This is a genomic window from Bradyrhizobium sp. HKCCYLS3077 (genome assembly GCF_051167555.1).
In the GTDB taxonomy this organism is placed as follows: domain Bacteria; phylum Pseudomonadota; class Alphaproteobacteria; order Rhizobiales; family Xanthobacteraceae; genus Bradyrhizobium.
The window spans coordinates 55,576-111,546 of record NZ_JBNPTH010000005.1 but is presented as its reverse complement, the minus strand read 5'-3'; the positions used below and the strand labels follow the sequence as shown (position 1 = coordinate 111,546).

51 protein-coding genes (1 of these 51 only partly in view) are annotated in these 55,971 nt (G+C 66.3%); 11 read left to right on the top strand and 40 right to left on the bottom strand.

The window, feature by feature from the left end; genetic code table 11:
- The first annotated feature begins 200 nt into the window (after positions 1-200).
- Positions 201-584, top strand: a complete 384-nt coding sequence (locus ACQR0Z_RS20960) for a VOC family protein (RefSeq protein ID WP_434878147.1) — start codon at positions 201-203, stop codon at positions 582-584.
- Between the two features lie 15 nt (positions 585-599).
- Here ACQR0Z_RS20960 and ACQR0Z_RS20955 read toward each other — a convergent pair whose 3' ends face one another.
- The 11 genes from ACQR0Z_RS20955 to ACQR0Z_RS20905 form a co-directional block, all read right to left on the bottom strand.
- Positions 600-1,061, bottom strand: coding sequence for a hypothetical protein (locus ACQR0Z_RS20955; RefSeq protein ID WP_434878241.1), 462 nt, complete (start codon positions 1,059-1,061; stop codon positions 600-602).
- Between the two features lie 138 nt (positions 1,062-1,199).
- On the bottom strand, positions 1,200-3,881 hold the full coding sequence (locus ACQR0Z_RS20950) for a PAS domain-containing protein (protein ID WP_434878240.1): 2,682 nt from the start codon (positions 3,879-3,881) through the stop codon (positions 1,200-1,202).
- A 113-nt stretch (positions 3,882-3,994) separates the two neighbouring features.
- The gene (locus tag ACQR0Z_RS20945) at positions 3,995-4,798 is read right to left on the bottom strand and encodes an NUDIX hydrolase (protein ID WP_434919856.1); all 804 of its coding nucleotides are present in this window, start codon (positions 4,796-4,798) and stop codon (positions 3,995-3,997) included.
- Positions 4,799-4,800: 2 nt separating this feature from the next.
- A complete protein-coding gene (locus ACQR0Z_RS20940; RefSeq protein WP_434919855.1) occupies positions 4,801-5,754 on the bottom strand; it encodes a dihydrodipicolinate synthase family protein in 954 nt (317 codons plus the stop codon).
- Positions 5,755-5,911: 157 nt separating this feature from the next.
- Positions 5,912-6,790, bottom strand: a complete 879-nt coding sequence (locus ACQR0Z_RS20935; protein WP_434919854.1) for an SDR family oxidoreductase — start codon at positions 6,788-6,790, stop codon at positions 5,912-5,914.
- A 140-nt stretch (positions 6,791-6,930) separates the two neighbouring features.
- A complete protein-coding gene (locus tag ACQR0Z_RS20930) occupies positions 6,931-7,791 on the bottom strand; it encodes a MaoC/PaaZ C-terminal domain-containing protein (protein ID WP_434919853.1) in 861 nt (286 codons plus the stop codon).
- Between the two features lie 252 nt (positions 7,792-8,043).
- A complete protein-coding gene (locus ACQR0Z_RS20925; protein ID WP_434919852.1) occupies positions 8,044-8,433 on the bottom strand; it encodes a Zn-ribbon domain-containing OB-fold protein in 390 nt (129 codons plus the stop codon).
- Positions 8,433-9,581: a thiolase domain-containing protein gene (locus ACQR0Z_RS20920; protein ID WP_434919851.1), complete on the bottom strand. Its 1,149-nt coding sequence runs from the start codon at positions 9,579-9,581 to the stop codon at positions 8,433-8,435. Before ACQR0Z_RS20920 ends, ACQR0Z_RS20925 begins: the two co-directional genes overlap by 1 nt.
- A gap of 762 nt (positions 9,582-10,343) precedes the next feature.
- Entirely contained in the window at positions 10,344-10,901 is a 558-nt protein-coding gene (locus ACQR0Z_RS20915; RefSeq protein ID WP_434919850.1) for a hypothetical protein, read from the bottom strand.
- Positions 10,902-11,130: 229 nt separating this feature from the next.
- Entirely contained in the window at positions 11,131-14,622 is a 3,492-nt protein-coding gene (locus tag ACQR0Z_RS20910) for an indolepyruvate ferredoxin oxidoreductase family protein (protein ID WP_434919849.1), read from the bottom strand.
- A 313-nt stretch (positions 14,623-14,935) separates the two neighbouring features.
- A complete protein-coding gene (locus ACQR0Z_RS20905) occupies positions 14,936-15,580 on the bottom strand; it encodes a trimeric intracellular cation channel family protein (RefSeq protein WP_434878139.1) in 645 nt (214 codons plus the stop codon).
- Positions 15,581-15,735: 155 nt separating this feature from the next.
- Here ACQR0Z_RS20905 and ACQR0Z_RS20900 point away from each other — a divergent pair, with 155 nt between their 5' ends.
- Complete coding sequence (locus tag ACQR0Z_RS20900; protein WP_434878138.1) at positions 15,736-16,158, top strand: hypothetical protein; 423 nt, start codon at positions 15,736-15,738, stop codon at positions 16,156-16,158.
- 193 nt (positions 16,159-16,351) lie between these two features.
- A complete protein-coding gene (locus ACQR0Z_RS20895) occupies positions 16,352-16,663 on the top strand; it encodes a hypothetical protein (RefSeq protein ID WP_434919848.1) in 312 nt (103 codons plus the stop codon).
- 70 nt (positions 16,664-16,733) lie between these two features.
- Here ACQR0Z_RS20895 and ACQR0Z_RS20890 read toward each other — a convergent pair whose 3' ends face one another.
- A complete protein-coding gene (locus ACQR0Z_RS20890; protein ID WP_434878136.1) occupies positions 16,734-17,549 on the bottom strand; it encodes an isocitrate lyase/PEP mutase family protein in 816 nt (271 codons plus the stop codon).
- Positions 17,550-17,594: 45 nt separating this feature from the next.
- Positions 17,595-17,909, bottom strand: coding sequence for an NIPSNAP family protein (locus ACQR0Z_RS20885; protein ID WP_434858738.1), 315 nt, complete (start codon positions 17,907-17,909; stop codon positions 17,595-17,597).
- Positions 17,910-18,008: 99 nt separating this feature from the next.
- Here ACQR0Z_RS20885 and ACQR0Z_RS20880 point away from each other — a divergent pair, with 99 nt between their 5' ends.
- Both ACQR0Z_RS20880 and ACQR0Z_RS20875 read left to right on the top strand, forming a co-directional pair.
- On the top strand, positions 18,009-18,683 hold the full coding sequence (locus ACQR0Z_RS20880) for an ArsR/SmtB family transcription factor (protein ID WP_434858737.1): 675 nt from the start codon (positions 18,009-18,011) through the stop codon (positions 18,681-18,683).
- Between the two features lie 111 nt (positions 18,684-18,794).
- Positions 18,795-19,799 (top strand): alpha/beta fold hydrolase, encoded by a 1,005-nt coding sequence (locus ACQR0Z_RS20875; RefSeq protein ID WP_434919847.1) that lies wholly within the window; start codon positions 18,795-18,797, stop codon positions 19,797-19,799.
- Positions 19,800-19,860: 61 nt separating this feature from the next.
- Here ACQR0Z_RS20875 and ACQR0Z_RS20870 read toward each other — a convergent pair whose 3' ends face one another.
- From ACQR0Z_RS20870 to ACQR0Z_RS20840, 7 genes are all read right to left on the bottom strand, one after another.
- Positions 19,861-20,115, bottom strand: coding sequence for a GCG_CRPN prefix-to-repeats domain-containing protein (locus ACQR0Z_RS20870; protein ID WP_434919846.1), 255 nt, complete (start codon positions 20,113-20,115; stop codon positions 19,861-19,863).
- A 119-nt stretch (positions 20,116-20,234) separates the two neighbouring features.
- Positions 20,235-20,549: a hypothetical protein gene (locus ACQR0Z_RS20865; RefSeq protein ID WP_434919845.1), complete on the bottom strand. Its 315-nt coding sequence runs from the start codon at positions 20,547-20,549 to the stop codon at positions 20,235-20,237.
- Between the two features lie 56 nt (positions 20,550-20,605).
- Positions 20,606-21,325, bottom strand: a complete 720-nt coding sequence (locus ACQR0Z_RS20860) for an alpha/beta hydrolase (protein ID WP_434919844.1) — start codon at positions 21,323-21,325, stop codon at positions 20,606-20,608.
- Positions 21,326-21,500: 175 nt separating this feature from the next.
- On the bottom strand, positions 21,501-21,953 hold the full coding sequence (locus tag ACQR0Z_RS20855) for a hypothetical protein (protein WP_434919843.1): 453 nt from the start codon (positions 21,951-21,953) through the stop codon (positions 21,501-21,503).
- Between the two features lie 229 nt (positions 21,954-22,182).
- Positions 22,183-23,715 carry an acyl-CoA carboxylase subunit beta gene (locus ACQR0Z_RS20850; RefSeq protein WP_006613293.1) on the bottom strand — a complete coding sequence of 511 codons (1,533 nt, stop codon included), beginning with the start codon at positions 23,713-23,715 and terminating at the stop codon, positions 22,183-22,185.
- A gap of 239 nt (positions 23,716-23,954) precedes the next feature.
- A complete protein-coding gene (locus ACQR0Z_RS20845; protein ID WP_434919842.1) occupies positions 23,955-27,098 on the bottom strand; it encodes a multidrug efflux RND transporter permease subunit in 3,144 nt (1,047 codons plus the stop codon).
- 30 nt (positions 27,099-27,128) lie between these two features.
- Positions 27,129-28,310, bottom strand: a complete 1,182-nt coding sequence (locus ACQR0Z_RS20840; RefSeq protein WP_434858730.1) for an efflux RND transporter periplasmic adaptor subunit — start codon at positions 28,308-28,310, stop codon at positions 27,129-27,131.
- 1,241 nt (positions 28,311-29,551) lie between these two features.
- Here ACQR0Z_RS20840 and ACQR0Z_RS20835 point away from each other — a divergent pair.
- The 3 genes from ACQR0Z_RS20835 to ACQR0Z_RS20825 all read left to right on the top strand — a co-directional run bounded on the left by ACQR0Z_RS20835 (position 29,552) and on the right by ACQR0Z_RS20825 (position 32,991).
- On the top strand, positions 29,552-31,153 hold the full coding sequence (locus tag ACQR0Z_RS20835; protein ID WP_434878129.1) for an alkaline phosphatase D family protein: 1,602 nt from the start codon (positions 29,552-29,554) through the stop codon (positions 31,151-31,153).
- A 241-nt stretch (positions 31,154-31,394) separates the two neighbouring features.
- Positions 31,395-32,405 carry a dienelactone hydrolase family protein gene (locus tag ACQR0Z_RS20830; protein ID WP_434919841.1) on the top strand — a complete coding sequence of 337 codons (1,011 nt, stop codon included), beginning with the start codon at positions 31,395-31,397 and terminating at the stop codon, positions 32,403-32,405.
- Positions 32,406-32,505: 100 nt separating this feature from the next.
- Positions 32,506-32,991 (top strand): hypothetical protein, encoded by a 486-nt coding sequence (locus ACQR0Z_RS20825; RefSeq protein ID WP_434919840.1) that lies wholly within the window; start codon positions 32,506-32,508, stop codon positions 32,989-32,991.
- Between the two features lie 290 nt (positions 32,992-33,281).
- Here ACQR0Z_RS20825 and blaOXA read toward each other — a convergent pair whose 3' ends face one another.
- The 4 genes from blaOXA to ACQR0Z_RS20805 form a co-directional block, all read right to left on the bottom strand.
- Positions 33,282-34,100, bottom strand: a complete 819-nt coding sequence (gene blaOXA / locus ACQR0Z_RS20820) for an OXA-1091 family oxacillin-hydrolyzing class D beta-lactamase (protein WP_434919839.1) — start codon at positions 34,098-34,100, stop codon at positions 33,282-33,284.
- An 82-nt stretch (positions 34,101-34,182) separates the two neighbouring features.
- Positions 34,183-34,467, bottom strand: coding sequence for an EscU/YscU/HrcU family type III secretion system export apparatus switch protein (locus tag ACQR0Z_RS20815; protein ID WP_434858723.1), 285 nt, complete (start codon positions 34,465-34,467; stop codon positions 34,183-34,185).
- Positions 34,464-36,077 (bottom strand): flagellar hook-length control protein FliK, encoded by a 1,614-nt coding sequence (locus ACQR0Z_RS20810; RefSeq protein WP_434919838.1) that lies wholly within the window; start codon positions 36,075-36,077, stop codon positions 34,464-34,466. The genes ACQR0Z_RS20815 and ACQR0Z_RS20810 overlap by 4 nt, the downstream gene beginning before the upstream one ends.
- Positions 36,078-36,139: 62 nt before the next feature.
- A complete protein-coding gene (locus ACQR0Z_RS20805) occupies positions 36,140-36,922 on the bottom strand; it encodes an ATP12 family chaperone protein (protein WP_434919837.1) in 783 nt (260 codons plus the stop codon).
- Positions 36,923-37,012: 90 nt separating this feature from the next.
- Between ACQR0Z_RS20805 and ACQR0Z_RS20800 the strand changes: the two genes are divergently transcribed.
- Positions 37,013-37,453, top strand: a complete 441-nt coding sequence (locus ACQR0Z_RS20800; protein WP_434919836.1) for a hypothetical protein — start codon at positions 37,013-37,015, stop codon at positions 37,451-37,453.
- A gap of 147 nt (positions 37,454-37,600) precedes the next feature.
- Here ACQR0Z_RS20800 and ACQR0Z_RS20795 read toward each other — a convergent pair whose 3' ends face one another.
- Complete coding sequence (locus ACQR0Z_RS20795) at positions 37,601-38,989, bottom strand: RluA family pseudouridine synthase (protein WP_434919835.1); 1,389 nt, start codon at positions 38,987-38,989, stop codon at positions 37,601-37,603.
- Between the two features lie 106 nt (positions 38,990-39,095).
- Here ACQR0Z_RS20795 and ACQR0Z_RS20790 point away from each other — a divergent pair, with 106 nt between their 5' ends.
- Positions 39,096-40,046, top strand: a complete 951-nt coding sequence (locus ACQR0Z_RS20790; protein WP_434919834.1) for an alpha/beta hydrolase — start codon at positions 39,096-39,098, stop codon at positions 40,044-40,046.
- 345 nt (positions 40,047-40,391) lie between these two features.
- On the opposite strand, the gene ACQR0Z_RS20785 is transcribed toward ACQR0Z_RS20790, so the two are convergent.
- The 3 genes from ACQR0Z_RS20785 to ACQR0Z_RS20775 are packed head-to-tail and all read right to left on the bottom strand — an operon-like array spanning position 40,392 to position 43,554.
- On the bottom strand, positions 40,392-41,726 hold the full coding sequence (locus ACQR0Z_RS20785) for a replication-associated recombination protein A (RefSeq protein WP_434919833.1): 1,335 nt from the start codon (positions 41,724-41,726) through the stop codon (positions 40,392-40,394).
- The gene (locus ACQR0Z_RS20780) at positions 41,723-43,117 is read right to left on the bottom strand and encodes a DegQ family serine endoprotease (RefSeq protein WP_434858716.1); all 1,395 of its coding nucleotides are present in this window, start codon (positions 43,115-43,117) and stop codon (positions 41,723-41,725) included. The genes ACQR0Z_RS20785 and ACQR0Z_RS20780 overlap by 4 nt, the downstream gene beginning before the upstream one ends.
- Positions 43,118-43,176: 59 nt before the next feature.
- The gene (locus tag ACQR0Z_RS20775) at positions 43,177-43,554 is read right to left on the bottom strand and encodes a winged helix-turn-helix transcriptional regulator (protein ID WP_434919832.1); all 378 of its coding nucleotides are present in this window, start codon (positions 43,552-43,554) and stop codon (positions 43,177-43,179) included.
- Positions 43,555-43,671: 117 nt separating this feature from the next.
- On the opposite strand from ACQR0Z_RS20775, the gene ACQR0Z_RS20770 reads away from it, so the two are divergent.
- Positions 43,672-44,688: a zinc-binding alcohol dehydrogenase family protein gene (locus ACQR0Z_RS20770; RefSeq protein ID WP_434919831.1), complete on the top strand. Its 1,017-nt coding sequence runs from the start codon at positions 43,672-43,674 to the stop codon at positions 44,686-44,688.
- 164 nt (positions 44,689-44,852) lie between these two features.
- Here the strand turns inward: ACQR0Z_RS20770 and ACQR0Z_RS20765 are convergent, their stop codons facing one another.
- From ACQR0Z_RS20765 to ACQR0Z_RS20710, 12 genes are all read right to left on the bottom strand, one after another.
- Entirely contained in the window at positions 44,853-46,391 is a 1,539-nt protein-coding gene (locus ACQR0Z_RS20765) for an amidohydrolase family protein (RefSeq protein ID WP_434919830.1), read from the bottom strand.
- Positions 46,392-46,406: 15 nt separating this feature from the next.
- Complete coding sequence (locus ACQR0Z_RS20760) at positions 46,407-47,195, bottom strand: ABC transporter ATP-binding protein (RefSeq protein WP_434919829.1); 789 nt, start codon at positions 47,193-47,195, stop codon at positions 46,407-46,409.
- Positions 47,195-48,106: an ABC transporter permease gene (locus tag ACQR0Z_RS20755; RefSeq protein ID WP_434919828.1), complete on the bottom strand. Its 912-nt coding sequence runs from the start codon at positions 48,104-48,106 to the stop codon at positions 47,195-47,197. The genes ACQR0Z_RS20760 and ACQR0Z_RS20755 overlap by 1 nt, the downstream gene beginning before the upstream one ends.
- A gap of 222 nt (positions 48,107-48,328) precedes the next feature.
- Positions 48,329-49,384 carry an ABC transporter substrate-binding protein gene (locus tag ACQR0Z_RS20750; RefSeq protein ID WP_434858710.1) on the bottom strand — a complete coding sequence of 352 codons (1,056 nt, stop codon included), beginning with the start codon at positions 49,382-49,384 and terminating at the stop codon, positions 48,329-48,331.
- Between the two features lie 273 nt (positions 49,385-49,657).
- Positions 49,658-50,977 (bottom strand): chloride channel protein, encoded by a 1,320-nt coding sequence (locus ACQR0Z_RS20745; protein WP_434919827.1) that lies wholly within the window; start codon positions 50,975-50,977, stop codon positions 49,658-49,660.
- Between the two features lie 21 nt (positions 50,978-50,998).
- Complete coding sequence (locus ACQR0Z_RS20740) at positions 50,999-51,295, bottom strand: DUF1330 domain-containing protein (RefSeq protein WP_434858708.1); 297 nt, start codon at positions 51,293-51,295, stop codon at positions 50,999-51,001.
- A 20-nt stretch (positions 51,296-51,315) separates the two neighbouring features.
- Positions 51,316-52,110: an SDR family NAD(P)-dependent oxidoreductase gene (locus tag ACQR0Z_RS20735; protein WP_434919826.1), complete on the bottom strand. Its 795-nt coding sequence runs from the start codon at positions 52,108-52,110 to the stop codon at positions 51,316-51,318.
- A 463-nt stretch (positions 52,111-52,573) separates the two neighbouring features.
- Positions 52,574-52,987 (bottom strand): 50S ribosomal protein L17, encoded by a 414-nt coding sequence (gene rplQ, locus ACQR0Z_RS20730; RefSeq protein ID WP_006611863.1) that lies wholly within the window; start codon positions 52,985-52,987, stop codon positions 52,574-52,576.
- Positions 52,988-53,119: 132 nt separating this feature from the next.
- Complete coding sequence (locus ACQR0Z_RS20725) at positions 53,120-54,151, bottom strand: DNA-directed RNA polymerase subunit alpha (protein ID WP_009029162.1); 1,032 nt, start codon at positions 54,149-54,151, stop codon at positions 53,120-53,122.
- A 115-nt stretch (positions 54,152-54,266) separates the two neighbouring features.
- Positions 54,267-54,656 (bottom strand): 30S ribosomal protein S11, encoded by a 390-nt coding sequence (rpsK, locus tag ACQR0Z_RS20720; protein ID WP_006611861.1) that lies wholly within the window; start codon positions 54,654-54,656, stop codon positions 54,267-54,269.
- A gap of 129 nt (positions 54,657-54,785) precedes the next feature.
- Positions 54,786-55,154 carry a 30S ribosomal protein S13 gene (gene rpsM / locus ACQR0Z_RS20715; RefSeq protein WP_008963796.1) on the bottom strand — a complete coding sequence of 123 codons (369 nt, stop codon included), beginning with the start codon at positions 55,152-55,154 and terminating at the stop codon, positions 54,786-54,788.
- A gap of 194 nt (positions 55,155-55,348) precedes the next feature.
- Positions 55,349-55,971: the 3' portion of an adenylate kinase gene (locus ACQR0Z_RS20710; RefSeq protein WP_434919825.1), read on the bottom strand. 274 nt of this gene lie beyond the right edge of the window; only the last 623 of its 897 coding nucleotides appear in the window; its start codon lies off the right edge, out of view; it ends in the stop codon at positions 55,349-55,351.

Genomic DNA, 55,971 nt, shown 5'->3' with positions numbered 1-55,971 from the left:
CGGCCGGGCGTCTGGAGGCTTCGATCGGCAAGCGGGGGAAACGTAGCGTGCAAAGCCGACAATAGGAGGGCAGGCCCGGATACCGCTTCATGTGCTGGACTGGCGCCCCCGACGGCGAGCCGGTAGAAGTCCGCGTATTGCCGCCACATGCCCAACGCCGCTGCCGCGGCCGCGGTTCACTCACTCGAAAGACATCGACGATGCTGCAAGTCACCTGGGACCACATCCATCTGCGCAGTCCGGACCCCGAAGCGACCGCCAATTGGCTCCGCGAGATCCTCGGCGGCGAGATCGTGCGCAATCCCGGCCGCATCGACGTGAAGCTCGGCGGCGCCAACATCTTCATCGCCAAGGTCGAGCCCGGCGACGGCGTCAACGAGCCGCCCGTGACGCCACACCAGGGCCTCGACCATTTCGGCCTGACCGTGAAGGACATCGACGCCGCGGCCGCCGCACTCAAGGCCAAAGGCGTCGCTTTCACGACCGAGCCGACGACGATCCGCCCCGGTGTTCGCATCTGCTTCATTCGCGGGCCGCAAGGCATCTCGATCGAGCTCCTGGAGCGCGACAAGAAATACGTCTGAGCGGCCGGGTGTCCGCTATGTCATGCTGCCCGGCATGAAGCAGCGGATCGAGAGCCCCTGATAACCGCGCATCGGCCACACCATGGTGCGTCCGACGCGGTTCGGTTCGGTGATGACGGCCTCATCGGGGACATCGAGCCACTCTCCTTCGATGCGGACCCTGTAGTGGCCGCCCTTGCTCTCCCAATCGACATCGCTGACGGCGCTGCCGTCGGCATCGGAGCAGCATGGGCCCTTGCCGCTGCGCAGGCCGTCGAACCAGGCCTTCATCTCCGGCGATGAGTTCGCGTACTGGCCGCGGTCGCGCGCCTGCGCCGGCGGTGCGGCGAGCGCGATCAGTAGCGCCGCGCCGGTCATCTGGATGGGCGGCTTCCAACGTCCGGCGTGATGCCGCCTTGAACCGCCAATGCTGGTGACGGCGCGATCAGAACGATGCGGCGCATGGCCGCGGGGCACGATCCATTTGCTCATTTCCATCTGGTCCATCTGGCTCCTGCACCACCTCAGGGTGCATCAGGACAGATGCATCGACCGGGCCAGATTTTGATTCGATCGCGGCTTCGTGAGAGTCAATCCGGAGTCTGACGTGGTCGCGCCACATCTTGGCGCGCCGCCCTACTCCGCCGCCTGCTCCAGCGGCGCTGTGCGCGGCAGAATGAGCTGAATGCGCGTCCCCGCGCCCGGCTCGGAATCGAGATCGAGCCGGCCGCCGAGCCGGTTGGTGACGATGTTGTAGACAATGTGCAAGCCGAGACCCGTGCCGCCCTGATCGCGGCGGGTGGTAAAGAACGGATCGAAGGCGCGCCGCCGCACGTCGAGCGACATGCCGCAGCCATTGTCGGAAAAGATGATCTCGACATTGTCGCGCCCGGACTCGCGGGCCTGAATCTCGATCACGCCGGGCCTGCCGTCGGGAAATGCATGCGCGACGGCATTGAGGAACAGATTGGTCAGAACCTGGCCATAAGGCCCGGGATAGCTGTTCATCACGAGACCGGGCTGGCAGTCGACATTGACCGTCAGGTTCTGTCTGCGCACGCCCGGGCGCAGACTCATCACGACCTGCTCGGTAAGGTCGGCCAGATCGAAGCTGCGCTGGTCGGAGTAGTTGCGGTCCGCCGCCACCTGCTTGAACGACTGGATCAGCTCCGCCGCGCGGTTGAGATTGGCGACCAGCTGAGCCGCCGCATTGCGGCTTGTCTCGATGAACTCATTCAGGCTGGAGCGCCGGAGATCGCCGCGCGTCACCGCCTCGCTGAAGCGTTCGGTCTTGCGCTCGAGCGCGGATGCCACCGTCAGACTGATGCCGACGGGATTGTTGACCTCGTGTGCGACGCCCGCGACCATGCGTCCGAGCGCCGCGAGCTTCTCGGCCTCGATCAGCGAGGCCTGCGTTTCGCGCAGGTTGCGAAGCGCGGTCTCGGCGGCCTCCTTGGCCTTGCGCATCTCCTGTTCGCTCTTTTTGCGCTCGCCGATGTCGAGCGCCACGGTCACGATCTTGTCGACCTCACCATCGGAATCCAGCAACGGCAGCTTGTTGACCAGCCATTGCCGCATCACGTTGCAGGAATCGAGGTATTCCTCCTCATAGAAGCCAAGGCCGTCCTTGGTCGCGAGCACGCGCTTGTCGTTGGAGTCGGTCTTGCTCGCGCCGTAGCGCGACATCAGCTCGCCCGTCGTGCGGCCCAGCGCATCCTCGGGCTCGACGTTGAAGATGCCGGCCATGTAACGGTTCATCAGGACATAGCGCAGCTCGCGATCCTTGACGTTGATGACCGCCGGCACGGTGTCGATGACCTGCTGCAGCAAGCGCCGTCCTTCGGCGATCGCATCTTCGGCCCGCTTCTGGTCGGTAATGTCGCGGACCACGCCCTCGTAGCGTACGACCTCTCCGTTCTCGTCGCGGACCACGGTGGCGCTGTCGGAGAGCCAGCGGATCTCGCCGTTGCGCCGACGCACCTGGTACTCGAACTCGCGCACCATGCCGTCGCGTCGCATCAGCCGCTGGTAGCGCTCGCGCGCCAGGGGATGGACGTAGATCGTATCGGCGATGTCGTTGACGCTCTGGATCAGCTCGCCCGGCGATTCATAGCCCATGATGCGTGCGAGGGCCGGATTGGCGTTGAGCACGAGCCCACTCGGCGTCGTGACGTAGATGCCGTCGATCGAGGCCTCGAACAGTTTGCGGTAGCTCTCCTCGGCCAGCCGCTGTTCGGCCAGCGCGCGAACCGCGGCCTCACGCGCGGCATCGGCGTCCTGCAGCGTCTGACGGAAAACCTCGGCCGCCCGCGCGATGTCGCCGATCTCGTTCTGAACATCGGTCTGCGGGATCGACGCCGCCTTCTCGCCGGCGGCGAGAGCCCGGATCGAGCGCGCGATCGAGGCGAGCGGCTTCACGGTCCGGCGCACCACGAACGAGGCGGCAAAGATTCCGATCAGAACTCCCGCCGTTCCGAAGATGATGCTCTGCCACTTGGTTTCCGCGAGCGTCCGGGCGAAATCGCGCGACAGCACCTTGCCCTGGCTGTCGCTCAGGGTCCGCAACAGCTCGGTAACGCGGCCGATGAGCCGGCCCTCGATGCCCAGCACCTCCTTGTCGAGCCGCGCGATCTCGTCCTCGGTGCCGGCAATGGCGATGATCGCCTCGGCATAGCGGTCGGCAGCCGCGCGCAGCGTGCTGTCCTCGATCGGCAACGCGCGCATGCTGCGGGCCGCCTGCTCGGCGCCGGCCGGATCGCGCGCCAGCAAGGCCGCGCCGATCTGGTTCTGAACCTGGAACAGCGCTCGCGCGGTGCTGCGCTCGGTGACACCAGCGATGGCTTCCTCGAAACCCGCGCGCGCCGCCGGAAGCCCCGTCAGCAATTCTGCGCGCTGCGCGATCAGGGCGCTGATGCGATCGATGCCCTCACGGTAGTTGGCAAGCCGCTGGGCGACGCCGTCGATGGTCGCCTGCTGCTCCGGCGCCAGTTGCAGGCGGGTCTTCTTCAGGAGCGCGCTGAGCTCGGTCGCAGCCTCCATGACGCGGTCCGAGCGCGAGCCGGGATCGGTGACGAAATCACGCGCCGCGAGCCGCAGCTCGTTCATGCGCTGGTCGATCTCCTCGGCGAGATCGCCAACACCCTGCAGGCGCTGCAGCTCGGCAAAGGTGGAGTCGATGTGCCGGATGGCGATGACGCTCGCCATGCTGGTGGCGGTGATGACGGCGAGCAGCAGCAAAAAGCTGCCAAAGATCATCCGTCCGATCGTGAGGGATCGGAGTCGGTCGCAAGCCAGGCCGAAATCAGCGCGTTTACTCATGGGATCCGATGGTCGGAACCGCACTATACACCAGCCGTCAAACGGCTGCCTGAACAAATAAGGAACAACGGCTTTCGGCGCATCCCCTCGGAGACGAAAAATGACGTGTGCGGTTAACCGGCCGCACCGAACTCGAACACCTCCCCGTCATAACCGGCCTCGCGCGGGATGCGCAGCTGGCGGCCACCGTCGGCCGTCTTGGTCATGACCGGCATCACGGTCACGATGGCCATGTCCCGGGCGGTCGCCAGCGCGTCGGCCACGGTGGCCTGTTTGCCAAGCCGGATCAGGTTGCGGGTGGTCGGGAACGGCAGCTTGAAGCGGCCGTCGTCGCCGCCAGCCAGCGCTTCGCGCGGCGACAGCCAGATGGAATCGGTGGACTCCCGCCCGTCATGGGCGCCGAGCTGTGCCGGCGGCGCGGCCGCCAGGAAGAACCAGGTGTCGAACCGCTTGGGCATGCCCTCAGGCGTGATCCAGTGCGCGTAGGGCACGAGGGCATCGAGCGCCAGCACCAGGCCATGGGCCTCGATGACGTCGCGGAAGCTGATCTTGCTCTCGCACAAAGCGAGACGATGCTCGGCCTCGATGGCCCGGGCGGCTTCCGCTTCGATCAGCGCCTGCGCGCCTTTGCGGCGCGCCAGCAGGATGCCGCTCTCCTCGAAGGTCTCGCGGACGCCGGCAATGCGGAAGCCGAGCGCCTCCGCATCGAGGCCGTGATCGCCGGCATAGAGCTCGGGGTTGCCGGCGATCTCGCGATCGCCGTTGTCGACGCTGCCGCCTGGAAACACCAAGGCCCCCGAATTGAACTCGATCTGATGGTGACGCACCATCATGAAGAGTTCGATCTCCCGGGCCGCTGCGCTGTCGCGCAGCAGCAGCACGGTCGAGGCGGGACGAACGGCGGCAGCGTCAGCCATGGTTACTCCGCGGCAGTGGCTCGGGGTTGCAAATTGGCACGGGCGTCATAGCGGGCGACGCGCGACAGCAGATAGTCGACCTCGGCCTTGGCTGCGGCGCTGATGGCGGACGCCGGCTTGCGCTGCGCGGCGGACGCAATCGCGCCGCGCTTCTGCAGCACGTATTTGCGCACGGCGAGGCCCGCGCCGGGCTGCTGCTCATAGCGCACCAGCGGCAGATGCGCGTCGAACAGGTCGTGCGCGGCGTCGCGCTTGCCGGCCTGCGACAGCTTGACGACGTCGACCAGCATCTCCGGGAAGGCGTAGCCGGTCATGGCGCCGTCGGCGCCGCGCTCCATCTCGAAATCCAGGAAGAGACCACCGTTGCCGCACAGGATCGACAGCGGCTTGAGCGAGCCGTCCTTCTGGAAGCCGCGCAGCGCCGAGATCTTCTCCAGGCCGGGCCAGTCCTCGTGCTTGAGCATCACGCAGGACGGGCTGTCCATCACGATCTTGCGGATGACGGAGGGCGTGAACTGGACCTGCTGCGTCAGCGGATAGTCCTGCAGCACCCAGGGAATATCCTCGCCGATCGCGTCCTGCGCCTGCTTGAAATAGCCTGATATCTGGTCGTCGGTGCGCAGGCTCGGCGGCGGCGCGATCATCACGCCGGCAGCGCCCGCATCCATCGTGGCGCGGGCCAGCGCGCGCATCGTGGCGAAGCCCGGCGACGACACGCCGACGATGATCTGCATGGTCTTCGCGCGTTTGACGAAGCGGATCGCCACCTCGGCGGACTCGGCCGCGTCGAGCTTCGGCGCCTCGCCCATGATGCCGAGCACGGTGATGCCGTCGCAGCCCGCCTCGGCATAGAAATCGACCAGGCGATCGATCGAGGCCTCGTCGATGCGGCCGTCATCGTGGAACGGCGTCGGCGCGATCGCGAAGGTGCCTTTGGCGGCGGCGGTGAGCTTCATCGTCTGGTCTCCAATCTCTCTGGCGTCGTTCCGCAAGGCGCTGCCCGGCGCAGGGCGCGGAGTCGATCTGGCCGATCATCGTTCTGGATTCCGGAACCTCACTTTCGCCTCGCTCTACAGAGCTTCGGCGGGCCCCCGGAACGGGGCCAGACATACATCAAAACCGCCGCGCGGACTTTCGAATCTCGTCCTCCGAAAAGAATATCTCCCCTGCATGATCCGCGATGTCCTCGGCCTTCCAGGCCGAGGATGGCGGTTTCCAGCCGTCCATTTCCATCATGCGCAACTCGCGCACACCGCGCGGGCCGGAGACGCCGAGGACCTTCCCCGTCTGGTCGCCCGAGAGGGAGCTGACCATGTAGAGCACGGCCGGCGCGATACCTTCGGGTGTCAGCGCCGCGCCCGGGTTCTCCTTGTAGCGCGGCAGGTCGGCGGTCATGCGCGTCAGCGCGCCCGGCGCCAGGGTCCAGACCCGGATGTTGTACTTGCGGCCTTCGATCGCCAGCACGTTCGACAGGCCCCAGATACCGCCCTTCGCGGCGCCGTAGTTGGACTGGCCGAAATTGCCGATCAGGCCCGAGGTCGAGGAGGTGTTGACGATGACGCCGCCGCCATTGTCGCGCATCCAGCGGAACACCGGCAGGGTACAGCAGAAGGTACCCTTGAGGTGGACCTGGATCACCTTGTCCCAGTCGGCCTCGATCGCCTTCGCAAAGGTCTGGTCGCGCAGGATGCCGGCATTGTTGACCAGGATGTCGGCGCGGCCGAAATGCCGGATGGCGTCGTCGAACACCGACTGCCCGCCGGCCATGGTGGAGATGTCGGCAGCATTGGCGACCGCGCGGCCGCCCTCGGCCTTGATTGCGGCGACGACCTGCTCGGCCATCGAGAGGTCGGAGCCGGATCCGTCGCGCGGGCCGCCGAGGTCGTTGACGACGACCGCCGCGCCCTCGCGCGCGAACAGTTTTGCGTAGGCCTCACCGAGCCCGCCACCTGCGCCGGTGATCAGCGCCACCTTGCCGTCGAGCAGTCCCATGGTGTGTCCTCCTGCGCTGTGTTTTTGCTTACTCGTCATGGCCGGGCTTGACCCGGCCATCCATCTTCGGAAGAGGATGGATGCCCGGGTCAAGCCCGGGCATGACGACAACTAACAGGCGTGACTCAAACACATATCTATCAACCCAGCACCGTCTTGCCGTTCTTGATGACGGTAACGTTGCGGTCCTTCACCCGCGCTTCGAATGAGACCACATCGCCGTCCTTCCACAGATCGACCGTCACGGTCTCGCCCGGAAACACCGGCGAGGAGAACCGTGCGGCATGCTGCTTGAACGCCGACGCGTCGTAGTCCGCATAGGTCTGCAGCACGGCGCGGCAGGTCAGGCCGTAGGTGCACATGCCGTGCAGGATGGGCCGCGGGAAGCCGGCGCGGCGGGCGAATTCGGGATCGGAGTGCAGCGGATTGCGGTCGCCGCACAGGCGATAGATCAGCGCCTGGTCTGGCCGCGTCGCAATATCGACGCTGCGGTCTGGCGCACGTGACGGCACTGGATGCGGCTCGGGGATGCCGCCGGAGGGGCCACCGAAGCCGCCGTCGCCGCGGGCGAAGCGGGAGGCGACGAGGGTTGCCAGCGCGGCGCCAGTCTCGTCGCGCAGGATGGTCTGGTGGCGAATGACGGCGCCCTTGTCCTTGCCCTTGTCGGACACGGCGAGGACGGAGGAGTCCGCGGTGATCTTCGCAGCGATCGCCAGCGGCTTGTGGAAGGTGATGTCGCGCTCGCCATCGACCACCAGCACGCGGTTCAGCTTCATGTCGCCGGGACCCGCGCCCCATGCAGCGACGGAGGCGAAAGTCGGCACCACCTTCAGGGGCCGCGGTTCAGCAGTGGCCTCGTTGACGAAAGCGAGCTCACGCTCGTCCATCGGATCGGCGCCCATGCCGATGCCGTAGGCGTACAGCATGACGTCGCGATCCGTGTAGGCATAGGGCTGCCCGATCGCCTTCATCGCCATCAGCTCATCGTAGTTGATCGGCATGTCGCCTCCCCGAATTTTCGTTTCTTCGCATGGTGGGCAAAGCGAAGCGTGCCCACCGCTTTTCTTGCAACGACCACGGTGGGCACGGCGCTCCGCGCCTTTGCCCACCCTCCACACTTGTTATGGGGTGCACAGCTCGCCCTCCATCGTCATTGCGAGCGCAGCGACGCAATCCAGGGCCGCGCAAGACGCCCTGGATTGCTTCGTCGCTTCGCTCCTCGCAATGACGCGTGGATGCATCTGTACCCTCAACTACACCGGCGTGAAGAACGGCAGCGGGGCGCCGTCGGTGGGCTTGAACACCACCTTGACCTTCTGCCCGATCTTCAACGCATCGAAATCACAATCCACGAAATTAGTCTGCAGCGACGGCCCCTCTTTCAAGGTCACATAGCCAATCGCATACGGCCCCGTCGGCGACTTGCGCATGATCGAGAACGTGTAGATCTCGCCCTCGCCCGCGCTCTGCTCCCACACCGTCTGATCCGAAAAGCAGAACGGACAGATCGAGCGCGGGAAGTAGTGCGCCTCGCCACACGACGTGCAGCGCTTGATCAGGAACTTGCCCTCGGCGGCGGCATCCCAGAACGCCTTGGTCTCGGGATTGGTGACGGGGGCGGGCAATTTCTTGGCTTCAGACATCAGACGCGCTCCAGAATGCAGGTCGAGGCGGCGTGGCGCACGCCGAGCAGGCCACCGGTGCCATGGGCGATGGCGAGATCGCAGTTTTGCACCTGCACCTTGGGATGGGCTTCGCCGCGCAACTGGCGCACGGCCTCGATCACCTTGGTCATGCCGCCGCGGTTGACCGGATGATTGCTGCACAGGCCGCCGCCATCGGTGTTGAACGGCAGCTTGCCGACGCCGGAGATGAGATTGCCGTCGGCGACGAACTTGCCGCCCTCCCCCTTCTTGCAGAAGCCGAGATCCTCGAGCTGCATCAGCACGGTGATGGTGAAGCTGTCATAGATCGAGGCGTATTTGATGTCCTTCGGCGTGATGCCCGCCTCCTCGAACGCCCGCGGTCCGGACCACACGCCGGCAGAATAAGTCAGGTCGAGATCCTTGCCGCCGCGCGGCCCCTTCATGGCCTCGCCATGACCGATCAGCCGCACCAGCGGCTTCTTCAGGCTCTTGGCGATCTCCGGCGTGGTTACGATCAGCGCGCCGCCGCCGTCGGTGACGACGCAGCAATCCATGCGATGCAGGGGATCGGAGATCATCGGCGAGTTGATGACGTCCTCGACCGTCACGACCTCCTTCAGCATCGCGTGCGGATTGTATTGCGCATGGTGCGAGGCCGCGACCTTGATCCAGGCGAGCTGCTCGGACGTGGTGCCGTAGTCGTGCATATGGCGCATGGCGCACATGCCGTAGGCGTTGTGCGTCGTGGCGCCGTAGGCGGCCTCGAAATCGGCTTCCGCGCCGGCGGCGCGCGGCGGCATCGGACCGGTGCGCGGCTTGCCGGCGAGCGTGATCAGCGCGATCGAGCATTTGCCCGCGGCGATCGCCTCGGCGGCATGGCCGACATGGATCAGATAGGAGCAGCCGCCGGTCTCGGTGGAATCGATGTGCCGCACCTTCAGCCCGAGATAATCGACCATCGGCCAGGCGCCGCCCGGTGCATCGCCGGCGCAGAAATAGCCGTCAACGTCCTTCGCGCTGAGCCCCGCATCCTCCAGCGCGCCCTTGGCGACCTCGGCATGCAACTGCGCCGTCGATTTGTCCGGTGCGTGCCGGGTCGGATGCTCGTAGATCCCGGCAATGTAGGCCTTGCCCTTGATGGTCAATTCGGTCTCCGCTTGTCGTCGTTTCTTGCCCGATGGTTGGAGATTTTCTGAACCCTCGCAGGAGTCTTGGCAAGCGTCTTGGCAATCGCGGAAAATATTCCGCGCGGTGGAGATGATACGTGGTCCTGCGCTTTACTCCGCTGTCATCGCCCGGCTTGACCGGGCGATCCAGTACGCCGCGGCTCATCGATTCAATCACCGCGGTCTCTGGAATACTGGATCGCCCGGTCAAGCCGGGCGATGACACCGAGTGTTTGGCGACAACCTTCGCATCAAACATACATCCGCGGCCTCGCGACATCTCTGCCCGAGTGATGCTGATCTCTTTCACCCTCATCAGTCGGAGGGCGCAGGGAAGGCCAGGCGTCGGCTGACGCCTGCGGCCCGCCTGCGAGAAAAAATGCAGGCGGCAGGTACCACAGGTGCAGCCGGACAACGCCCGGCCTTCCCTGCGCGATGGTCTTCACGCTTATACGCAGTCTGCCTGGTGCGCCGGGCTTGTTGGCCACCATTGCCCGCGCGGCGCGCGAGCGCCGTCACGAACGTGACACCAGCATCGGGGTGCCAGCACGCTGCGACTTCACGTCCGCGCAAAACCGTTCGTCCGCGTAGCAAGCTACGCTGCGGCTTCCTCGCGGCCATCGCTCCCCGCCTCGCGTGTCGTGACGATCGCGCGCAACGCCCCTCCGAAGTGAGACGGGATAGCGACAATAGAGCATGATTTCTGGTTTTCGTAAAGCAAAATCTGCACGACGGGCATGGTCAAATGCAATTCTCGTTGAGCAGAACCTCAGGCTTGAGCCCAACGCTGAAGGAAAGGACTTTGCCATCCTGCGTCTCGAAGACGATGGCGCGCTTGCCATCGCTTCCCTCTGCGATCATCCAATAATGCGGCGGGGGCTCCGGCTCGGTGACTCCGTGGCGGGCGCGGTCGCGTGCGAATTCCTCGGCCTGCTCCGGACTGATGCCCCGGAAGTCGGGCGACAGCTCCTTCTTGACTTGCGGATATCCGCGGCGAACGTCCGCCTCCGTCGCGCCCACCCCAATCCCGTTCGCATCGACGACGGCCGGATCCGGCTGCGCATAGTCGCGGAGAAACACGGTCACGACGACGATCCGTCCATTGACGATGACGTAGGACAGCGCTTTGTCTTTCCCGTCCCTACGACCGGTGACGTAGCAATCCCTCGCGAATGGCGGCAAGACCGGCCCCAGCTTTGCCTTCAGCGCGCGCTCGGCCTGTGCGACGGTCATGCCAAGCCGGACCGGGCCAACGCCCTGCATCGAGAACTCATGGGCGCTCGCGGACAGCGACGCCATGAACATCATCACAGCCAAACATCCCATGCGCCGCATCATTGATCCTCGCCCGCTACGAGCCTGAAGCGTCGAATATCACAGAGACACGAGGATGTCGTAGGGGGGCAAAGGCGCGACGCGGAGCGGCGCGACGTGCCCGCCATCGAGCAATGAACACGCCGCCAGACGGTGGGCACGCGCCGCCGGTGGCGGCGCTTTGCCCACTCTACGACACCTCGCGTGTGGCGCCCTACTCGGCCGCCATCTGGCGCGGCGCGGGCGGCGGGTTGGCGAGGTCGGCCGCCAACTGCGCGTAGCGCACCTTGGCATCCTGCACGGCCTTCTCCTTGACCGGGCCGTAGCCACGGATCTTGTCGGGCAGCGACAGGAATTCGGCGGCGATCTCGGCATTGGCCGGCGACAGCAGGCTCAGCACCGTGGCGACGTCCTTCTCGTAGCCGGCGATCAGGTCGCGTTCCATCTTGCGCTCGGCGGAGTAGCCGAAGATGTCGAGCGGCGTGCCGCGCAGGCCCTTCAGCTTCGCCAGCAGACGGAAGGTCTTCATCATGGAGGGGCCGTAGCTCTTCTTCTTTGGGCGGCCCTGCGGGTCCAGACCGCTGTTGAAGATTGGCGGCGCCAGGTTGAAGGAGACCTTGTAGTCGCCCTCGAAGGCATCGTGGAGCTGCTTCTCGAAGGTGCCGTCCGAGAACAGCCGCGCCACTTCGTACTCGTCCTTGTAGGCGAGCAGCTTGGCGTAGTTGATCGCGACAGCGCGCGGCAGCGCCTCGCCATAGCCGCCCTTCTCAGCGGCCTCGCGGACCTGGTCGACCAGCTTGCGGTAGCGCTTGGCGAGCCGTGCGTTCTGATACGCGGTGAGATGCGCCGTGCGGTGGGCGATGATCTCGTCCAAGGTCATCGCATCGAGCGATTTCGGCGGCACCGTCTCGTCCTGGCCGGTCATCATGCCGGCGACACGCTCGGGATTGACGACGATGAGACGGCCGAGCCGGAACGCCTCGGTGTTCATCTTGACGGCGACGCCGTTGATCGCGATCGCCTTTTCGATGGCCTCCGCCGACAGCGGCAGAAGGCCCTTCTGATAGGCATAGCCCATCATCATCATGTTGGTGGCGATGGAGTCGCCGAGCAGCGCCTCGGCCGGCTTGGTGAAGTCGAAGAAGGTCGCGTCCTTGCGCAGCGCGGTCTCCAGCAGGCTCGTCACCTTGCGGTTCTGGAAATTGAAATCGCGGTTGAGCACGAAGTCGGCGGTCGGGATCAGGTGGCTGTTGATCACGCCATGGGTGCGCTCGCTGTCGCACAAGGTGATCGTCTCCTTGGCGCCCGCCACCACCTCGTCGGCGGCGATGACGAGATCGGCGGTGCCGGTGACGATGCGCGAGCAGGTCACATCCGCGGTGTTCTGCGACAGCCGGACATGGCTGAGCACCGCGCCGCCCTTCTGCGCGAGACCGGACATGTCGAGGATCATCGAGGCCTTGCCCTCGATATGCGCGGCCATGCCGAGCAGCGCGCCGATCGTCAGCACGCCGGTGCCGCCGACGCCGCCGACGGCGACATTGTAGGGCCGGTCGAGCGACGGCTTGGTCAAGGGCTCCGGCATCTCGCCGATGTCGCCGAGCTCGGCCGGTGCGCGCGAGCGCGGCTTGCCGCCGTCGATGGTGACGAAGGACGGGCAGAAGCCCTTCACGCAGGAATAGTCCTTGTTGCACGAGGACTGGTTGATGACACGCTTGCGGCCGAGCTCGGTCTCCAAAGGCTCGACGGAGATGCAGTTCGATTGCACCGAGCAGTCGCCGCAGCCCTCGCAGACGGCCGGGTTGATGAAGACGCGGCGCTGCGGATCCTCCATCGTGCCACGCTTGCGGCGGCGGCGCTTCTCGGCGGCGCAGGTCTGCACGAACACGATGGCCGAGGCGCCCTTGGTCTGGCGCAAGGTCTTCATGACGTTCTCGAGCTCGTCGCGATGGGCGAGCTTGACGCCCGGCGCGATGCTGTCGCTCGGATACGAGTCGGGATTTTCGGAGACCAGGTAGATTTCGCGGATGCCCTCGGCGTGGAGCTGGAAGGTGATCTGCTGCGGCGACAGGTCGCCGTCATGGCGCTGGCCGCCGGTCATCGCGACGGCGTCGTTGTAGAGGATCTTGTAGGTGATATTGGCCTTGGAGGCGACCGCCTGGCGGATCGCGAGGCTGCCGGAATGGAAATAGGTGCCGTCGCCGAGATTGGCGAAGATGTGCTCCTCGCCCGTGAACGGTGCGATGCCGACCCACGGCACGCCCTCGCCGCCCATATGCGTGAACGTCTCGGTGTTGCGGTTCATCCACAGCGACATGAAGTGGCAGCCGATGCCGGCCAGCGCGCGGCTGCCCTCGGGCACCTTGGTCGAAGTGTTGTGCGGACAGCCCGAGCAGAAATACGGCGTGCGCGCCACCGGCGAGACCAGCTGCATCTGCGAGGCGTCGCGGCCGTTGAACCAGTCGGCCTTGGCGCGCAGCATCGCCTTGATCTCGGGATTGAGGTCGAGGCGAAGCAGCCGCTCGGTCAGCGAGGTCGCGAGCGAGGCGACCGAGAGCTCGGTCGCGAACGGCAGGAAGCGCTTGTCGTGGTCGTCCATCTTGCCGACGATGCGCGGGCGGACGTCATCGCGCCAGTTGAACAGCTCCTGCTTGACCTGGTTCTCGACGATCTCGCGGCGCTCTTCGATGATGAAGATCTCCTCGAGGCCGACCGCGAACTGGCGCACGCCCTCCGGCTCCAGCGGCCAGGGCATGCCGATCTTGTAGAGGCGCAAGCCGATCTTGGCAGCGACCTCCTCGGTGATCCCCAATTCGCGCAGCGCCTGGCGGATGTCCTCGTAGCTCTTGCCCGACGCCATGATGCCATAGCGGGCGTTCGGGGAATCCATCGTGATGCGGTTGACCTTGTTGGCGCGGGCAAAAGCGATCGCGGCAAAGCCCTTGTAGTCCTGCAGCCGGCGGTCCTGCTCGAAGCGGTCGTCGGGCCAGCGCAGGTTGAGGCCGCCCGGCGGCAGCTCGAAATCCGTGGGGATGACGAACGGCGTCATCTCGTCGTTGAGGTCGATCTCGGCGGTGGTCTCGACGGTTTCAGTGATGACCTTCATGCCGACCCAGCAGCCGGAATAGCGCGACATCGCGATGCCGAGCAGGCCCATCTCGATCATCTCGTGGATCGACGACGGATAGAGATAGGGCATCAGCGCCGACATAAAGGCGTGGTCGGACTGGTGCGGTACGGTGGAGGATTTGGCGCCGTGGTCGTCGCCGGCGAGGCACAGCACGCCGCCGTTCTTGGCGGAGCCCGCCGCATTGCCGTGGCGGAAGACGTCGCCGCAGCGGTCGACGCCGGGGCCCTTGCCGTACCAGATGCCGACCACGCCGTCATACTTGCCGCCGGGCGACAGATGCAGCTGCTGCGAGCCCCACACCGCGGTCGCCGCGAGGTCCTCGTTCACGCCGGGCTGGAACTTGATGTTGTACTGCTCAAGATGTTTGCGCGCGGAGAACAGCTGCTGGTCATAGCCGCCGAGCGGCGAGCCGCGATAGCCGGAGATGAAGCCGGCGGTGTTGAGGCCGGCGGCGCGGTCGCGCCGGATCTGGGCCATCGGCAGCCGCACCAGCGCCTGGATGCCGGTCAGGAAGATGTGGCCGGAGCTTGCGGTGTATTTCTGGTCGAGATTGATCTCGCTCTCGTTGATGCCCATTCCGCCCTCTTGCCGTGCTTTATCGGGGTGCGCCGCTTGCCGCCGTCGGGCGGAAGCGCGCGATCTGCCAATGATTTAAGTCTGCTTTTCAAGAATGCGCATCACAAATCTCGCGGATGCAGGGCAGCCACTCGAAATCGCAATTTCATGGCAGCCGACGGCGTCGGTCTTTGCGGTTTGTGTCGAAAACCGCCGCCCGCGCGAAATGGGATGATGTCCGCCATGGCTTCTCTCCGGCTGGCGGACAGTTACCGAATCGTTGCCGCCGGCGCTGCCCCCGCAAGCTGGCTCATTGTGCATCGCGAAAGATGCGTCAGCTCCGGCCCTCTCCCGTGAACACGAACTGCGGCATGTTCCATTTGTAGCGGATCGCCAATAGCCGGAACGACAGGCCGAAGGCGAAAGTCAGCGCGGTCAGGATGCCGCTGCCGAGACCGAGCAACAGGCCCGTTGCATAGATCAGCCCGGTGAGCAGCGACACGCTGGCATAGAGCTCGGCACGGAACAGCAGCGGCACGTCGTTGCACAGGATGTCACGCAGCACGCCGCCGGCACAGCCAGTGATCATGCCGGCGACGATGACGATGCCGAACGGCACGTTCATCTGCCAGGCGATGGTGCAGCCCGACATCGTGAACACGACGAGCCCGATGGCATCGAGCACGAGGAAGGCCATGGTCAGCCGGTGCACGACGCGCGCCATCGCGATGGTCACGAACGGCGCCAGCAAGGTCAGCAGCAGCAGCGAGGGCTGCGCGACCCAGGCCAGCGGATAATGCCCGAGCAGCACATCGCGCAGGGTCCCGCCGCCGAGCGCCGTGATGGCGCCGAGCAGGCAGACGCCCATCCAGTCCATGCTGCGACGGCCGGCCGCAAGCGCCGCCGTCATCGCCTGCGCCGCAAGCGCGACCCACGACAACAGATGCAACACGCTATCGGCGGGCGGCAGGTTCCACATCGGGAGCTCCAGGGCAAATCAGTCAATCAGAATCGCTCACGCTGACGCGGAACCTTAGCGCGTCGCTGCGCGGCGCAACGCGCGAATTCGCAGGGTTTCGCGGAACAGAGCCGGGGCTGCCCTGGTTGTCGGGGGACAATTGCAAGGAGGACTCCATGGCCAACGAACGACTTCCGAACGAACGTTACCCCGACGGCATGAACCGCCCGGACATGGGCACGCGGCCCGGCGTGACCGGTGCTGACATGACCGGCGCCGGCATGACCGGCACTGAGTACGAGCGCGCCGCGCGGCTGGACAGCCAACTGCAGCCCGATCCCGAACTCACCGAAGGGCGGGCGTCGACGGGCCGCATGGCGGCCTATGCGCTGGGCATCGCGATCCTGCTCGGCGCCGTGTTCTATGGATTGAACAGCGCCTCGATGCGGACCGACCAGGCGAGCACGACCCCTGCCTCGCAGTCGGCGTCGACCAGCAAGGGCAGCACCAACACCTCGCCCGGCGTGACCACCGGTGCCGCGGGTGACCGGACCACGCCGGCAGCGCCGCCGGCTGGCCAGACCAACAACGCCAAATAAGACCAACAACCAATCTCGCGGATGGCTCAGCGCCATCAGCAACTCCGCGGCGGGTGAGCGATCATCCGCCGCCTTTTTGTTTGTTGCACACGACGTGTTTGTTGCACGCGAAGGAGGCCGCGCTGGAACGATTGCCGCGCTTCGCGATTGAATGTGCGGCACTTTGACACAACACTCCTGGAGGAGACGAACAATGAAAGCTTTGGCTCTCGCGGCCGCGGCCGGCACGCTCATGATGACGGCTGCTTCGGCTGCGCCACTCTCGCCGCAGGTTTCGGTGACCCCGCAGCGCGACGTCCAGATGGTCCGCATGGTTTGCAACGAGGACGGCCGCTGCTGGCGAGAGCACCGCGAGCGTCGTGTCATCATCGAGGACCGCGACCGCGACTCCTACGCCTATGCGCCGCGCGAGCGCTACATCGAACGCCATCGCTATGAGGACCGCGGCGGCATCGGGATCCGCGCGCCCGGCGTGAGCGTCGGCATCGGCGTGGACCGCGACTAGGCGCAGCGCGTTTTGATCGTCAAAAGAAGCCGCGGCCCGGGCCGCGGCTTCTCTCATGTGCAGCCTGATCTCAACCGAAGATCTTGTTCAACTCGCCCCCGGGATAGCCGTTGGCCAATTCGGTGAAGGTGCCCTGCTCGGCCATCTCCTTGGCTGCGCGCATGAAGCCGGCCCAGGCCATCCGCGCCAGTGAACCACCGACGCTGATACGGCGCACGCCGAGGTCGGCGGCCTGACTCAGCGACAGACCGGACGCCCCGATCAGCAGGTTGACCGGCTTCGGCGCGACCGCTTTGACGACGGCGGCAATCTCCTCGACTGTCTTGATCCCCGGTGCATAGAGACAATCCGCGCCAGCCTCGGCGTAAGCCGAGAGTCGATCGATGACGAGGCCGAGGTCGGGCTTGCCCCAGAGAAACGCCTCGCAGCGGCCGGTCAGCAGCACGTCGCCGCCGTTGGCATCGATGGCTCCTCGCGCGGCGCGGATGCGCGCCACCGCCAACTCGCGATCATACAGCGGATGGTCCTTGTCGCCCGTGGAATCCTCGATCGATAGACCAGCGACGCCGGTCGCGACCGCGCGCGCGACATTGGCCGCCACACCCTCCGGCGCCTCGGCGAAGCCACCCTCGAAATCGGCATTGACGGGAATGTCGACCGCCGCCGACAGCGCGGCGAGATGCGCCAGCATCTCGTCCAACGCCGTGTGGGTGTCGGCCTTGCCGATCGACCAGGCGAAGCCGGCGCTGCTCGAGGCGATCGCCTTGAAGCCGAGATGCTGCAGCATCTTCGCGGTGCCGACGTCGAACGGATTCGGCAGCACGAAGCAGCCGGACTCATGAAGCCTGCGAAAGGCGGCGCGCTTGTCTGCCGTGGTGACCGTCATGTCATCCTCCCAACTCTTTTTGGTTGCACCAGCATAATACCGCTCTCATCGCACGGCTACGACATTGCGCAGAAATGTTCGTTCTTCGCCAAGAATGAGCTTGTGCTCCTCCGCGAGCGCGAAATTCGCCCGGCCCTCCGCATCATTGCGCAAGGTCGCGCGATAGCGCTCGTAAGCGGCCAGACTGTCGAAGGAAATCAGGCCGTAGGCGACGTCGTTAGTCCCTTCATGCGGCATGAAATAGCCGATCAGATCGCCGCCGCAGCGCGGAATGATCGAGAGCCAGCGTTGCGCATAGTGCTCGAACACGTCGCGCTTGAACGGATCGATGCGATAGCGGATGAAGACAGTGATTGTCATGACAACCTCGAGTATGTTTGACACAACCGACACTATCCGCTTGCCCGGCGGCAATGCTTCGCCTAGCATCGAAGTATGAAATCAGGCCCTGATATCGCGATGGTTGCAGCGCTGGTCGGAGACCCCGCCCGCGCGAACATGCTGACCGCCCTGCTCTCGGGCCGCGCGCTGACCGCCACCGAGCTCGCGCAGGAGGCGGGCGTGACGCCGCAGACCGCGAGCTCGCATCTCGCCAAGCTCGAGGGCGGCGGGCTGGTCGAGCCGGAGAAGCAGGGCCGCCATCGCTACTACCGGCTCGCCGATCCCGATGTCGCCGACGTCCTGGAAAAGCTCGCCGGGCTTGCGGCCCGAGCCGGTCACATGCGCGTGCGCACCGGGCCAAAAGAGCCGGAGCTGCGCCGCGCACGCATCTGCTACGACCATCTGGCCGGCGACCTCGGCGTGCAGATGCTCGACAGCATGGTGCGGCAGCGGCTGGTGCGCCGGCGCAAGCAGGAGATCGTGCTGACCGAGGACGGCGAGCAGTTCCTGGCGCGGCATCTGCGGATCTCGCCGGAGATGCTGGCGCACCCGCGCCGCCCCGTGTGCAAGGCCTGTCTCGACTGGAGCGCGCGGCGTCACCATCTGGCCGGAACGCTTGGCGCAGCCTTGATGAAGCGTTTCACCGAATTGAAATGGGCCGCGCGCGATACGACGCCGGGTAGCCGGGTCGTCAACTTCAGCCGTGCCGGCGAAAGGCATTTCGCGGCGCTGTTCGGGCCGGCTGACGGCTGAGCATCACGCGCTGTTTATCGCTTGCGAGCGGAGCGGGCTTGCGTCCCGAGCGAACGCGGGTCACCGCAGGACGGTTGACGACGATGTCGTCGTGTCCGTCCTGGAGTTTCAATGTCTCGCTTCGCCGTCGCACTTTTCGCCGCCCTGCTCGCAGTCGCGCCCACCATGGCCCCGGCCGCTCAGACCGCGCGCGAACCCTATGGCATCAATCTCGAAGGCTTCCCCTATCCCTACCCGGTCAGCCTGCTGCCCCTGGTGAACGACGGCGAGCAACTGCGCATGGCCTATATGGACGTGGCGCCGGCGCAGCCGAACGGCCGGACCGTTCTGCTGCTGCATGGCCGCAACTTCCCCTCGAGCTACTGGGCACCGGTCATCAAGACGCTGACCGGCGCCGGCTTCCGCGTCGTGGTGCCGGATCAGGTCGGCTTCGGCAAATCGTCCAAGCCCACGGGCGAGCTGCATTTCGATACGCTGGCGCGCAACACCATCGCGCTGCTCGATCACCTCGGGATTAGCAAGGCCGAGGTCGTTGCGCATTCGATGGGCGTCATGCTCGCGGTGCGCATCGCCCGCGCCTATCCCGACCGCGTCACGCATCTCGTGCTGACCGCGCCGATCGGCCTGGAGGATTATCGCATGTACGTTCCGCCGATCGCCTCCGAGACCATCATGGCGAACGAGGATCGCCTCACCGCCGAGGGTTACCGCAAGCAGCTCGAAACCAACTACGCACTCAAGCTGCCGCCCGATCAGGTCACGCCGTTCATCGACGCACGGTTCAATCTGAAGGACAGCGCGGATTATTCTCGCTGGCTGAAGAGCTTCGTCAGCTCCTATCAGATGATCTATCGTGAGCCGGTCGTGCACGAAATTCCGCTGCTCACACAGCCGACGCTGTTCATCATGGGCGCCGATGATCACAACGCGCCAGGACGGCCGAATGCGCCGGAGGCGCTGCGCGCCAAGATGGGACAGAATGCGGAGCTTGCCAAAACCCTCGCAAGTCAGATGCGCGACGCCCGGGCCGAGGTGATCGCAAATGCCGGCCACCTCGTGTTTCTGGATGCGCCCGCGAAGTACGACGCGTTGCTGCTGGAGTTTCTCGGCAAATAGCCCAGGCGATCACACGCGGAAGGGACACCGGCGAGGCCGCGTCCCTGCCGCGGCGCCGGGCTCACCAGTTGCGGAAGCAGCGCTTGCCATAAGGGCCGGTGTGCCAGCCCGGGGGACAATTGTAGAGCGGCCGGCATGCGCCGCGTGGTCCGCGGTGGAAACCGGGCCCGCACCCCTGCGCCACCTGGATGATCTCCAGGCCGGACGGGCCCTGCAGCAGGGCTGGCGACACCGGCGCGAGCGGGACTGCCTGAGCAGCCGACACACCGAACAGGCCAAGCCCGATCACGATCGCGGAAGCGGCTAGAATCTTCATCGCACCATTCCCTCCCTCAAGACGCCGCGATGCGGCGTTCCCTGGAGTAGTCTCAGGGCGAGCTGAAACGTTCAGGCATCGCCAGGAATGATGCCGGTGCAAGGGCCGCCGACTGCGGCTCAGGCCCCGACAGTTTGCGCGAGCACGAAACTCTCGCGCGTGCGCGTGACGTCGGGCCAGTCGCGATTGAAATCAGCGATCAGCCGCTTCATCTCGCCGCCGCCCACCGCCCGCTCGATCGCGACGGCGTCGTCGAACTGATACATCGCCTGATGCACGGCGGGATCCGTGAGGCTCCAGACGCGCCACGCCTTGCTGACGCCAAAGCTCTTGATCGCGTCGGGCAGATGGACGTCGCGATACCAGCGGTCGAACGCCTCGCGCCTGGCCGGATCGGGCACGGTGGCGCGGACGACGAAGATGGCTGCGGGCATGGGTTCCTCCGGGTTGTTATTGGTCTTGGCGCCGCAGCCTACCAGCGATCGAAGGCTCAGCGAAATCCTGCGGCCAGCGACACCACCTGTCCATCGAGCCCGTTGAAGCCGTGATGTCCACGGGCCTGGCACGGATCGCCCTCTTCCGCGCCGCCCGACAGCCATTTGACGCGGGCGCGGCCGCCGGACCATCTGATGAAGGGCTCGACGCCGGCCGGCAGCGTGACCTTGCAGGCATCATTGGTGTGATGGATGACGAGCGTGCGCGGCAGCGCCGCGGGCGAGCCGAGGATCGACATCACGTTCGACGAACTGCCAGACTCCGGGCTGAGAAAACCGGAGGTGAGCACCAGCGCATCCGGCCGCGCACCGCGCGCGATCCCCTCGGCGGCGCGCAAGGTGCCGCGGCTGGTGCCGATCACCGTCACCGGGCGCTTGATCGCGGCCATATAGTCGACGGCCGCCTTGAGGTCGGTATTGGCGTCGGCGATCATCACCGCGAGCCCGCGGGACGCATAGGCGTTGCGCGTTCGCACCAACTGATTGCCGAGAAGGCCGTGGATGTCGCCGTGGTCGCCGACATTGATGGCGCCGTCGCCGCCGGGCAGCAGGATCACGCTGACGCGCACGGCCTTCGGCCTGATCAGCGCCACACGCGAGCCGCCAACCGTTGCGGTCTCGTCGGCACGGGCCGCTTCAGCCGCCGTAACAAAGAGCACCAGCGCCAGACAGCTCCGCACGATCACGCGACACGACTTAGTCGTCAGTCCGATCATCGCAGCCTCCCCGCGCCGACTCAGGCGGGCGGAAGACTAGCAGAAAGACAACGAGGCCCGGAGTGCCTAGGAGTCCGGGCCTCGTCACCTCGCGACCTCGCGCGAGCGAAGCCGGTCGGTATTCGTTGATGTCTAGGCTGCGCTCACGCGGACCGCATTGAGCTGGCTCAAGCCGTCAATAGCAGCGCATAATCGTGACGCTGTGGTCGCCGCCGCGGCGTCCCGGCACCGTCACCGTCTGCATCGGACAGCTCGACACATAGGGCCGGTCGGACGGCACGACGTTCGGCGGATAGCGGTGCGCCCAGTCCCACGGCACGTCGTAGGTATATGTGTAACGCACGTCCGCCGAGGTGCGCTCGGGGATCTGCTGGATCACCGGCTCGCCGGTCCCGCCATACGCAAACGCGCCGGTCGCCGGCAAATAGGGCCGATAACCGCGGTGGTGCGGACGGACGATGGTCACCGGCGGCGCGACGTGGCCAGGTGCAGCGGGCGCAGCGGCGACCGGCGCCGCCACCGCAGCGCCCGAGCCGGCCGAAGCGGCCTGCGACGACAGCATCAGCGCGGCGGCCCCTGCGCAGGCAACCCAAACCCGATAAGAAAACGCCGATGTTCTATCAGCCATGATACGCGACCTCTACTCTACGCACTCGCCTGCCTTGACCATCAAAGCTAGGCCAGCGGCCCAGTTCCCGCAAACCCATCATTAAAGGTTAGTTAAGACATAGGCTTAACGCCAGGGCCGGAGGTGGCGCCAGATTGCCGCGCCGAGCACAGCAGCGGGAAAGCTGCCGCGCCCTTCGATTTCGTGAGACTTCAAATCGGGGACCTCCTCCGCCCCCCATTCCCCCGCTTCACAGCGGCAGATTGTCGTGCTTCTTCGCTGGCATCTCCATCTTCTTGTCGCGGAGCATCGCGAGCGCCCGCGCGATGCGGCGGCGGGTGGAGTGCGGCATGATCACGTCGTCGATATAGCCGCGCTCGGCGGCGATGAACGGCGACAGGAAGCGGTCCTCGTATTCCTTGGTGCGGGCGGCGATCTTCTCCGGGTCCGCCATGTCGGCACGGAAGATGATCTCGACGGCGCCCTTGGCGCCCATCACCGCGATCTGCGCCGTCGGCCAAGCGTAGTTCATGTCGGCGCCGATCTCCTTCGAGGCCATGACGTCGAAGGCGCCGCCATAGGCCTTGCGGGTGATCACGGTGACCAGCGGCACCGTGCATTGCGAATAAGCGAACAGCAGCTTCGCGCCGTGCTTGATCAAGCCGCCATATTCCTGCGCGGTGCCCGGCAGGAAGCCGGGCACGTCGACGAAGGTGACGATCGGAATGTTGAAGGCGTCGCAGAAGCGGACGAAGCGCGCGGCCTTGCGCGACGCGTCGCTGTCGAGCACGCCGGCCAGCACCATCGGCTGGTTGGCGACGAAGCCGACGGTGCGCCCAGCGATGCGGCCGAAGCCGGTGACGATGTTCTTGGCAAAGAGGTCCGCGATCTCGAAGAAGTCGCCCTCGTCCACGACCTTCAGGATCAGCTCCTTCATGTCGTAGGGCTTGTTCGGATTGTCCGGGATCAAGGTGTCGAGCGACATGTCGACCCGCTCGATGTCGTCGAAGCTCGGCCATTCCGGCACGCCATCGCTGTTGTTGGACGGCAGGAAGTCGATCAGCCGGCGCATCTGCAACAGCGTCTCGACGTCGTTGTCGAACGCGCCGTCGGCAATGGAGGAGCGCGTCGCATGCACCGAGGCGCCGCCGAGCTCTTCGGCCGTCACCACCTCGTTGGTCACCGTCTTCACGACGTCCGGACCGGTGACGAACATGTAGCTGGTGTTCTTCACCATGAAGATGAAGTCGGTCATGGCCGGCGAATAGACGTCGCCGCCGGCGCAGGGGCCCATGATCACGGAGATCTGCGGGATGACGCCGGAGGCCAGCACGTTGCGGCGGAAGACGTAGGAATAGCCCGCGAGCGCCGCGACGCCCTCCTGGATGCGCGCGCCGCCGGCATCATAAAGCCCGATGATCGGCGCGCGCGCCTTCATCGCCATGTCCTGCAGCTTGGTGATCTTCAGCGCGTGGGTCTCGGACAGCGAGCCGCCGAACACGGTGAAATCCTTGGCGAAGACGAAGGTCTTGCGGCCGTTGACGGTGCCCCAGCCGGTGACGACGCCGTCGCCGGGGATCTTGTTCTTTTCCATCCCGAACTCGGTCGAGCGGTGCTCGACGAACATGTCGAACTCCTCGAACGAGCCCTTGTCGAGCAGCAGCTCGATGCGCTCGCGGGCCGTCAGCTTGCCGCGGGCATGCTGCGCCTCGATACGCTTCTCGCCGCCGCCGAGCTTGGCGCCTTTGCGCCGCTCCTCGAGGGTGTCCAGGATGTCCTTCATGCGCTTCCCGCCCGTTCCCGATATCGTGACCGTTGGCGGCCTTCTAACACGGCTGTTTCGGCGGCGAAAAGCGGCTTTCGGCAGGGCTGCCCCTCATCCCACAGTTCGGAATTAGAAGCAGAATCAGGGCTATGGCCGCCGGCAGGACGCGGGATCGCCGATCTCGGCCACCTCCGGCGCCCTCCTCTCGTGCGAGCGGCCCGGATCCGCCCTGCGGACCCGGGGCCGCCCAATCAGACTCAATGGGCCGCCGACGGCACCTCCTCCTTGGCTCCGGCGAGGACCGTCTCCTTGCCGCGGGTGAAGAACCGGATCACCATCACGAAGAACACCGGCACCCAGAACACGGCGAGGAAGGTCGCCGTGATCATGCCGCCGAGCACGCCGGTGCCGAGCGCCTGCTGGCTGGCGCCGCTCGCGCCGGTCGCGATCACCAGCGGCACGACGCCGAGGATGAAGGCCAGCGACGTCATGATGATCGGCCGGAAGCGGAGCTCGCAGGCGGTCACCGTCGCCTCGATCAGCGGCGTGCCGCGGGCCCGGAGGTCCTTGGCAAACTCGATGATGAGAATCGCGTTCTTGGCCGACAGGCCGATGATGGTGATGACGCCCACCGTGAAATAGACGTCGTTGGGCAGCCCGCGCAGCCAGGCGGCGGCGACCGAGCCGATCAGGCCGAGCGGCACCGCGAGCATGACGGCGAACGGGATCGCCCAGCTCTCATACAGCGCGGCGAGACACAGGAACACGAACAGGATCGACAGGCCGAGCAGGAACACCGCCTGCGATCCCGCGAGCTTCTCCTGCAAGGACTGGCCGGTCCAGGCGTAGCCGAAGCCCTTGGGCAAGGTGCCCATCAGCCGCTCCATCTCGGCGATCGCGTCGCCCGAGGTGTAGCCGGGCTTCGGATTGCCGGTGATGCGCACCGACGGATAGCCGTCGAAGCCGACGACCTGGGTCGGACCGACCGACCAGGCGATGCGCGCGAACGACGAGAACGGCACCATCTCGCCGGCATTGTTGCGGACGCTGTAGGTCAGCAGATGATCGGGCTTGGTGCGCTTGTCCTCGTCGGCCTGGACGACGACGCGCTGCATGCGCCCGAGATTCGGGAAGTCGTTGATGTAGTTCGAGCCGAGGCTGGTCGACAGCGCGCCGTTGATCGCGGCGAAGGTCACGCCGAGCGCGGCCGCCTTGGCGCGGTCGATCTCGAGCCGCACCAGCGGCGCCGGCGGCAGGCCTTCGACGCTGAGCTTGCCGAGCACGGGCGATTCCGCGGCGGCCTTGAACAGCTGGTCCTTCGCCGCCATCAGCGCGTCATAGCCGCGCTGCGAACGGTCCTGCAGACGGAAGCTGAAGCCCGACGTGTTGCCGAGGTTGTCGATCGGCGGCGGCGCCAGCACTGAGACCTCGGCGTCCCGGATCTTGGCGAGCTCCGGATTGAGACGCGCGATCAGCGCGTCCGCGCTCTCGTTGCGGCCGCGCTCCGACCAGTCCTTCAGCGTCACGAAGGCCTGCGCCGTGTTCGAGCCCTGGCCGTAGAAGCTGAAGCCGGCGATGAAGGACACCGTGTCGATGCCGGGCGTCTCCGCGAGCTTCTTCTCCACCGTCTGCACCACATCGAGCGTGCGGTTGGTGCTGGCGTCGGCCGGCGTCAGCACGTCGACCATCACGAAGCCCTGGTCGTCGACCGGCAGGAAGCCGCCCGGCAGGCGCCACAGCGAATAGCCGAGGCCCGCGAGCAGCAGGACGTAGATGATCATGAACCGGCCGCCGCGGGCGACGACCCAGCGCGTCGCGCCGGTGTAGCGCTCCGTCACCCGGCCGAACCAGCGGTTGAACCAGCCGAAGAAGCCGCGCTTGGCATGGCCGTGGCCCTTCTCGATCGGCTTGAGCAGGGTTGCGCACAGCGCCGGCGTCAAGGACAGCGCGAGGAAGGCCGAGAAGCCGATCGACACCACCATCGACGCAGAGAACTGCTGATACATGATGCCGACCGAGCCCGGGAAGAAGGCCATCGGCACGAACACCGCCATAAGCACCAGCGTGATGCCGATGACCGCACCGGTGATCTGCTCCATCGCCTTGACGGTGGCCTCGCGGGGCGACAGCCCCTCCTCCGCCATGATGCGCTCGACGTTCTCGACGACGACGATGGCGTCGTCGACCAGGATGCCGATCGCGAGCACCATGCCGAACATCGTCAGCACGTTGATGGAGAAGCCGAGGCTGAGCAGCACCGCACAGGTGCCGAGCAGCGCGATCGGCACCACGATGGTCGGAATCAGCGTGTAGCGGATGTTCTGCAGGAACAGGAACATCACCAGGAAGACGAGGATCACCGCCTCGCCCAGGGTCATCAGCACCTTCTTGACGGAGGCGGCGATGACCGGGGTGATGTCGTAGGAGACCTCGTATTTGACGCCCGGCGGGAAGAACGCGGCGAGCTCGGCCATGCGGGTCTTCACCGCCGTCGCCGTGGCGAGCGCGTTGCCGGTCGGTGCCAATTGTACCGCGACTGCGGCAGCCGGCTTGCCGTCGAGCCAGGACGAGAAGGCGTAGGTCAGGCCGCCCACCTCGATCTTGGCGACGTCGGACAGCTTGACGGCGGAGCCATTGAGATTGGCGCGCAGCACGATGTTGCCGAACTCTTCCGGCGATTCGAGCTGCCCCTTCACCAGCACGGTGTTCTGCGTGCGCTGGGCCCTGGGCGACGGCGGCACGCCGAGAATGCCGGAGGCGACCTGCGCGTTCTGCGCCGCGATCGCGGCATCGACGTCCTGCGCGGTGAGGCCCAGACCGAGCAGCTTGTCGGGATCGAGCCAGATGCGCATCGCGCGCTCTGTGGCGAACAGACGGGCGCGGCCGACGCCCGGCAGGCGCCGCAGCTCCGGCAGCACGTAGCGGGTGGCCACGTCGCCGAGACCGATTTCGTCGAGGCTGCCATCGGTGGAGGTCAGCGTGACGAACTGCAGGATGGCGCTCGAGGCCTCAAGAATGACGATGCCCTGCTTGCGCACGGCCTCAGGCAAACGCGGCTCGATGCGCTTGATACGGTTCTGCACGTCGACCGCGGCGAGCTCGATATCGGTGCCCGGCTTGAACTGGGCGATGATCTCGACTTCGCCCGTGGTGTCGCTGGTCGATTCGTAGTTCAGGATGCCGGCGGCGCCGTTGAGCTCCTCCTCGATCAAGCGCGTGACGCTGTAATAAAGGTTCTCGGTCGACGCGCCCGGATAGGCGGTCGAGATCGAGATCGAAGGCGGCGCGATGATCGGATATTGCGCGACCGGCAGGAACGGAATCGACAGGATGCCGCCGAGACAGATGAAGATCGCCACGACCCAGGCAAAGATCGGACGTGCGATGAAAAAGGGTGACATGACAGATGCTCTCCGGGCCGCGGGCCACGTTTACTTCGCAGCGGACGGCTTGTCGGCGACCGACATCTTCCACGGCACCGGCGTGACCGCACTGCCGGGCCCGAACTTCTGGAAGCCGTCGACGACGATTTTCCAGCCGGGCTTGAGACCATCCTCGATCAGCATGCCGCCGTTGAGCGAACGCCCGAGCCGCACCGGCTGCAGGTTCGCCCGCCCCTCATTGTTGACGACGTAGACGGCGCTGTTGCCGGCCGTCGTCCGCTGCACGGCCTGCGACGGCACGACAATGCCCGCAGTGTCGATCGCCTCCTCGATCTGAACGCGGACATACATGCCCGGCAGCAGCTCGCCCTCCGGGTTCGGAAACTCGCCGCGCAAGGTGACCTTGGCCGTCGACGGATCGACGCTGACATCGGAGAACAGCAGCCGTCCCGCATGCTTATAGGTCGAGCCGTCGTCGAACACGAGACGGACCCGCGCCGCCTCCGGCGACACGCTCTTAAGCCGGCCTTCGGCGAGATCACGCCGCAACTGATTCAGCTCGTCCACGGACTGCGTGAAGTCGGCATACACAGGATCGAGCTGCTGGATGGTCGCAAGATGTGTCGTCTCGTTAGGATTGACCAGCGCGCCCTCGGTCACCAGCGCACGTCCGATGCGGCCGGAGATCGGCGCCCGCACCGTGGCCCAGTCGAGATTGAGCTGGGCCTGCGCCACCGAGGCCTTCTGCGCGGCGACCTCGGCCTGGGCCTGACGCTCCGCCGCGACGGCCAGCTCATACTGCGCCTGCGTGGTCGCCTCGCCCTTCAAAAGATTCTTCAGTCGATCTTCCTGCCGGTCCGCCTGATAGAGCACGGCCTCGGCCTTGGCGAGCGCGGCGCGCGCCTTCTCGAGCTCGACCTCGAACGGAGCCGGATCGATCCGGTAGAGCACGGCGCCCGCCTCGACCATCGCGCCCTGCTGAAAGCTGCGCTCGACGACGATGCCGCTGACGCGTGGACGCACCTCCGCAATCCGCATCGACGTGATCCGTCCCGGCAGGTCCTTGGTCAAGGTCACCGGCGCCGAGATGACATTGACGACGCCAACCTCCGGAGGATTACCGGTTCCCGGCGCTGAGGCGGCATTGCGGTCACTGCACGCCGCAAGCGTCAGGAGCGATGCGCCACAGACCATCGCACCGGCAGAACGGATCAACTGCTCTTTCAACATGAAGCCCATCTGATTACTTCGCGGCGCGCATCATTCCCGGGTCGATTCAGGGCCGGTCCGATCATCGAAGAATGACCGGTCGCCCTGCCCCAGGTCGTCGCTCACAAACTTGGCGCGCCGTATACCACGGTCGCGAGCTGACGAACTTTCGTGCGGCGGTTACATAGGTGACCTGTTAGCTCCCGGCCAGCTTCTTTCCTGAACAAAACGCCGCCTGCGACAACGACGCCGAGGACATCGACGGCGGCTGCGCACTTTGTCGCGGTCCTCCCATTCGACGCGGGCCACGAGATAGCGCATGAGCCCGCCACGATAAGACGACCGCATATCCGTTACGGATCAGTGACGCTGCAGACTGCGCGACATTTTTTCGCGGAGTTCGCTGCTCATCAGTCCCGCTCCGACGCGGTCGAGAGGCGCCTTGCCTCCGATTGGCCTCTCCCGGCGCGCATATTCTCAGGCTTTCGTCGGGCTGCTAACGGATCGTTCACGATGCCGTCATCTGGTGTCATCACACCGACTCCGTTGATGTCACTGCATGACATCATCCGCTGGATGTGTATTGGCCTGGACGCGTCAAACACCGGATATGACGAAGCGATCCCGCGGCGACTTGCACCCGAGCTTTGCATTCGGCCAACCTCTTCTCTGGACGAAGAGGCGCAGGGAAGACCGGGTATCGACTGACACCCGCGGTCCGCGTGCAGCAGATAAGCACGCGGCAGAACCACAGGTTCAGCCCAATATCCGGCCTTCCCTGCGCGACGGTTTTGCGGGTTATAGGTGCTCTCCCCGGGGACCGGCTGTCTTGCCCCCGTCACCAGCGGATCATCACCACCGGCTTGGTCTCAGCGTCGGGAGACCAGGACCACACCACTTCGCCGTCGCCTCACTCCGTTCGTCGGCCCGACTGTGACATCAGGCTGCAGAGCGACGCGCCCATCGCATCTCCGGCTCGACGTTCGTGACGATCGCGACACGTCCCTCTTCAGCGAGCCGGGATGCGCGAGACTGTGAGGGTGATTTGCCCGACGAGGCAAGGGATGCATGCGCGACAAACTGGCACGACGGGCGGTTTGGACATGCGCGCCATGCGGAGATTGCCCGTCGTGCAGGTGACATATCAACGGCGTCAAGACCGTTGCGATCTGCTGTCATGACTCCGTGACAGGCAAGGCCCAGGAGGAGACGGCCTTGCGAAGCCTGATGCAAGGCGCGGCTCCGGCGGCTAGACTGCCGCCATGCCCAGATTCCCGATCAGCTCCGGCCTCGACCGGCGAACATTGCTCCGCATGGCATTGCAGGCCGGCCTGCTGCCGCTCGGCGCGCCGCTCACGCACATCGCGCGGGCGCAGACGCCGGCGCTGAAATCCAACCCGTTCACGCTCGGCGTCGCCTCCGGTGACCCCGCTCCCGACGGCTTCGTGATCTGGACCCGGCTCGCGCCCGAGCCGCTGCAGCCGCGCGGCGGGATGATCGCACTGCCCCGCGAGGTGAGCTGGGAGGTCGCCAGCGATGCGGGGATGAAGGACATCGTGCAGTCCGGACTTGCGATCGCCCGCATGGAGCTCGGGCACTCCGTGCATGTCGAGGTCGCGGGCCTCGCTCCCGGGCGCGACTACTACTATCGGTTCCGCCTGCCCGAGGCGGAGAGCCCGGTCGGGCGTGCGCGGACCTTTCCCGCGGCCGGCGCCGACGTCGCGCAGATGCGCTTCGCTTCGGCAGGCTGCCAGGAATGGGATCGCGGCTACTACACGGCGTGGCGCGCGATCGCGCAGGACCAGCTCGACTTCGTCTTCCACTACGGCGACTACATCTACGAACATCCCTATGCCGCCGACCACAAGGGCGTGGCGCTGCCGCGCCCGATGCCGAAGAACTTCGCCACCTGCTACACGCTGCCTGAGTACCGGCAGCGCTATGCGCTCTACAAGACCGATCCCGACCTGCAGGCCGCGCACGCCTCGTGCCCGTTCCTGCCGAGCTTCGACGACCATGAGGTGATGAACAACTGGGCCGGCGACCGCGACAGCCGCGATACGCCGCCGGAGGTCTTCCTGTTCCGGCGCGCGGCCGCGTTCCAGGCCTGGTATGAGCACATGCCGGTGCGGCGGGCGCAGCTGCCGCGCGGGCCGGACGTTCTCGCCTATCGACGCCTCGCCTTCGGCCGGCTCGCCGACATCGCCGTGCTCGACACGCGGCAATACCGCTCGAAGCAGCCCTGCGGCGACGGCATCAAGGACTGTGCGGAGGCCAGCGAGCCCGATCGCACCATGATGGGCGCGCAGCAGGAGCGCTGGCTGGCCGACGGCCTGCGCGGCAGCCGCGCGACCTGGCAGGTGCTGGCGCAGCAGGTGATGTTCGCCCCGTTCGATTGGCGCTCGTTCCCATGGCTGCCGTCGTCGGACGCGCCGCTGCGCAGCCTCGACAAATGGGACGGCGCCAGCGCCGCGCGCGACCGCGTGATGCAGATGCTGCGCGAGGCCGGCATCACCAACACGGTGGTGCTGACCGGTGATCTGCACAAGGGCGTCGCGCTCGAGCTCAAGCAGGACTGGCGCAACCCGGCCTCGCCCTGCGTCGGCGTGGAATTCCTGGCGACCTCGATCTCGTCCGACGGTGACGGCTTCGCGCGCTACGACAACGAGCCGACCTTGATGGCCAACAATCCGCACCTGAAGTTCTTCAGCAACCAGCGCGGCTACATCCGCCATGTCGTGACGCCCAACCGCTGGCAGGCCGACTACCGCGTCGTCGACCGCATCAGCGTCGCCGACGGCACGGTGTCGACCGCGCGGTCGTTCGTCACGCTCGCGGGCAAGCCGGGGCTGGTCGACGCGTGAAATGACGGCAGCAGACTGAACCCACGATTTGTCGCAACGCACCAGGCGCGTCTGGGACAGCACGTTCTCCACTGCCGACGCGTCCGCGCTTCTCGCCAGCGTTTGACAGCATCGCCCGGTCTCGTTCTACTTCGATGCAACGCTACGGAAAAAGTGCCGAGCGCGGAGGACGGTCATGGAGCGACGCATCGGTTTGGCACCGGCGGTGTCTGCTGCACGCGGGGCTTTCGGTCTCACATGCATGACACCATGCATCACCCGGCGCTGGCGGCGCGCGACGACGGCGGTGCTCGCGATACTCGGCATCACGATCACCGGCGCGGCCCACGCTCAAGGCATCACCAAGGACCTCCCGGCGCGGATCGAGATGTATCCGATCCCTTCGCTCACCTTGTCCGACCGGCAGTTCCTTGCCGGCGACGAGGGCGGGAAGCCGGTCACCTTGGCCGGCGAGTTGCGCGTGGCGCAGGGCAGCGGCCGGATGCCGGTGGTCGTGCTGATGCACGGCTCGGGCGGCGTCGGCGGCAACATCGCGGCCTGGAGCCGGACCTTCAATGCGATGGGGATCTCGACCTTCGTGATCGACGGCTTCACCGGGCGCGGCATCACCGCGACCAGCACCAACCAGGCGCTGCTCGGCCGGCTCAATTTCATCGTGGACATCTATCATGCGCTCGATGTGCTGGCGAAGCATCCGCGCGTCGATCCCGAGCGCATCGTGCTGATGGGCTTCTCGCGCGGCGGACAGGCGGCGCTGTATGCGAGCCTGCAGCGCTTCCACAAGCGCTGGAACACCTCCGGATTGCAGTTTGCCGCCTACATCCCGTTCTATCCGGATTGCTCCACCACCTATCGCGACGACACCGAATTGGTGGCGCGGCCGATCCGGATCTTTCACGGCGGGCCTGATGACTACAACCCGGTGCGCACCTGCAAGGCTTTCGTCGAGCGGCTGAGGGCCGCCGGGCGCGACGTCGAGCTGACCGAATATCCGGACTCGCCGCATGGCTTCGATCTCGGCCTGCTCGGCGCCAACATGCTGGCGCTCGCGCCCAAGGCGCAGACCGTGCGCAACTGCCGGATCGTCGAAGGTGACGGCGGCATGCTGATCAATGCGGAGACGCAGCAGCCCTTCACCTATCAGGACGCCTGCGTCGAGTTTGATCCGCATGTCGGCGGCAATCCGGCCACCGCCGAGGCGGCGCGGCAGGCGGTGACCGACTTCCTGCGGACGCTGTTCAAGCTGTCGTGACCAGAAATAGAACGATTCCGGTCAATTTTTGAGGTGACGCATCGAACGTATCGGGTGATCAGGCGTTGTCGCTCGCTTTTCGACGATGAAACGGAGCCCGATGATGCGCGCCTCACGCCTTGCAATTCCCACTTTGCTCACCGCCCTCGCACTGGGCGGCGCAGCCAATGGCGCGCCCGCCTCGCCATTCCGCGCGCTGGAGGGCGCCTGGACCGGCGGCGGCGTCATCAACCTGTCCGGCGGCAACCAGGAGCGGCTGCGCTGCCGCGCGGCCTATGACGTCGGCGGCGCCGGCGAGCAGCTGCGGCTCAACATCCGCTGCGCCAGCGACAGCTACAACATCGACCTCTCCAGCGACGTCGCCTATCGCGGCGGCGAGATCTCGGGACAATGGACCGAGTCGAGCCACAACGCCTCCGGCACGATCGAGGGCCGCGCCGTCGGCAACCGCATCGAGGCCCAGGCGCGCGGCCAGACATTTTCCGCGGGGCTCGCGCTGACCACCAGCGGCAAACGCCAGACGGTGTCGATCCGGCCCGCGGGTACGGACATCAAGGGTGTCGATCTCGAGCTCGCACGGCGGTGATGATGCGTAGGGTGGGCAAAGCGCAGCCGTCAGGCGGCGCGTGCCCACCGCGGACCTTGCTCCGCGCGAGATGGTGGGCACGGCGCGGGACACCGCCGCTCACAACTCACAACCTGCCTCGCGCCTTTGCCCACCCTACGCCTCTGCATTGCGAAGCGCCGCTCTCTCCACGTCATTGCGAGCGCAGCGAAGCAATCCAGAGTTGGGGGTGAGATTCTGGATTGCTTCGTCGCTTCGCTCCTCGCAATGACGTGGTGAGAGCGTGGGTTGCCACCGACAGCGTAACGAGATCACAGCGCGCCGATGTCCTTCAGACACGCCTGCGTCAGGGTCATGCGCGCCTCGACGTGGCGCTGTTCGAGGCAGTCCATGTTGAGCGCGAACACTGTCGGCTGATCGCCCTTGTCGACCCAGCCGACCATCCAGCCGAGCGAGCCCTGCTCCTTGCCGAGCAATCCCGACTTGGCGTGAATGACGGCGTCGCCGACCTTGGTGACCGGGATGATGTCGCGCGTCAGATCCTGGCTGCGCTTCGACACCGGCAGCGCGCCGCGCCGGAGGCGGTCGATGAAGTCGACCTGCTCCACCGGATCGATGCGCAATGCGCCGGTGAGCCAGAACTGATCGATGCCGCCGCCGATGTCGTGATTGCCATAGTCGAGCTCCTCGACATAGGTCTGCATGCGCTCAGGCCCGATCCGGCGCGCAATCTCCTGGTAGACCGGCACCGCGGACACCGCGATCGCGCTGCGGAGCGTGTGGTCCTTGTTCCAGGCCTCGATCGGCCTGACGACGCCGTCCCACTTGAACACGTCCTTGTCGGGATCGGCCACCACGCCGGTCTCCAGTGCGATCAGCGAGTTGGCGATCTTGAAGGTCGAGGCCGGCAGCTTCGCCTCGCCGGAGCGATCCTTGTCGCTGGCGATGATCAGATACTCCTCGACCTTGTAGGCGAAGAACGTGCCCTTGGTGCCGACATCGGCGAAGCTTTGCGCGAGCGATGCGCGGATCTCGTTCCGCGGCGGCGCGACATGGGCGAAGGCACGCGCGGGCAACAGTCCGGCGCCGGCGAACAGGCCCAGGGCATGGCGGCGGCTCATCATCGGCATCGCATCATCTCTCCGTCGGGGTCAGGCTCTCCCTATCACAGGGCGAGGACGATCGAAGCGCGACGGAGATCACAATGCGGCGCTAGCGCACCGGCCGCGACAGGTTCAGCACGAACACCAGCACCTCGGCGACGGCCTTGTAGAGCTCTTCCGGAATCTCGTCGCCGAGCTCGACATTGGAGAGCGCGCCGGCGAGCACCTCGTTCTCCTCGATCGGGATGTCGTGCGCCTTGGCGACCTCGATGATCTTGGCGCCGATCGTGCCCTTGCCCTTGGCGACGACGCGGGGCGCGCCGCCCTGGCCCTTCTCGTAATGCAGGGCGACGGCGAGCTGGGTCTTGTTGGCGGCCTTCACGTCGATGCTCATAGCGCGCGATCCAGGAAATGGCCGGCCTTGGGCGGCATCACGGCCGGCGGCGCGCCGTCCTGCACCACGAGATCGCCGGGCGAGAGCTCGGCGCGGCTGAGCGCCTGGCTCAGCTCGGAGAGGCCGGCGCGCAGCCGCGCGGCGGTCGCGGGACGCTCGGCCCACATACGCACCGAAGTGCGCTCGGCGTTGAAGGAGATCAGCGCATGCACGGGACCGGCCGGCTCGACGTCGAGCGAGAAGCGCGCACGCCAGGTGCGCTTGGCGGCATCCGGCGCCTGCGTGCCGCCGTCGCGCGAGATCTCGAACTGCGCCATCGCCGTGCCCTGCGGCGTGGCGAAGGGAATCTCGAAATTCCAGCGCGGCAGCGTGGGATCATTGCGCGGGGCCGATGCGTCCGGACGATCGGGCAGCGAGGCGACCTGCAGCAGGGTCTGGCGCGACAGCGCCTGGTCGGTCTCGTCGAGCAGGCGATGGGCGATTGCCGGCAGCGGCGAGTCCTGATTGAGCGTCGGCGTGGCGACATGCTGCGGCACAGGAGCCCCGCCGCGGAACGGCGGCGGCGGCGTGTTGGTGCGGACGACGACCTCGCCGCGGCCATTGCGTCCGGGAACGAGGCCGGCGGCGCGCGGAATCTGCTGCTGCGCTTCCTGCAGCACGGCGAGCACCGCGCCCGGGGTGAGCGACTGCGCCTTGGCGCCGGTCAGGCTCTCGAGCAGCGCCGCGCCGGACCGTCCCATCGCGGCGGCCCAGGGCTGCGGCGGCAGCTCGATGTCCAGGTCCGGCACCAGCGATGGCGCGGCGTTCTGTTGCGCGGCCGCGGCGCGCCCGGCCTCCGACAGCACGGAGGCGTAGGAGGCGCCGGACAGCGGCGTCGACGCGGTCGTACCGGGATCGACGCTCTGCAGCACCGACGCCAAGGTCTGGCGCAGCACGATCAACGCGGCCTTCAGGTCCGACGGCGCCGATGCGATGCTGCCCTTGGCGAGCGAGGTTTCGAGGAACAGGCCGGAATTCTGGACGGCGGTCTGAACGTCCTCTGCCGTCAGCGCCGCGGTCAGCGGCGTCTGCTGCGCGAGCACCTGGGCGACGGCGGCGCGCAAGGCGGGCGGCAGGTTGGGCGAGTCGGCGACCGCCTGGAGATCGGCGAACAACTGGCCCTGGCTGCCCTGGCGGGTCGCCGCCTCCTCGCTGGCGATCGAGACCGCGAGCCGCTCCAGCCCGGTCAAGGGGTCCGGTGGCGGGGCCAAGGTCGGCGCGAGGCGGCCGGTGACGTCGACGACGGTGGCTGCGGGAGTCGGGGTGCCGCTGGTGCCGGACGCCGTGCCCTGCCCGACGATCGCGAGCTGCAGGCCCTGCGCGGTCTGTGACACTGCGACCTGCACCGACTGGCCGGCCTGCAGCGGCAGCTCGGTGGCGAGTTCCAAGGACAGGTTTCCGATCGCGACCTGGACCAGGTTTTCGGCGAGCACCTGCTGCACCCTGGCGCTGATCAGCGCACCAGCCTGCAAGGTCGTCCCGGCCGTCGCGGTCGCGGGTGCGCTGGTCGCCGCGGTTCCCACGCCGCGGACGGCGCTCACTGATGGCGGCGGGGTGACACTCTGGACCATGCGCGTACTCGGGTTACGCGCGGCAGACTAGCGGTTCGCCCTAAACCCGGCGTTAACCGGCCTCAGGCCGTCGCATCGACCGCCCCGAGGATGCGGACGGCGGCGAGGTAATCGACCTCCCGGGCGGCGCGGCGGCTCATCGCCTCCTCGTCGGCGCCCCACTGCTCGACGTTCCAGTCCTCGTCGACATTGGCGGCGGCCCAGACCTGGCCGGCATCGCGGACGCCGTGGGCGAGCGCCAACGCTAGCAGCGCCGAGCCGGTCACGGTGGTCACGACATGCGCCGCCGCCACCGCCCAGGGGCCGGTCGGCAGCGCCTGATGCGCGGCGGCCACGGCGGCATCGGGCTGGGTCACATGCATGATGCCTTCGGAGAGGATGAAATGCGCGCCGAGCGTATCCCGCGCCCAGTCCAGCACCGGGTCCCAATGCGCGGCCTCGCGCTCCACCAGCCCCTCGGGATGGCCGGCGCGGTAGAACAGCAGGTCGGACTGGAGGTATCTGGCCATGTCCTCGCGCACGTCCTCGACGCGGTCGACCACGGATTGAACGACGCTGTTGGCGAAGCGGGTCAGCGGCATCGTCGCGGGATCGATGGTCTCGGCCTGTGCGCCCCACTCCGCGGCGACCGCCTCGGCAAGCTCGTGGACGGGCACAATGACAACCCGGCCCGAGGGCGTGCGGATCGGTCGTCCGTCGAGCGTGACGTGGTAGCCGCCCTCGGTCTCGGCCGTGCCGGCCTCCTTGTAGAAGCGCTTGCGCTGCGGCGCCCGCATCGCCTGCCGCGCCGCCTCCTGCGGATCGGGCTTGCCCTGGCCGACCACCTCGTCAAACAGCTCACGCATCGGAATTCCGGCCCTCTTGCAGGGAAGATCACACCAGATCGGTTGTTTGCGCGCTAGATAAGGCCTGATCGACCGAAATGCGAGCCGCCGATGCGTCTCCTGCTCACCGCCCTCCTCCTGCTCGGCAGCACCGTGACGGCTGCCGCCGGCTTCCGCACACCGGAATCGCTGGTGCGCAACGTCTATGCGCACTATGGCCAGGGCGCGCCGGAATTCTCCAGCGGCTTGCCGCGCACGAGCGAGGCGGCGGCGCAGTTCTTCGACCCGAGCCTTGCCAAGGCGTGGACCGCGCCGCGGCGCGAGCCCTACGATTTCCTGGTGCAAAGCCCGCGCTGGAAGCTCGGGCCGGTGGCGATCTCGATTTTACGCAAACAGTTCGACAGGACCTACGTCGCGGCCAGCTTCGACAACCAGGGACGCCGCGTGAGCCTCAACTTCATCGTGGTCAAGGGACCGGATGGCTGGGTCATCCTCGACGTCGAGACCCCGCACGATTCGCTACGGCTGTTTTTGGAGCAGTTCAGGAAGTGAGCATCGGAGCCGCCCATCACTTCGTCATTGCGAGCGTAGCGAAGCAATCCAGGGTGGTGTGCGGGGCTCTGGATTGCTTCGCTTGCTCGCAATGACGCGGTGAAAGCGCTCGAACTCAGTCGCAACGGAGGTGGGAGATAGACCGGCTCACTCCTCCGGCGCGTTCTCGATCGGGTCGAAGCGGTCGTGCTCGAGGCCGAGCAGGTTCCAGGATTGCAGCATGTGCGGCGGCAGCGGCGCGGTGGCGTCGATCACGCCGCCGCGCGGATGCGGGATGACGATGCGGCGCGCCAGGAGATGCAGCCGGTTCTGCAGCCCGCCGGGCAGCGACCAGTTCTCGATGTTGAAATATTTGGGATCGCCGACGATCGGGTGGCCGATATGGGCCATATGCGCGCGCAGCTGATGAGTGCGCCCCGTCACCGGCTTCAGCGACACCCAGGCGAGCTTGTTGGCGGAGGCCTCGACCACAGCGTAGTAGGTCACCGCGTGGCTGGCGCCCTCGTCGCCATGGGCGGCGACGCGCATGATGGTGTCGTCCTCGCCTTCGTCCTTGGCGAGATAGGTCGAGATACGGCCCTGCTTCGGCTTCGGCACGCCGGCCACCAGAGCCCAATAGACCTTGCGCGCGGAGCGATGGCGGAAGGCGCCGGTCAGATGCGTCGCGGCGAAGCGGGTCTTGGCGATCAGCAGACAGCCGGAGGTCTCGCGGTCGATACGGTGCACGAGCCGCGGCTTCTGGCCCTTGGCGTCGCGCATCACCTCCAGCATCTGGTCGATGTGCCGCGTCATGCCGGAGCCGCCCTGCACCGCGAGGCCGGCGGGCTTGTTGAGGACGAGCACGTCGTCATCCTCGTACAAGGTCATCGCCTTCAGGCTGTCGAGGGTCTTCTGCTCGGCCTCCGACAGCACGCCCGCGACCTTGGGCGCGTCGAGCTTGAGCGGCGGAATGCGGACCGTCTGGCCTTCCTCCAAGCGATCCTTGGAGTCGGCGCGCTTGCCGTCGACGCGCAGCTCGCCTTTGCGGACGATGCGCTGGATGTGGGAGAATGACAGGCCGGGAAAGCGCGCCTCGAGGAAGCGGTCGACGCGCATGTTGTTTTCGTCGGCGGTGACGACGACGGTCTGCACCTTCGTGGGCAGCACGGCCGTTTCCGGCTCGGGCTTCTTCGGCGGCGGCGCAGCGACTGGCTTGCGCTCGGACCGCTCGGAGCCGAAGCGCGCGGGCTTGGCCGCAGCGGCACGCTTGCCGCGCGGCTCGAACGTCTCGCGCCGATCCTCACGTTCGGCGCGCGGCGCGCGGACGCGGTCACCCTTGCCGCGCCCGAACTCGCTGCGCGGCGCTTCACGCTCGCCAGCAAAGCTCTCGCGCCGCGGACGATCGCCATCTGTCCGCTTGCCCGGTTCGCGCTTTGGCGCCCCGCGCTTGGCCGGCGCACCTGCGCTGCGCGCGGCTTCGGCCTTCGGCCGCTCATCTTTGCGGCGATCGGTCGGGCGGTCGGATCGGGTCTGGGTTCGCTTGATGCGGCGGCTCATGGGTGCTGCCTATCGCAAAAGCCCCTGCCAGTCACGGCGAAATCACGGTAAATCGGCCCGGCAAGGCATACCCTTGCGCGAATCGGACACGATCGGAGCTGACCTGATGATGCTGACGAGACTGGCCCTGACGATCCTGACGGCCGCGCTGACGCTCGGTGCCGCGCAGGCGCAGCAGAGCCCGATGCCGGACGACATCGCCTGGAAGCTGATCGAGATCGGCCGCGCCATCGACCCGCCGAAGACCGCTGCGATCTACGCGCCGCTGCAGGCGCGGGAACCCTACACCGGCGTCAAGGTGCAGCGCGACATCCGCTACGGCACCGCCGAGCGCAACCTGCTCGACGTTTTTACGCCGGAGACCGCGACGGCTGCGCCGCGCCCGATCCTGATCTTCGTGCATGGCGGCGCCTTCATCGGCGGCAACAAGCGCACCACGCCGGACAGCCCGTTCTATGACAACATCATGCTGTGGGCTGTGAAGAACGGCTTCGTCGGCGTCAACATCACCTATCGCCTCGCGCCGAAATTCCCCTGGCCCGCCGGCGTCGAGGACGTCGCAACCGCGGTGCAATGGGTGGCGGCGCATGCCGCGGAGAATGGCGGCGATCCCGCGCGGATCTTTCTGATGGGCCACTCCGCCGGCGCGGTGCATGTCGCGACCTACGTGGCGCATCCCGAATTCCACAAGGTCGGCGGCGGCGGCCTGGCCGGTGCGATCATGGCGTCGGGCGTCTACGACCTCACGGCGACGCCGCTCGGCGACCAGGAGATGGCCTATTTCGGCACCGATCCCTCGCGCTTCAAGGAACGCTCGTCGCTGCAGGGCTTGCAGGCGTCGTCGCTGCCGCTGATGATCGCCTCGGCCGAGATGGACCCGCCGCGCTTCGTCGAGCAGTTCGATCTGCTGAAGCAGGCTGCGTGCAAGCGGCCTGCGGGCTGTGCGCGAAGCGTGATGCTGCCGCAGCATAGTCACATGTCGGAGGTGTATTCGATCAATACCGAGGACGACCGGCTGACGCGGGAGATCGCGGAGTTCTTGCAGACGGGGAAGTAACAACGCGCTCTCTCCGCCGTCATTCCGGGGCGCGCGCCAGCGCGAGCCCGGAATCCATAGCCACGAATGTCTATGATGATGTGAGAATTTTGTGGCGTGAAGCCTTCGACTCGCGACTGCCTGTGGTTATGGATTCCGGGCTCAGTCACGCGCCCCTCCGGGGCACGCGACTGCCCCGGAATGACAGCTAGGGAAATTCGTTCGCTCTCTCCACTATCATTGCGAGCGCAGCGAAGCAATCCAGGATGGTGGGCGGGACTCTGGATTGCTTCGCTGCGCTCGCAATGACGTGGTGAAGGCATCGCACGACATCAACGGCACAGCCCGCAGCGACGCGTGTATCCCCTACCCGCCCCGCTCCTTCCTGAGCTTCGTCCAGTAATCCAGCCGCTTCCGGATTTCGCGTTCGAAGCCGCGCTCGGGCGGGTCATAGAAGCTCTGGCGGCCGAGCGCTTCCGGGAAGTAATCCTGCCCGGAAAACGCGTCGGGCGCATCGTGGTCGTACTGATAGCCCGAGCCGTAGCCTTCGCTCTGCATCAGCTTGGTCGGCGCATTGAGGATGTGCTTCGGCGGCAGCAGCGAGCCGCCCTCTTTCGCGACACGCTTGGCGGCGCCGAAGGCCTTGTAGGCGGCGTTGGATTTCGGGGCAGTGGCGACGTAGATCACGGCTTGCGCGATCGCGAGCTCGCCCTCGGGCGAGCCGAGGAAGTCGTAGGCATCCTTGGCGGCGTTGGCGATCACCAGCGCCTGGGGATCGGCGAGGCCAATGTCCTCCACCGCCATGCGCACGATGCGGCGCGCAAGGAAGAGCGGGTCCTCGCCGGCGTCGAGCATGCGGGCGAAGTAGTACAGCGCCGCATCGGGATCGGAGCCGCGCACCGATTTGTGCATGGCCGAGATCAAATTGTAATGGCCGTCGGCCGATTTGTCGTAGATCGGCGCGCGGCGCTGCAGGATCTCCTGCAACTGCACGGCGTTGAAGATCTCGCCCTTGCGCGCCGAGCGCCAGACCTCCTCGGCGAGCGTCAGCGACGCCCGGCCGTCGCCGTCGGCCATGCGGATCAGCACGTTGCGCGCGTCATCATCGAGCGGCAGCTTGCGGCCTTCGATCGCTTCGGCGTGGCTATAGAGCTTCTCGATCGCGGCGGCGTCGAGCGAATGAAACACCAGCACGCGCGAGCGCGACAGCAGAGCGGCGTTGAGCTCGAACGACGGGTTCTCGGTGGTCGCGCCGACCAGCACGACCGTGCCGTCCTCCATCACCGGCAGGAAGGAATCCTGCTGCGCGCGGTTGAAGCGATGCACCTCGTCGACGAAGAGAAGCGTGCCCTGCCCGGTCTCGCGCCGCGCGCGGGCGGCGTCGAACACCTTCTTCAGATCGGCGACGCCGGAGAACACCGCCGAGATCTGCTCGAAATGCAGCTCCGTGGCGTCAGCCAGCAGCCGCGCGACCGTCGTCTTGCCGGTGCCCGGCGGGCCCCAGAAGATCAGCGAGCCCAGCGTGCGCGTCTCCAGCATGCGCGTCAGCGCGCCGTCGGGGCCGAGGATGTGATCCTGTCCGACCACATCCGACAGCTGATGCGGGCGCAGCCGCTCGGGCAGCGGCCGCGGCGCGTCGTGCTCCATCCCCGCCGCAGCGAAGAGGCTCGGTCCGCCCTGTTGCGGCCGCTTCGGACTCATCCGCCGAGCGTAACGTTGATCTGCTGGCCGCCGCGCAGCACGGTGATGCGCCAGATCCGCGCGCCGTCGCGCGAGGCCTTGTCGAGGTCGTTGGTCTTGGCGATCTTCTGGTTGTTGACGGCCATGATGACGTCGCCCTTCTGGAAGCCGACATTGGCGGCGGTGGTGCCGTCGCCGGGCTCGAGAATGACGACGCCCTCGGTGTCGGCATCGAGATGCAGCTCGTCGGCGACGGCCGGCGAGATGTTGGCGACCTTGGCACCCTGGAACGGCGAGCGGCCGTTGATCACCATCTCGTTGCGGCCGGTGTCCGGCGCCGTCTCCAGCGCCACCGCGACCTTCACCGGCTTGCCGCCGCGCTGCACCTCGATCTGCGCGGTGCCGCCGAGCGGACGGGTCGCGAAGCGATAGTCGAAGGCGTTGGGATCATCGACGGTCTGGCCGTCGATCGACACGATCAGGTCCGACGACTTGATGCCGGCCTTGGCCGCCGGGCCATTCGCCACCACCGAGGCGACCAGCGCGCCGGTCGGCGAGCGCAGGCCGAGGCTCTCGGCGATCTCCGGCGTCACTGCCTGCAGGCGCGCGCCGAGCCACGGCCGCTTCACCGCCTTGCCGCCGGCCTTGGCCGAGGCCACGACGACGCGGACCATGTTGGCGGGAATCGCGAAGCCGATGCCCTGCGAACCGCCGGACTTCGAATAGATCGCGGTGTTGATGCCGACGAGGCGGCCGGTCATGTCAACGAGCGCGCCGCCGGAATTGCCGGGATTGATCGCGGCGTCGGTCTGGATGAAGAACTGATAGTCGGTGATGCCGACCTGGGTGCGCGCCAGCGCCGAGACGATGCCGTGGGTCACGGTCTGGCCGACACCGAACGGATTGCCGATCGCCAGCACGACGTCGCCGACCAGCAGATCGTCGGAGTTGGACAGTTCGAGCGTCGGAAACTGCTCCTTGGTGCCCTTCAGCCTGAGCACGGCGAGGTCGGTGCGGCTGTCCTTCAGCACGATCTCGGCCTCGAACTCGCGCTTGTCGGCGAGCGACACCTTCACCTCGTCGGCGCCCTCGATCACGTGGACGTTGGTGACGACCAGGCCGGACGCATCGATCATCACGCCCGAGCCGAGCGAGCGCTGCATCTGCTCCTGCGGGCCGCCCTGCAGGCCGAAGAAGCGGCGGAAGATCGGATCGTCGAGGAAGGGGTTGCGGTTCTGCACCACCTTGGCGGCATAGACGTTCACGACCGCGGGCTGCACGCGCTGCACGATCGGCGCATAGGACAGCCTGAGCTCGGCCTGGGATTGCGGCACGCGCCGGTCCTGCGCCGCGAGCGGAGACGCGGCCAGCAAGGAGAGCAGCAGGACCAGTGTGGAGCGAATCAACGTCATGCGAAAAATCCTGGACAATGAGGACTTCGATATAGGCGGAACGGCCGGTGCGGCCAAGCTCAGGCGGCCGGATGCGGCGTTTTGATGGTCTCCGCCACGGGGGCGCAGGACAGCCGCTCATGGTGCCGCTCGCCCCAGCTCCGGAGCACTTCGATCACCGGCCGCAGGCTCTCGCCGACCTCGGACAGCGTGTAATCCACCCGCGGCGGCACTTCGGCATAGACCTTGCGGACCACCAGCCCGTCCTCCTCGAGCGCGCGCAGCTGCTTGGTCAGCATCCGCTGGGTGATGCCCGGCATCAGCCGCCGCAGCTCGCCGAAGCGCTGGCTGCCGCCCTGCAGGTGGTAGAGGATTACGCCCTTCCACTTGCCGTCGATCAGATCGAGCGTGGCTTCGACCGCGCAGCCCGGTCGACGGGCGAAATTCTTCCGTTTCATCGCGTTCTGGCCCAATAGTATCCAAATGGGGACTAGTTCCCTGTTTTTACAGTACTTGCAGGAATGGCGCCAGCAGGACAATTTCGCCCCATCACCGGCCAGCCCAGGAGGTTGTTCATGAAGTCCATTGGTTACCAGCAGTCGCTGCCCATTTCCGAGGAGCGCGCGCTGTTCGATTTCGAGACCGCCAAGCCCGAGCCAAAAGGGCGCGACATCCGGGTCGCGGTGAAGGCGATCTCGGTCAATCCCGTCGATACCAAGGTGCGCAAGCGCGCCGCGCCACCCGCAGGCGAGACCAAGATCCTGGGCTATGACGCCGCCGGCGTCGTCGAGGCCGTCGGCCCTGACGTGACGCTGTTCAAGGCCGGCGACGAGGTGTTCTACGCCGGCTCGATCCTGCGCCAGGGCACCAACGCCGAATTCCATCTCGTCGACGAGCGCATCGTCGGCCGCAAGCCCGAGAGCCTGTCGTTTGCCGAGGCGGCCGCCCTGCCCCTGACTTCGATCACCGCCTGGGAGTTGTTGTTCGACCGGCTCGGCGCCGTCCCAGGCAAGAGCCTCGACAACCGCACTTTGCTCATCACTGGTGCGGCCGGCGGTGTCGGCTCGATCCTGATCCAGCTCGCGCGCCGTCTCACCGGCCTCACGGTGCTCGCGACCGCGACGCGTCCGGAGTCGCGCGACTGGTGTCTGTCACTCGGCGCCCATGCGGTCGTCGATCACGGCAAGCCGATGAAGGAGCAGATCGAGGCGCTGAAGCTGCCGCCGGTCGGCCTCGTGGCCAGCCTCACCCACAGCGACCAGCACTACAAGGCGATCGCCGAATTCATGGCGCCGCAGGGCAAGTTCGGCCTGATCGACGATCCCGCCGAGTTCTCGATCGCCCCGTTCAAGGGCAAGGCGATCTCGATCCATTGGGAGTCGATGTTTACGCGCTCCTCGTTCACGACGCCTGATATCATCGCCCAGCACAATCTGCTCAACGACGTCTCCGACCTGATCGACAAGGGCGTGATCCGCACCACGCTCGGCGACAACTACGGCACCATCAACGCCGCTAACCTCAAGCGCGCGCATGCGCTGATCGAGAGCAACAAGGCCCGCGGCAAGATCGTGCTGGAGGGATGGAGCTAAGTCGTAGCGCACGTAAGGTGGGCAAAGCAGCCGCCGTCAGGCGGCAGCGTGCCCACCGTCGAGCGGCAGGGCTTTTGCACGCGGTCATGCGGAGCTGTCTCGGCGAACGATCCTGTCGATGATTATCTCCGTCATGCCCGGGCCCGCCCCGGTCAACGGAGGGACTAGGTCCGCGTCGACGTCTTGTAGAACGGCGTATGCTGAGTGCCGTCGAAATAGCCGTCGTAGAACTGCTTGACGTGCGGAAACACGGCAAGGCCAAGCTCGCGGCGGGCAACCTCTTCGTCGCTGCGCGGCTTGGCCAGGATGCCGGCGATTTCGGCCAGGACCTCGTCGCGGTTGATGCGGGTGAAGCGGCCGCCGGCATAGACGACCTCGCCACCGACATAGACGGCGGCGACATGCTGCGACTTGGCGCGCTGCACCAGCGCATCGAGCATCGGAATGTCCGGATCCTGGAACGGATAGGTCGCGGCGTTCCAGTCGACCAGCACGGCATCGAACAGCTTGCCCTCGGCGAGGCGGCCGATGCTGTCGCCGAAGGCGGTGGTCTTCGCGCCGCCCTCGGTCGCCATGCGTACGATCTGCGGCGCGGTCGGCACCTCGTCGTCCATGCCGGGCGTGCGGTGGACGCGCAGCGCCAGCTTCAGCTCCTGCAGCATGTCGCGGTCCTCGTTGATCCCTGCTTCGTCCAACCCCATTCCGATGGTGATGCCCTTCTTCTCCCAGACATTGAGCGGCGCCAGCCCCGAGCGCAGCCGGAAGTTCGACGAGCAATTGTGACAGATGCAGGTCCCGGTGTGGGCGACGATGTCGATGTCCTCCTCGGTCAGCCAGACGCCATGGCCGAGGGTCATGTGCGGGCCAAGCACGCCGAGATCGTGCAGATGGCGCACGGCCGTCTTGCCGGTGCGCCGCCGCGCATATTCCTTCTGATACGCGGTCTCCAATAGATGCATGTGCATTGGCACCTTTGCAGACCGCGACTTCTCGTGCAGGGCCACGAGACCGTCGTCGGTGCACCAATGCAGATTGGCCGGCGCGAGCTGGATGCGTGTCAGCGTTTCGCCGGCATTATCGGCAGTGAGCACGTCGAACAGCTTGATGTAGTCCTCGAACGGCACCTGCTGTGCCTTCAGATACGCGGCCAGCCGCTCGTTCCAAGGCGACGGCAGCCGGGCGCAGAACGCCTCGTCGGCCTCGTAGACCAGCCGGTTCTGCTCGCGCACCGCGTAGCAATAGGAGGCGCGCATGCCGATCGCGCGATAGGCCTGCAGCACCTTGGTGGCGGCGCCATGGATCGCATCGAAGCCGCCCGCCATCCAGCCGTGAATGTGCTGCACCGTGGTGACGCCGGAGGCGATCATCTCGAACGCCGAGTACAGCGTGTCGAGATAGAGATCGATGCGGCGCGCCGGCAGCCGGCTCGCGAACCACAATTCCAGCGCATGATCGGGCGAGCCGAGCTGCAGCGGCGTCAGCCCGACATGGTGGTGGCTGTTGACGAAGCCCGGCAGCATCACCTGGTTCGGGTGGCGCGTCACGGTCGCCTGCGGCGCGAGACGTTCGAGCTCCGCGATCGGCCCGACCGCAACGATCACGCCGTCACGGGCGAGCACCGCGCCGTCCTCGATCACGACGGGCGTGTGGCGATCCTGGATGCCGGACACGACCCACTTCGCGCCAACCAACACTTCAGCCATGTCTCGTTCTCCTTCTCACAGGCCCGACTGCTCGGCGAAGGCCTTGTCGACCTCGGCCGCGAGCAGCTCGGTGAAATAGTCGCGATATTCGTGGTAGCGCGGCGAGCGCGTCGGCCGCGGCCGCGGCAGGTCGATCGGCACGATCTCCTTGACCCGGCCCGGCCGCGCCGTAAACACGATCACGCGATCGGCGAGGCTGATCGCCTCGTCGATCGAATGCGTGACGAGCAGCACCGAGGCGCGGCTGTCCTGCCAGATCTGCAGCAGGAAATCCTGCAGCTTGGCGCGGGTCTGGACGTCGAGCGCGGCAAACGGCTCGTCCATCATCAGTACGCGCGGCTGCATCACCAAAGCGCGCGCGAACGCTGCACGCTGGCGCATGCCGCCGGAGAGTTCATCCGGCTTCTTGTCGAGCACGTCGCCGAGCCCGACGCGGCGCAGGATCTCGCGCGCCTTCTCCCGGCGTCGCTCCGGCAGTTCAGCGCGGATGGCAAGGCCGAAGGCGACGTTGTCGAGAATGGTCAGCCAGGGAAACAGCGAGGCTTCCTGGAAGATCAGGCCGCGTTCCGGCGACGGACCGGCGATGGCGATGCCGTCATCCTCGATGATGCCGTCGCTCACCGTCTCGAGTCCCGCGATCATGTAGAGCAGCGAGGATTTTCCGCAGCCGGAGGGGCCGAGCAGGACGACGAATTCGCCCGGCGCGACGTCGAACGACAGCTCGTCGATGGCGCGCAGCGGCGGCCGTCCCTCGATGGTCCAGGTCTTGCCGACATTGCGAATGGAGACGGCCGGACACGCCATCACAGCCCTCCCCGGCTCGGCGCCACCCACCACAGCATGCGTCGCTGGATCTGGCGCAGGGCCCAATCGCTGAGAAAGCCGAGCGCGCCGATCACAGCCATGGTGAAGAACACGAGCTTGGCGTTGAAGGTCGCGCGCGCCATCGAGATGATCTGGCCGAGCCCGGTGCCGACGCCGACGGTCTCGGCGATCAGGACCACCATCCAGGCGCCGAACAGGTTGAGCCGGAGCGTCATGAACAGGCTGGGCAGGATCGAGGGCAGGATGACGCGCCAGAACATCTGCGTCTGGGTCGCGCCCATGATGCGGGCGACGTGGATGTAGTTGACCGGCACGCTCTCGATCTGCGCGGAGGTCGACAGCACGATGGCGAAGAACACCGTGATGAAGACCAGGAAGATCGCGGGCACGTCGCCGATGCCGAACACGAAGATGGCGACCGGCAACCAGGCGACCGGCGAGATCGGCGCCAGCAGCAGCACCGTCGGCATCAGGAGGTTGCGCAGCCAGCGCACGTAATGCAGCGCGGCGCCGACGGCGACGCCGCTGACGAAACCGAGCGCCAGCCCGGTGAAGACGCGGAACGTCGTCCAGAACATCGTGATCGCCAGCGCGCCGGCGCCGCCGCCCGAGGCGACCGAGCCGACGCGGTTGGAGCGGTCGAAGAATTTCAGCGTCCCCGGAATGTCCTGCAGGAACAGATGCGGCGGCGGCAGCAGCAGCGGGTTCACCTTGTCGAAGTACCACAGGGCTTCCCAGATCGCGGCGAACAGGCCGATGGAGATGACGCCCCAGCCGACTGCTGCGAGCTGGCGCTGGGCCTTGCGCCAGTTGCGCGGCGGAGACGCGGGAGGTGACGGCGCGTCCTTAGCCGGCGCGCCCATGGCTAAGGTGTCAGTTGGCAAGCGCATGATCTCCGTCACCCCGCATGAACCCTCCAAACCCTCACCCTGAGGAGCGCGCCGCTTGGCGCGCGTCTCGAAGGGCGAGGCCCGAGCTGTGGCCTCATGGTTCTCAAGGCGATGCGAGAGCATCGCCTGAACGCGCCGCGCACGACGATTACTGCAAAATAGCCACTGATCGGCGCGGCGCTCCTCACCATGAGGGTCAAAAGCCGAGGGCGGCGCGATCGCTCACGCCGATTTCAGCTTCAGCCCCTCATAGAGCGCCTTGTTGTCGGCGATGACGGCCTCCAGCAGCGACCAGTCGAAGGCGCCCTGGTCGGGCAGCTTCTTGACGTAGCCGAGCTCCTTCATCGACACGCCGCGGTCGATGATGAACTGGGTCTGGCTGCGCTGGTCGACCACGATGGGCTGCTTCGAGGAGGCGTCGATCGCCGCCTCCATCGAGGTCTTGTAGTACTTGCCGACGGTGTCCTTCAGCGCGGCGGTCTTGTCGGCCTCGGCCTGGCTCTGCGCGACCATCAGGGCCTTGATCACCGCCTTCACGGCCGCCGGGTTCTTCTCTATCAGCGGCACGCGCGCCGCCAGCACGCAGTCGGAATAGCCCTTGCCGTAGAGATCGGTGCCGTCGGACAGCACGGTCGCGCCCTTGCGCTGCTGCACGCATTGCGTCGCATACGGCTCGATATGGCAGATGGCGTCGAGCGCACCGGCCATGAAGGCCTGCGCGAGCTCCGGCGAGGTGTCGAGATATTTGATGTCGACGTCCTTGAACGACAGCCCCGCCTTCTTGAGGTAGTCGTAGGGCAGCACTTCGAGCGTATCGGCCTGGAACGTGCCGAAGGTCTTGCCCTTGAGGTCGGCGGCGGACTTGATGCCCTCCTTGGCGACGATGATGCAGCCCTGCACGCCTCCTCCGGCGACGATCTTCACCGGCGCGCCGGCATCGTAGAGCGTCATGAAGTTGGAGTATGGGATCATCGAGATGTCGACGAGGCCGGCGCCGAACATCGTGGTGATCTCGGTGTTCGACGGCGTCACGACGAATTCGAGGTCGACGCCGTCGGCGACCGTCAGGTTGCGCTCCTTGGCGAGGAAGATGCCCATGTTGCAGAAGCCGGAGCCATGGGTCGCCTTGATGACGGTCCCGGCCATCGCCGGCGTCGGCGTCAGCAGCGCGGCGAGAGAGGCGGGAACGGCGACGGTGGCGGCTGTTGCGGCCACCGAGGACTTGAGGAAGTTGCGGCGAGAGAAGCTGCGGTGGAAAGTTCCGTCACGATCGCACATGCGAGTCTCCATCCATGACGACGGGATGGACCCCATGATGGCGACGAGCCGAAAGCTCCATCGACGGCGGACGACCAACATCGTCTCACCGACCCCACGGGATCCCCGACGATGGGCACGCCAACCCAAGAGAGCGATGCTCTGCGCTGGACAACGCTACGCAAGCCGTGTGCCAGCGGGCCAATATTGAACTAACAACGGAATTTTTCGGTGAGCGATGCGAGCGCGGGCGGGCGCGCTCAATCTCGCATCAGTCTGCCCACCGCCGGAGCATCAGGAGGCCGGAGACGCCGGCGCCCTCTTGGCCTCGGCTTGCGCGACGAAGCCCTTGGCGAGCGCGTGATACAGCCCCTCCTCGCAGATCAGTTTCGAGGTGCCGTAGGCGATCAGCGACGCCGTCATCAGCGGCACCACCATGGCGTGGTTGTCGGTCATCTCGGTGACGATGACAAAGGCGGTGATCGGCGCCTGCACCACGCCAGCGAAATAGGCGACCATGCCGAGCAGCATGATCGGCGCCAGCGGCGTCTGCTGGAACAGGCTCGCCACATTTGCGCCGATGCCGGCGCCGACCGCCAGCGACGGCGCGAAGATGCCGCCGGGAATGCCGCTGATCGCGGCGAAGGTGGTGGCGAGGAATTTCAGCGCGCCGAAATCATGCGGCAGCGGGGTGCCGGTCTCGAGCGCGGCCTTCACCTGGGCATAGCCGGTGCCGTAGACCGTGTCACCGGAGGCAAGCCCGCACAGCGCGACCGCGAAGCCGCAGACGAGTGCAAACGGCAGCGGGTGCGCCTTGATGGCTCGGCCGATCGTGCCGGGCAGCCCGCGCGCCATGGTGATCAGGATGCGGCTGAACAGGCCGCCGGCGGCTCCGCCGATCACACCGCAGATCGGGACCGCGAGCCAGTCGATGCCCTTGGCCAGTGCGATCGGCGTCGTGCCGAAATAGGCGTAATTGCCCATCAGCGCCAGCGAGGTGAGACCGGCGGCGATCACGGTGGCGATGACCAGGCTCGATGTACGCGTCTCGAAGGCGCGGCTCATCTCCTCGATGCCGAACACGATGCCGGCCAGCGGCGTGTTGAAGGCGGCGGCGACGCCGGCCGCGGCGCCGGCCAGGATCAGTCCCGGCTGCCGGCGCGGCGACAGCCGGCCGAGCGCGAACATGATGGAGGCGCCGACCTGCACGGTCGGTCCCTCGCGGCCGACCGAGCCGCCGCACAGCAGTCCGAGCAAGGTCAGCAGCACCTTGCCGATCGCGATGCGGATCGACACCAGCGGGCTGCGCGCGCGGGTGTCCGTCAGATGCCGGGCGGCGATCGCCTGCGGGATGCCGCTGCCTTGCGCGTTCGGGAAGTAGCGCTGGGTCAGATAGACCGACAACGCAAAGCCGGCCGGCGTGACGATCAACGAGGCGTAGCGCGATTGCGACAGCAGCCAGTTGAAGGCGAGTTGGGCCCAATCGGCGAGTTCGGCCAGCGCTACCGCGGCGGCACCGACCACGAGCCCGCCGGCCACGAACAACACCCGCCGCTGCCAGCGCGCCGAGGTCAGCTTCAGCCAGCGCTTGCGGCGGGGATTGATCGTCAACATCGAGAGGAGCCGGTCCGGGCTTTACGCAGGTGCAGCACCCTCGACGAAAATCAGGCGGCGGTCCAGCGCCTTCCCGCGCTCGTCAAGCGCTGCCGCATATTCGGCCGACGCATACCATTCGCGCAGCCGGGCCATCGACGGGAACTCGACGACGATCAGGGTCTTGGCCGGCGGCCCGCCTTCGACCGTTTCGGACTCCCCGCCACGCACCAGATACCGGCCGCCATGTTGCGCGATCGAGCGCGCCGCAAGATCGCGGTAGCGCTCCATTGCTTGGGCATCGCGGACCTCGACCTCGGAGATGACGTAAGCAGGCATCTGGCTTGCCCCTGTTGTCCCTACGCGATCGTATCGAGGATGCCGCCCTCGGCGCGCAGCGCGGCGCCATTGGTCGCCGAGGCCTGCTGCGAGGCGACGTAGACGACCATGTTGGCGATCTCGTCGACGCTGGCGAAGCGCTGCAGCAGCGACGCCGGTCGGTGCTGCTTGACGAACGAGGCCGCCGCATCCGCCTCCGACTGATTGTTCTGCCGCGCCAGATCCTTGACGAAGGTCTCGACGCCTTCGGACATCGTCGGGCCCGGCAGCACGGCGTTCACGGTGACGCCGGTGCCGCGCGTCAGCTTGGCCAGCCCGCGGGAGATCGAGAGCTGCGCGGTCTTGGTCATGCCGTAGTGGATCATCTCGGTCGGGATGTTCAGGGCTGATTCCGAGGAGATGAAGATGATGCGGCCCCAGTTACGCGTCAGCATGCCCTGCATGTAGGCGCGCGCCATGCGCACGCCGGAGAGCACGTTGACCTCGAAGAAGCGGCTCCAGTCTTCGTCGGGAATCTCGAAGAAATCCTTCGGCTCGAAGATGCCGGCATTGTTGACGAGGATGTCGACCTCGGGGACCGCAGTGACGATGGCATTGCCGCCGTCGACCTGCGCGACGTCGCCGGCGACGCCGCGGACCTTGGCGCCGGGCACCGCCTGCTTCAGACGGGCCACGGCGTCATCGACGCGTCCCTGGCTGCGGCCGTTGAGGATCACCTCCGCGCCGGACGCGGCGAGACCTTTGGCAATGGCAAAGCCGATGCCGGCAGTGGAACCGGTGACAAGCGCGGTCTTGCCCGAGAGGTCGATATGCATGAGCAGCTCTCCGTTGTGCTGGAGCAACGCATGTAGGTCGCCGATGCGTTGATCCCAACGCGCAGAATGCAAAGCTGATCCTCAAGAATAAGACCAGGCAACCAGGATGCGCGCGCATGCTGGTAGATGGCTCATCTCCATCTACGCGTCATTCCGGGGCATCGCGCAGCGATGAGCCCGGAATCCATAACCACGAACGTCTCTGCATTCGAAGATAAGAGCCACGTACATCCCGCCCCGCAAAGCTGCCTGTGGCTATGGATTCCGGGCTCGCGCTCCGCGCGCCCCGGAATGACGCGCGGAGAGACTGCGGTGGCCATCAACAGTGAGAACCGCGGCCAAAATGGACGCGAGTCCATTTGTCCGATTATCCAGTGCGTACCAGGCGCCTTTAGCCCGGGCGTCCCTCAAAACGAAAACGGCGCCCGAAGGCGCCGTTTTAAAACTCGAACCGGAGCGCCGCTTACGCGGCTTCCGAGGTCTCCTGCACCGGGCCGGAATCCTGGCCCTTGGCATCGACGTCGCGATCGACGAACTCGATCACGGCCATCGCGGCGTTGTCGCCGTAGCGGAAGCCGGCCTTGATGATGCGGGTGTAGCCGCCGTTGCGGTCCTTGTAGCGGGGCGCCAGCACGTCGAACAGCTTCTTCACCTGGTCGACGTCGCGCATCTCGGCGATCGCCTGCCGGCGCAGCGCCAGACCGCCCTTCTTGCCGAGGGTGACGAGCTTCTCGACGATCGGCCGCAGCTCCTTGGCCTTCGGCAGCGTGGTGACGATCTGCTCGTGCTTGATCAGCGCAGCGCACATGTTGGCGAACATCGCCTTGCGATGCTCGGCGGTGCGGTTGAGCTTCCGATGAACCTTGCCGTGACGCATTGTCTTAAGTCCTCAATTTCAATCTGCCGCGACGGTTCGTCGGACATGTTGCTCAGGTGGGCTGCCTGCGTTCGCCCGGTGGTAGTCGTCCTTCCGGGGCGCCTCGAAGAGGCGAACCCGGAATGACAAGCCTCAGTAGTGATCCTCGAAGCGCTTGGCCAGTTCGTCGATGTTCTCCGGCGGCCAGCCCGGCACTTCCATGCCGAGATGCAGACCCATCTGGGCCAGCACTTCCTTGATCTCGTTCAGCGACTTGCGGCCGAAGTTCGGGGTGCGAAGCATCTCCGCTTCCGACTTCTGCACGAGGTCGCCGATGTAGACGATGTTGTCGTTCTTCAGGCAGTTCGCCGAACGCACCGACAGCTCGAGCTCGTCGACCTTCTTGAGGAAGGCCGGGTTGAAGGCGAGGTCCGGGATGATCTCCTGGGCGACTTCCTTGCGCGGCTCTTCGAAGTTGACGAACACGTTGAGCTGATCCTGCAGGATGCGGGCGGCATAGGCCACCGCGTCCTCCGGCGAGATCGCGCCGTTGGTCTCGATCGTCATGGTCAGCTTGTCGTAGTCGAGGATCTGGCCCTCGCGGGTGTTCTCGACCTTGTAGGAGACCTTGCGGACCGGCGAGAACAGGCTGTCGATCGGGATCAGACCGATCGGCGCATCCTCGGGACGGTTGCGCTCAGCCGGGACGTAGCCCTTGCCGGTCGCGACCGTGAACTCCATGCGGATCTCGGCGCCATCGTCGAGGGTGCAGAGCTGCAGGTCGGGGTTGAGCACGACGATGTCGCCGACGGTCTGGATGTCACCGGCGGTGACTGCGCCCGGACCCTGCTTCTTCACGACCATCCGCTTCGGGCCTTCGCCCTGCATCTTGATCGAGATGTCCTTGATGTTCAGCACGATGTCGGTGACGTCCTCACGGACGCCCGCGATCGAGGAGAACTCGTGCAGCACGCCGTCGATGTGCACCGACTGCACGGCGGCGCCCTGCAGCGACGACAGCAGGATGCGGCGGAGCGCATTGCCCAGCGTCTGGCCGAAGCCGCGCTCCAGCGGTTCGGCGACCACGGTGGCGAAACGGGTCGCGTCGGAGCCCGGCGTGACCTGGAGCTTGTTCGGCCGAATCAATTCTTGCCAATTCTTCTGGATCGTCACTGTTTCACCCATGGGCCAGTCCGTCTGGGGGACGACTGACTGGCGTTGGAGAACCGCGCATCGGATCGCGGCAATCGAAATGGTTCAAAAGCAAGAGAAGGCGGACATGCTGCCCGCCTCCTTCAGATCAGACGCGACGACGCTTGCGCGGACGGCAACCATTGTGCGGGATCGTCGTCACATCGCGGATCGAGGTGACGGTGAAACCCGCGGCCTGCAGCGCGCGCAGGGCCGACTCACGTCCGGAGCCCGGACCGGCCACCTCGACCTCGAGGGTGCGCATACCGTGCTCCTGGGCCTTCTTGGACACGTCCTCCGCCGCGACCTGGGCGGCATACGGGGTCGACTTGCGCGATCCCTTGAACCCCATCGTGCCGGCGGATGACCAGGCAATGGTGTTGCCCTGCGCGTCGGTGATGGTGATCGTGGTGTTGTTGAACGACGAGTTCACATGGGCGACGCCGGAGGCGATGTTCTTGCGCTCACGACGACGGACACGTGCGGCTTCCTTGGCCATATAAGTACCTTTCTTGAGATCTCAACGCCGCCGTAATGCCAGCGGCTACACCGAAATCGCGAATGGTGAACAGCGAGTAGCGAATAGGGATCTCCCCTACTCGCCACCCGCTGTCAGCAACTCGCGAAATTACTTCTTCTTGCCGGCGATCGCCTTGGCCGGACCCTTGCGCGTGCGCGCATTGGTGTGGGTGCGCTGACCGCGCACCGGCAGGCCGCGGCGATGACGCAGGCCGCGATAGCAGCCGAGGTCCATCAGCCGCTTGATGTTGATGCCGGTCTCACGACGGAGGTCGCCCTCGACGACGTAATCACGGTCGATGATTTCGCGGATCTGAAGAACTTCCTGGTCGCTCAGCTGGTTGACGCGGCGATCCTCGGCGATCTTCACCTTCTCGATGATCTCGCCCGCGATCTTCGGGCCGATACCATGGATGTACTGGAGCGCGATCAGGACGCGCTTGTTGGTCGGGATGTTGACACCGGCAATACGGGCCACGGACTTCTCTCCTGTCGCCGATCCCAGGATGGACCGGCCTTCATTCTCGCTATCTCGGGCAGGTGTCCGCAAACGCGAACAAGACGCCCACCCCTCGATTCGTGGGGCCCGGCATCTTCGAAAACCATCCGACTTGGATGCGGGCTTATTAATGGATTCACACGGCGGTCGTCAACCGCCCGTACAAGATTCGATCACCTCGCCGAACGCTTTTTTGCAGCCTTTGCAGAGGTTTTCCGGCTGCCCTTGGCCGACTTGGAGGCCTTGTTGGAGGCCTTGGCCGTCTTGCCGGCCTTCTTCGCCGCAGCTTTGGGAGCCTTCTTGGCGGCCTTTTTGCCGGCTTTGGCCGCCGTCTTGGCCGTCTTGCCAGCCTTTTTGGCTGGTGCGGCAGCCTTCACGGCCTTCTTGGCCACCTTTTTGGCGGCGGTCTTGTTGGCTCTGGCCGGCGCCTTGGCGCTGCGCTTGGCCGGGCTCGCCTTCTTGGCCGCCCGGCTGCCGCCGCTCTTGCCGACGGCGGCCAGGATCCGGCCGATTTCCTCGGTGACCTGCTCGATCGACATCATGCCGTCGACGGTCGCCAGCATCCGGTGGTCGGAATAATAGTGGATCAAGGGCTCGGTCTGCTCGCGATAGCTCGACAGCCGCTTGGTCAGGACCTCCGGCGTATCGTCCGCCCGGACAGCCTCGCCGCGCGCCTTCATTTCGGCCGCCCGGCGCTCGACGCGCTCCAGCAGCACGCCCTCGTTGACGCGCAGCTCGATGACCGCATCCAGCGTCATCTGCTTCTTCTTCAGGAGCTGGTCCAGCGCCTCGGCCT

Bases quoted from the DNA above. Each gene is read 5' to 3' on its own strand.
- ACQR0Z_RS20905 (WP_434878139.1), bottom strand. From the start codon at position 15,580: ATGTGGAACCTGCCGCCCGCCGATAGCGTGTTGCATCTGTTGTCGTGG.
- ACQR0Z_RS20955 (WP_434878241.1), bottom strand. From the start codon at position 1,061: ATGGAAATGAGCAAATGGATCGTGCCCCGCGGCCATGCGCCGCATCGT.
- ACQR0Z_RS20840 (WP_434858730.1), bottom strand. From the start codon at position 28,310: ATGTTGAAAGAGCAGTTGATCCGTTCTGCCGGTGCGATGGTCTGTGGC.
- ACQR0Z_RS20850 (WP_006613293.1), bottom strand. From the start codon at position 23,715: ATGAAGGACATCCTGGACACCCTCGAGGAGCGGCGCAAAGGCGCCAAG.
- ACQR0Z_RS20805 (WP_434919837.1), bottom strand. From the start codon at position 36,922: ATGCGTGAGCTGTTTGACGAGGTGGTCGGCCAGGGCAAGCCCGATCCG.
- ACQR0Z_RS20950 (WP_434878240.1), bottom strand. From the start codon at position 3,881: ATGAGTAAACGCGCTGATTTCGGCCTGGCTTGCGACCGACTCCGATCC.
- ACQR0Z_RS20835 (WP_434878129.1), top strand. From the start codon at position 29,552: ATGCCCAGATTCCCGATCAGCTCCGGCCTCGACCGGCGAACATTGCTC.
- ACQR0Z_RS20900 (WP_434878138.1), top strand. From the start codon at position 15,736: ATGGCCAACGAACGACTTCCGAACGAACGTTACCCCGACGGCATGAAC.
- ACQR0Z_RS20725 (WP_009029162.1), bottom strand. From the start codon at position 54,151: ATGGGTGAAACAGTGACGATCCAGAAGAATTGGCAAGAATTGATTCGG.
- ACQR0Z_RS20870 (WP_434919846.1), bottom strand. From the start codon at position 20,115: ATGAAGATTCTAGCCGCTTCCGCGATCGTGATCGGGCTTGGCCTGTTC.
- ACQR0Z_RS20845 (WP_434919842.1), bottom strand. From the start codon at position 27,098: ATGTCACCCTTTTTCATCGCACGTCCGATCTTTGCCTGGGTCGTGGCG.
- ACQR0Z_RS20815 (WP_434858723.1), bottom strand. From the start codon at position 34,467: ATGAGCATCGACGTGAAGGCCGCCAACAAGACCCAGCTCGCCGTCGCC.
- ACQR0Z_RS20745 (WP_434919827.1), bottom strand. From the start codon at position 50,977: ATGTTGACGATCAATCCCCGCCGCAAGCGCTGGCTGAAGCTGACCTCG.
- ACQR0Z_RS20945 (WP_434919856.1), bottom strand. From the start codon at position 4,798: ATGGCTGACGCTGCCGCCGTTCGTCCCGCCTCGACCGTGCTGCTGCTG.
- ACQR0Z_RS20825 (WP_434919840.1), top strand. From the start codon at position 32,506: ATGATGCGCGCCTCACGCCTTGCAATTCCCACTTTGCTCACCGCCCTC.
- ACQR0Z_RS20830 (WP_434919841.1), top strand. From the start codon at position 31,395: ATGACACCATGCATCACCCGGCGCTGGCGGCGCGCGACGACGGCGGTG.
- ACQR0Z_RS20885 (WP_434858738.1), bottom strand. From the start codon at position 17,909: ATGACAATCACTGTCTTCATCCGCTATCGCATCGATCCGTTCAAGCGC.
- blaOXA (WP_434919839.1), bottom strand. From the start codon at position 34,100: ATGCCGATGATGAGCCGCCGCCATGCCCTGGGCCTGTTCGCCGGCGCC.
- ACQR0Z_RS20865 (WP_434919845.1), bottom strand. From the start codon at position 20,549: ATGCCCGCAGCCATCTTCGTCGTCCGCGCCACCGTGCCCGATCCGGCC.
- ACQR0Z_RS20940 (WP_434919855.1), bottom strand. From the start codon at position 5,754: ATGAAGCTCACCGCCGCCGCCAAAGGCACCTTCGCGATCGCGCCGACG.
- ACQR0Z_RS20935 (WP_434919854.1), bottom strand. From the start codon at position 6,790: ATGGGACTGCTCGACGGCAAGGTGGCGCTGATCACCGGCGCAGGTGGC.
- rplQ (WP_006611863.1), bottom strand. From the start codon at position 52,987: ATGCGTCACGGCAAGGTTCATCGGAAGCTCAACCGCACCGCCGAGCAT.
- ACQR0Z_RS20875 (WP_434919847.1), top strand. From the start codon at position 18,795: ATGTCTCGCTTCGCCGTCGCACTTTTCGCCGCCCTGCTCGCAGTCGCG.
- ACQR0Z_RS20930 (WP_434919853.1), bottom strand. From the start codon at position 7,791: ATGCCGATCAACTACGATGAGCTGATGGCGATGAAGGCGATCGGGCAG.
- ACQR0Z_RS20810 (WP_434919838.1), bottom strand. From the start codon at position 36,077: ATGGTCCAGAGTGTCACCCCGCCGCCATCAGTGAGCGCCGTCCGCGGC.
- ACQR0Z_RS20770 (WP_434919831.1), top strand. From the start codon at position 43,672: ATGAAGTCCATTGGTTACCAGCAGTCGCTGCCCATTTCCGAGGAGCGC.
- ACQR0Z_RS20860 (WP_434919844.1), bottom strand. From the start codon at position 21,325: ATGATCGGACTGACGACTAAGTCGTGTCGCGTGATCGTGCGGAGCTGT.
- ACQR0Z_RS20750 (WP_434858710.1), bottom strand. From the start codon at position 49,384: ATGTGCGATCGTGACGGAACTTTCCACCGCAGCTTCTCTCGCCGCAAC.
- ACQR0Z_RS20880 (WP_434858737.1), top strand. From the start codon at position 18,009: ATGGTTGCAGCGCTGGTCGGAGACCCCGCCCGCGCGAACATGCTGACC.
- ACQR0Z_RS20895 (WP_434919848.1), top strand. From the start codon at position 16,352: ATGAAAGCTTTGGCTCTCGCGGCCGCGGCCGGCACGCTCATGATGACG.
- ACQR0Z_RS20755 (WP_434919828.1), bottom strand. From the start codon at position 48,106: ATGCGCTTGCCAACTGACACCTTAGCCATGGGCGCGCCGGCTAAGGAC.
- ACQR0Z_RS20740 (WP_434858708.1), bottom strand. From the start codon at position 51,295: ATGCCTGCTTACGTCATCTCCGAGGTCGAGGTCCGCGATGCCCAAGCA.
- ACQR0Z_RS20795 (WP_434919835.1), bottom strand. From the start codon at position 38,989: ATGAGCCGCCGCATCAAGCGAACCCAGACCCGATCCGACCGCCCGACC.
- ACQR0Z_RS20800 (WP_434919836.1), top strand. From the start codon at position 37,013: ATGCGTCTCCTGCTCACCGCCCTCCTCCTGCTCGGCAGCACCGTGACG.
- ACQR0Z_RS20760 (WP_434919829.1), bottom strand. From the start codon at position 47,195: ATGGCGTGTCCGGCCGTCTCCATTCGCAATGTCGGCAAGACCTGGACC.
- ACQR0Z_RS20960 (WP_434878147.1), top strand. From the start codon at position 201: ATGCTGCAAGTCACCTGGGACCACATCCATCTGCGCAGTCCGGACCCC.
- ACQR0Z_RS20915 (WP_434919850.1), bottom strand. From the start codon at position 10,901: ATGGCGTCGCTGTCCGCGAGCGCCCATGAGTTCTCGATGCAGGGCGTT.
- ACQR0Z_RS20735 (WP_434919826.1), bottom strand. From the start codon at position 52,110: ATGCATATCGACCTCTCGGGCAAGACCGCGCTTGTCACCGGTTCCACT.
- ACQR0Z_RS20785 (WP_434919833.1), bottom strand. From the start codon at position 41,726: ATGAGTCCGAAGCGGCCGCAACAGGGCGGACCGAGCCTCTTCGCTGCG.
- ACQR0Z_RS20925 (WP_434919852.1), bottom strand. From the start codon at position 8,433: ATGTCTGAAGCCAAGAAATTGCCCGCCCCCGTCACCAATCCCGAGACC.
- ACQR0Z_RS20790 (WP_434919834.1), top strand. From the start codon at position 39,096: ATGATGCTGACGAGACTGGCCCTGACGATCCTGACGGCCGCGCTGACG.
- ACQR0Z_RS20890 (WP_434878136.1), bottom strand. From the start codon at position 17,549: ATGACGGTCACCACGGCAGACAAGCGCGCCGCCTTTCGCAGGCTTCAT.
- ACQR0Z_RS20780 (WP_434858716.1), bottom strand. From the start codon at position 43,117: ATGACGTTGATTCGCTCCACACTGGTCCTGCTGCTCTCCTTGCTGGCC.
- ACQR0Z_RS20765 (WP_434919830.1), bottom strand. From the start codon at position 46,391: ATGGCTGAAGTGTTGGTTGGCGCGAAGTGGGTCGTGTCCGGCATCCAG.
- ACQR0Z_RS20775 (WP_434919832.1), bottom strand. From the start codon at position 43,554: ATGAAACGGAAGAATTTCGCCCGTCGACCGGGCTGCGCGGTCGAAGCC.
- rpsK (WP_006611861.1), bottom strand. From the start codon at position 54,656: ATGGCCAAGGAAGCCGCACGTGTCCGTCGTCGTGAGCGCAAGAACATC.
- ACQR0Z_RS20855 (WP_434919843.1), bottom strand. From the start codon at position 21,953: ATGGCTGATAGAACATCGGCGTTTTCTTATCGGGTTTGGGTTGCCTGC.
- ACQR0Z_RS20910 (WP_434919849.1), bottom strand. From the start codon at position 14,622: ATGGGCATCAACGAGAGCGAGATCAATCTCGACCAGAAATACACCGCA.